Here is a 56,859-nt window from a genome sequence, read left to right on the forward strand (position 1 = left end):
CGATTCCGTCCAAGCTGATTGTCTTATTTCAGTTGGCGGGGGATCAACGACCGGGCTGGGAAAGGCCATATCCTACCGGACAGGATTGCCGCATATCGTTGTTCCCACGACCTATGCGGGCTCGGAAGTTACGCCCATTTTGGGGCAGACCGAGGGTGGTTTGAAAACCACGATCAACGACCCCAAGGTTTTACCGAATGCGGTGATTTACGATCCGGAATTGACCGATTCCTTACCGCTAAAAATGAGTGTTGTCAGCGGGTTGAATGCAATGGCACACGCGGCCGAGGCGTTATACGCCCAAAACCGCAACCCCATTTCAACCGTGCTGGCCACCGAGGGGCTTTCGGCGATGAAAGACGGGCTGGCTCTGATTGCAACCGACCCCAACTCCAAGCCAGGGCGCGACGCCGCGCTTTACGGCGCTTGGCTTTGCGGGACCGTTCTTGGCCAGGTCGGCATGGCTCTACATCACAAGATTTGCCACACGCTGGGCGGCTCTTTCAACATGCCGCACGCCGAAACCCACGCGGTTATGCTGCCACATACAATCGGCTACAATGCGCAAGCCGTGCCGGAATTGTTAAAGCCGATCGCACGGGTGTTTGACGGAGAACCGGGGCCAGCCCTCTTTAACTACGCAAAATCGATCGGGTCCCCTGTCGCGCTCAAAGACTTGGGTTTCAACGAGGCCGACCTTGATCGGGCCGCATCAATCGCCACAAGCAATCCCTACTGGAACCCGCGGCCGTTTGATGAGGCTAGCGTGCGGGAGATGCTTCAGAATGCATTTGACGGCGCAGCTCCACCCCATGCAACCGAATAGTCCGAACTGAGACAACGAGGATCCCGAAATGGATGAACATGAATTTGGATATTTCACCGAAGAAAACTCGGTCGAAGTTGTTACCAACCGTAATAAAACCGCACAGAACCCGCGTCTGAAACAGGTGATGGAGGTCATCACACGAAAGCTGCATGAAGCTGTTAAAGAGATTGAGCCGACGGACGAGGAGTGGATGCATGCGGTCCAGTTCCTGACGAAAACCGGCCAGATCTGCGATGACTACCGTCAGGAGTATATCCTGCTTTCGGACATTCTGGGAGTCTCGATGCTAGTGGATGCAATCCAAAGCCGTCGACCTTCTGGTGCCACGGAAAACACGGTGCTGGGCCCATTCCATGTGGGTGATGTTCCGGAAATGGAGATGGGGTCAAATATCTGTCTTGACCAAAAGGGCGAGCCGATGTTCGTCCACGGCTTTATCCGTGATCTTGACGGCAACCCGTTGTCAGGGGCGCGCATTGATGTGTGGCAGGCCAATGACGAAGGCTTTTATGACGTGCAGCAGCGTGGCGTTCAGCCCGATTTCAACCTGCGCGGAGTGTTCCACACGGGCGAAGATGGACGGTATTGGTTCAAAGCCATCAAGCCGAAATACTACCCCATTCCCGATGATGGGCCGGTCGGTCAGTTGTTGGGACTTCTCGGGCGTCACCCCAATCGCCCTGCACACTTCCACTATCTGATCACGCTTGATGGGTATCAGAAACTGACAACGCACATCTTTGATCCCGATGACAAATACATCCATTCGGATGCGGTGTTCGGCGTCAAGGAGAGCCTGATGGCCGAATTCAAACGCGTCGATGACCCCGCCAAGGTGCAAGAGCATGGCTTTTCAGACGTCTACTATGACGTCGAATACGACTTCGTTCTCGCACCAAAAAAGGACAAGGAAACTGTCGCATGACAAACATACTTTTCATTTATGGCAGCCTTCGCAAACAGTCTTCCTCAAAAGCATTGACCAAAGCTTTGGCGGAACGGCTTGGCGGCCAATGTCACGTCACGATCGCCCAGATCGGCGACTTTCCGCACTTTAATTCGGACGTAAAGCCCAATAGCGCAGTCTCCACCTTTATTGACCAGATCGCGGCGGCCGATGGCGTCGTCATTGTCACGCCTGAATACAATTACAGCGTGCCAGGTCCCTTGAAAAACGCCATCGACTGGGCATCGCGCCCTGCGCTGAACTCGGTTTTCAAAGGCAAGCCGGTGTTCGTAATCTCAGTTTCGGCGGGCGCGTTGGGTGGTGTGCGTGCACAGGCGCATTTAAAATACATCCTTAATGGTATGCTCGCACAGGTTTTTCCCTCCCCCGAAATTGTCGTGGCCCATTCTGTGGCAGCGGTGGAAGACGGGAAATTCACCAACGATGCGACATTGGATTTCGCCTCCGAGAATCTGCGCGGTTTCCTGGACCTGCTTGGGGCAAGTGAAAATGTTCCGGCTTAACCGATCATTTAAGCATCACGACACAGTTGTTCAAACCTCGACGGACCTTTGCATTGCCGGCCCTTACATTGTCAAAACAAGATGGGAGATCTTCTAAATGCATGATGGAAAAACATATATCGTGACTGGTGTTGCTTCCGGCATCGGTGCCGAAACAGCACGCATCCTGAAGGAAAGCGGCGCAACAATTATCGGCGTGGACCGAAACGAGACCAACGCCGTCGATCAGTTCTACAAGGCTGATCTGGGTGATCCGTCTTCTATCGACGCGCTTGTCGAAATGTTGCCATCCGGTGTGGACGGGCTGGCCAATATCGCTGGCCTGCCGCCAACCATGCCCGCCAAAACGGTTCTGAAGGTCAACCTTTACGGGCTGCAACGCCTGACACTTGGCTGTCTACCCAAATTCGCCGATGGCGCTTCGATTGTAAACTTGGCCTCGCTGGCCGGGTTCGGCTGGGCCAACTCGCTTCCTCAAATCAAAGAGACTTTGGATTTGTCCCTGGGCGACAATCTCGACGGTTTTTGTGACGAACAGGGTCTCAGCGCGGATACCAGCGGCAGGTCCTACTTTCTGAGCAAAGAGGCGTTGATCGTCTGGACCATGGCCAATCGTTGGACCTGGCGGGATCGGGGGATCACCATGAATTGCGTCAGTCCGGGGCCAGTTGACACGCCCATCTTGGGGGATTTTCTGAAAACACTCGGCACGCGCGCCGAGGAAGACATGAAAGTCATGGATCGCCCCGGAACGCCGCAGGACGTGGCACCGGTCGTCGCATTTGCCCTGAGCGAACACGCCAAATGGTTCCGTGGCGCAAACCTGACAGCGGATGGCGGGATGTCAAACCACATCCTGTCAAACATTCACAAATTTTAAAGGAGCTTCCAATGGCAAAACTTGGTGAAGACCTCATCGGAACAAGTGGGATTGCTCCCTTTTTTAAAGTCTCGAATGCGGATGAGGTGTCGATCGACGCACCGGAAAACAGGCTGGGCGAGGCGTTGCGCACGTGGGTGCGATCCCTCAGCGGATTCCAGAAAGAGGCGCTGGTGCGCTCTGCAAAGACAGGCGACACATGGCGTCTTGTATCGGATGAGGGGCCGTATCTGAATGGGCATGACGCCGCCCCTTGTCCCTTGGCGTTCCTGTCCAGCGGGATGGTCGCAAGCTACATGAATGAGATCGTCGCGCTTGCCGATATTCAGGGTGTAGAGATCAGGAAGCTGCGTCTCATTCAAAACAACTACTACACGATGAAAGGCTCGATGCCCAAGCGCACGATGGTCGGTGGTGCCGATCCGGTCGAATTGGTCGTAGAGATCGACTGCGACCTTGATGACGGCGCGCTGACGCAATTCCTGATGAATGCGGTTCACGCATCGCCTTTAAACGGGCTGATGCGCGGCAAACTTGAAAGCCTCTTCAAGCTTGGCAAAAATGGCAACTCCCTGCCAACCGCAAAGGTTGAAGAACTGGACGCACCTCTGTTCCCGGATCCTGGCAACCATTTCGCCAAGGCGAAAGAAACGTCAAGCGATCTGACCATGATGGAGCCCATCGGGCTGACGCCGAAAAAGAACGTGTCTGGCGGCACAGCCAGCGCGGCAGGCAGCCTGGCTGCAGAACAGGATCGCCGCCTGAACATCGGCGCGATTGCAGAGTTGCGAGAAGACGGCATCAAAGACATCCAGCAAATGCAATATTCACCCTATGGAACCTCGTTTAGGTTCCTCAGCTCGGAAGATGGCCGTGCGCCGGATGCCAATTCGCTCATCAGTGCCGGAATCGGGTTCTGCTTCATGACGCAATTTGGGCGGTTCGTGTCGATGCTCAAGCTTGATCTACCCGACTATCGGATCGTTCAGGATACGCATTTTGGTCTGGGCGGGGCATCAGGGGGAACTGGCAAAGCTGGCACCGCTGAACCTATTGAAACGCATGTGTATCTGCATACCAGTGAAAGCGATGAAACCGCTCAGGAAATGCTCGATATCTCCGAACAGACCTGCTTTCTGCACGCGTTTTGCCGCACAGATTTGAAGACAAAGCTGAAAATCACGCGGGTCTAGTTGACTGACAGCACGCCGAAATCGTCACCCAAACAAGGAACGAAAATGACAAACCCCTGCATCATCTGCGTCGCCATCACGGGATCGTTGCCGACAAAAGCGGACAATCCAGCTGTGCCCATTTCAATTGCGGAACAAGTGGAAAGCACCCAGGAGGCGTTTGAAGCAGGGGCAACAATTTGCCACGCGCATGTGCGCAATCCCGATCAATCTCCCAGTTCAGATCCCGAGAAGTTCAGCCGACTTAAGGAAGGTTTGGAAAAGCACTGCCCGGGGATGATCATCCAGTTTTCCACCGGCGGGCGTTCGGGCGCGGGTCAAGAGCGTGGCGGAATGCTTGCATTGAAACCAGACATGGCATCCTTGTCTGTCGGATCAACCAATTTCCCGACACGGGTTTATGAAAATCCTCCTGCCCTGGTGGACTGGCTTGCGGGCGAGATGAAAAGCCATGGGATCAAAGCTGAAGTCGAAGCATTTGACCTGAGCCATATTTTTCGCGCAGCCCAGATGCACCGGGAAGGTTTGATTTCGGGGCTTCCTTATGTGCAATTCGTGATGGGGGTTAAAAACGCGATGCCTGCAGATCGCGAGGTTTTTGATTTCTACGTCGCGACCACTAAGCGTCTGTTCGGTGAAAAAACACCGTGGTGTGCGGCGGGTATTGGACCCAACCAGATTACCCTGAATGATTGGGCAATTTCATCTGGTGGGCATGCAAGGACCGGACTAGAAGACAACGTTAGGCTTGATCGGACAACTCTGGCACCATCCAACGCCGCCTTAGTTCAACGCGTCGTGCAACTGTGCGAATCCTACGGACGCTCCGTGGCATCAACCAGCGAAGCGCGCGAGATCCTTGGATTGACCACCCTTTGACAACAAACCCATGGTTCCCAAATAGGCCGGCCTCATCCTTGCCGGTCGTCAATATTCAAGTTGGCCGATCACCTGCGAACCAAAAAATTGGATCAATGGACCCCGCCGGCTCCTATCAGGACCAGAAGCCAATCCGAGCTGTGCGCTCACATGGGGAAGGTAGCATTGCCATGTCATCAAAAAAACAGGGCTTCATGCATATTCCGCGAACTGGCGCTTTGTTCGCATGCTTGATCTTAACCAAACCCAACTTGACCTAGTCTGATGCCACATCTCAAGCGACGACATTTTCCAGACCAGCCTGCAACAACAACTCTTGCACCACCGCATCCACACCATCCCGTATCTTTAGGTTGGTAAACAGAAACGGCCGTCCGCCGCGCATTTTTTCTGCATCGCGCGCCATGACCTCCAGCGACGCCCCGACATAGGGCGCAAGGTCGATCTTGTTGATGATCAGCACATCAGAGCGCGTCAGGGCAGGGCCGCCTTTGCGCGGAATTTCTTCGCCCGCCGCCACATCAATCACATAGACCGTGATGTCGGCCAATTCGGGGCTAAAGGTGGCCGACAGATTGTCGCCACCACTTTCGATTAAGATAATCTCAACCTCTGGATGGCGTTGCTGCATCTCAGCGACAGCCGCCAAGTTGATCGAGGCATCCTCGCGAATGGCCGTATGCGGGCAGCCGCCGGTTTCCACGCCAATGATACGATCACCGGGCAGAATTTGCATGCGTACCAGCGCCTCGGCATCTTCTTGGGTGTAAATGTCGTTGGTGATCACTCCGATCGAGAAGTGATCTTTCAAAGCCTCTGACAGACGTGCGGTCAAGGTGGTTTTACCAGCCCCGACGGGGCCGCCAATGCCAATGCGCAAAGGGCCGTTCATTTTGGTCATGATTGAAAAAGCCTTGGTTCCAGTGTTTCGTGCTGCATTGCGGCAATATCAGACAGAAACGCCGAGCTGCTGATATCGGTTGGGTCGATGTTTGCTGCGATCTGCGCCACCTCGACACAGGCAGGGCCAAGCTGCGCTAGCACTCGCTGTGCCGCGGTCTGTCCCAGGGGCATCAACCGTTGCGCCGCCGCCGTCAGGTTTGACAAGAAAGCCTGCAAATACAGGGTTACCGCCGCCTCGGGGTCAAGTTTTACCAGCTGCGCGGCATGGCCCAGGGCAACGGGGAACACATGGGGCGCAAGCGTCAGGCCCCAAACCTCTGCAGTCACCCGCACAAAGGCCGCGCCTTGGCGCTCGCTTTCGCGCAACCGTTCGCGCGCCGGCGCAAAGGCGCGTGCCATTGCGTCCAAATCTTGCACTGCCGCGGCGTCCGGGGCGCGATAGGCGCACCAAATCCAAGCCGCATCAGATTTGCCGCTGCCATGGCGCAAAATATCGCCCAGCCAGGCCTGCAAACTTGCCGCATCCGACACCCACCCCTTGGCAATCGCGCTTTCCAACCCGTGGGAAAAGGCAAATCCCCCCACGGGATAGGCAGGTGACAACCATTGCGTCAGGGTCAAAAGCCGTGGATCCATTGCAGCACTAGTGGGCATGGGCCGTCGCCACATGTTCGTGACTATGGGTGCGCCCATGGCCATAGGCCCCCCCTTCGGGGGTGAACGGTTCGACAGCCTCGGTTACGGTTGCGCCAAGATGCTCCAACATATGGCGAATAACCCCGTCGCGTTGGATCACCAACCGCGCCGCTTCGATCTGACATGGCGTATGACGGTTGCCAATATGCCAAGCCAACCGGTGCAGGCTGGCCCCGGTGACAATCAAAACATCTTCGGCCGCCGCCCGGATTTCCACCCGGCGCCCATCGGCCAATTCCAGCGTATCACCGTGATTCAGCGATGTGGTTTGTTCCAGATCCACCACAAAAGCCCAGCCGCCGCTGGTCACCAGTCGTTTGCGTCGCAAAAAGCGCCCATCATAATCCAACGTCACAAAAGCCTCGGCGGCCCCATGGCTATGACGATGCAGTTTCTGCGCAAGGGGAAGGTCAGTCATATATTGGCCTCAAAACATAAAGTAACGCTGCGCCATCGGCAGCTCTGTGGCCGGCTGGCAGGTTAACAATTCCCCATCCGCGCGTACCTCATAGGTTTCCGGGTGCACTTCGACCTGCGGCGTCGCACTGTTCAACTTCAGGTCCCGTTTGCCGATATTTCGGGTGTTTTGCACAGCCACGGTTTGCTTGGCCAAGCCCAGCTTGTCGCGCAGCCCGTCCGCCTGCGCCGCACCCGAAACAAAGGTCACCGCTGAATTCTCCACACTGCGCCCAAAGGCCCCAAACATCGGGCGTGAATAGACCGGTTGTGGTGTCGGGATCGACGCATTTGGATCGCCCATCTGCGCCATGGCAATAGTGCCCCCAAGCAAAACCATCTCGGGTTTGACGCCAAAAAACGCCGGATCCCACAAAACCAGATCCGCTCGTTTGCCCTCGGCAATGCTGCCAATTTCGTGGCTTAACCCATGGGCGATTGCCGGATTGATAGTGTATTTCGCAATATAGCGCCGCACCCGGAAATTGTCGTTCTCGCCGACCTCCTCGGCCAAACGCCCGCGCTGTTTCTTCATCTTATCAGCGGTTTGCCAGGTGCGGATCAATACCTCAGCTACGCGCCCCATCGCCTGACTGTCAGAGGCGATAATGCTAAACGCGCCCATATCATGCAGAATATCCTCGGCAGCAATGGTTTCACGCCTGATACGGCTTTCCGCGAATGCCACGTCCTCGGGGATCGATTTGTCCAGATGGTGACAGACCATCAACATATCCAGATGCTCTTCGATGGTGTTCACCGTAAAGGGCCGCGTCGGGTTTGTTGACGATGGCAGAACATGCTCTTCGCCACAGATTTTGATAATGTCAGGCGCATGGCCACCGCCCGCACCCTCGGTGTGAAACGCATGGATAGTCCGACCCTTCATCGCGCCAACCGTATGCTCGACAAAACCTGACTCATTTAACGTGTCGGTGTGGATCATCACCTGCACATCCATGGCGTCCGCCACCGACAGGCAGCAATCAATCGCTGCTGGGGTCGTGCCCCAATCCTCGTGCAGCTTTAACGCGCAAGCCCCGCCCAAAATCTGTTCTTCTAATGCGGCGGGCAAGCTGGCATTGCCCTTGCCCGCAAAGGCCAGGTTCATCGGAAAGGCATCTGCGGCCTGCATCATGCGACCAAGGTGCCAGGCACCGGGGGTACAGGTGGTGGCCAAAGTGCCATGGGCTGGCCCGGTGCCTCCGCCCAGCATGGTTGTTAAACCGCTGTGCAGCGCGTCATCAATCTGTTGCGGGCAAATGAAATGGATATGGCTGTCAAACCCACCAGCGGTCAAAATCCGACCCTCGCCAGCAATCACCTCGGTGCCGGGGCCGACAATGATATCAACGTTTGGCTGGGTATCAGGATTGCCGGCCTTGCCAACCTTATGAATACGCCCATCGCGCAGGCCGACGTCGGCCTTAAAAATCCCCGTATGATCGACGATCAAAGCATTGGTGATCACCGTATCCACGGCCCCCGCCGCACGGGTGACCTGCGATTGCCCCATGCCATCGCGGATCACTTTGCCGCCGCCAAACTTGACCTCTTCGCCATAAGGCCCGGTCAGGTCACGCTCGACCTCGATGATCAGGTCGGTGTCTGCAAGCCGCAGTTTGTCACCCACAGTGGGGCCAAACATCGCCGCATAGTCAGCTCGTTTAATGGTTGCTGGCATTACAACGCCCCCATGACTTTTTGATTAAACCCATAAACGCGACGCGCGCCCGAAATCGGGATCAGCTGCACTTCGCGACGCTGGCCCGGTTCAAAGCGCACCGCCGTGCCTGACGCGATATCCAGCCGCAGGCCATAGGCCGCATCCCGGTCAAATTCCAACGCAGGGTTGGTTTCTGCGAAATGATAATGACTGCCCACTTGCACCGGGCGGTCGCCGGTGTTGGCCACCATCAGCGTGATTGCCTCGGAGCCTTCGTTCAGCACCAAATCGCCCTCGGCGGCAAAGACCTCTCCGGGGATCATTTGCCAGAGGTCCGCAGGGCAACCACCGCCACAACCGCAATAGCAGCCAGACCCAGCATGATATTTTCTGTGCCATGCGGCGCAACATGCGCACCGCTATGAGCCAAGGCAGGCGCGGCAACAATGGAAAGGGGCAGGGCGATCTTTAGGGCGAATTTCATGGATAGGTCTCCTTAGCGAATGGGGTTGTGAACGGTGACAAGTTTGGTGCCATCCGGAAAGGTGGCTTCGACCTGCACGTCGTGGATCATTTCGGCAATGCCGGCCATGCATTGGTCACGGCGCACCACTTCGGCGCCCGCTTCCATCATGTCAGCCACCGATCGGCCGTCGCGCGCGCCTTCGACCACAGCATCGGTGATCAGGGCTATGGCTTCTGGGTGGTTTAACTTCACGCCCCGCGCCAAGCGTTTGCGCGCCACCTCAGCGGCCATCGCCACCAGCAATTTGTCTTTTTCCCTAGGGGTCAGGTTCATCTTTTTAAAGTCTCCACGAGGTTGGAAGGCTGTTATCTGTCAATCGGTTCAACACTGGCACCAGGGTTTGGCGCAGGGCAAAGCTGTCTTGCGCCACCAGGCGCATCACCAGAACATCAGGCTGCAACAGGCTGACACCGCCAGTCTGGGGCATCAGCATTTGTAAGGGTTTCAAATGGGCCTCGGCATTGGGGGCCACATAGATCAGGCTCGCCATGGCACCGCCGCCTTGGGCGGTGGCCAATTTGGCCAGATGCGCCACGCTGTCGCCGGTCAGATCCAGCCCGTCCATATACAGCGGCGTGCCCTCGCGGCGAATTGCGATGCGGTCCTTAAAGGCGATCTGCGTCAGTTGCTCGCCCATGGCCGCGCGGCCAAAGACAATCGGTTCAACGGCCAAGAACTGCGCCTCTGCTTGCAAATCAACGCTTAGGGACCGCGACAGGGCGCTGCCGTCAAACAAGATCATTTCTTGCGGCAACCAATGCAGGCTGGCACCCGCCTCAACAGTAAGCTCTGTGTGCAGCTCTGCTTGTCCACTGTCGGCACGATAGGCGCGTTCAGCTGCCTGCGTGGTGCAGCTAAGGTGGCTGTTTTGTCCGGCAATACAGGTGATATCAATCTTGTCGCCGCCGGTTAAGCCACCGGATGTGTTGATTAAAATGGCCTGCACGTCAGATCCGCGTGCAAACAGTGCCTTCATCGCACCAGAGCTGCGAAACCGGTCTAAACCACTGCCGGCTCCAACCGGTTTGGTCGTCAAGATCAACGCGCCCTTGGTGCGTGGCACCGCTGTGATGTCATCTGACACTTTATGGGGGGGCAGGGCGTTGATGGCAGATCTCCGGTTTTATGTTTCTGCCTCATACTTCATCAGCAAGACCGTGAAGTGATCATGATTCTCCGAATTTTGGGGTGTGATCCCGACAGTTTGCCTGTTTTTAAGGCTAAGCTACCTGCAATCGCGCAATATTTAAGCAACTGCCCAAATGGTTAATGCTGAATTCGCAGGCAAAGTTGATCAGAACGGTCTGCCGCCGTTCAGTATCCCTACCCAGGCGCCGCATGGTGCCAACACTTGGGATGTGGGTGTGTGACGACCATACGATTGGACCTCGAAGCGGCCGCCACACGAATTGCAACAACAGTTGCGAAGCAACAGCTACGATTTTGCGCCGTCTGGTGCAATGTTCGGCTGGCTTCGCGAGGAGCTAAAAATGAACTTCCTTTCTAAGACTCTGACAAGTGCTGCCGCCTTGACCGTTATGGCCGGCACCGCAATGGCCTCTGATTGCACCGTTAAAGTGGGTGTGCTGCACTCTCTGTCCGGTACAATGGCGATTTCTGAAACCACCCTTAAAGACACCATGCTGATGCTGGTCGAACAGCAAAACGCCAAAGGCGGCGTTCTGGGCTGTAACATCGAACCGGTTGTGGTTGACCCGGCCTCTGACTGGCCACTGTTTGCTGAAAAAGCCCGCGAGCTTCTGTCCACACACGAAGTTGACGTGATCTTTGGCAACTGGACATCAGTGTCTCGTAAATCTGTTCTGCCCGTCATCGAAGAATTGAACGGCTTGTTGTTCTACCCTGTTCAATACGAAGGCGAAGAAAGCTCTAAAAACGTCTTCTACACAGGTGCCGCGCCAAACCAACAAGCGATTCCTGCGGTGGATTATTTCCTCGAAGAGCTGGGCGTTGAGAAATTTGCACTGTTGGGCACCGATTATGTCTACCCGCGCACAACCAACAACATCCTGGAACAGTATCTGCAAGACAACGGCATCGCGGCTGAAGATATCTTTGTAAACTACACGCCATTTGGCCACTCTGATTGGGCCACCATCGTTGCAGACGTTGTTGCTCTGGGCGAAGACGGCAAATCTGTTGGCGTGATCTCCACCATCAACGGCGACGCAAACATCGGCTTTTACAAAGAACTGGCCGCGGCTGGCATTTCTGCGGATGATATCCCAGTGGTTGCCTTCTCTGTTGGCGAAGAAGAACTGTCGGGTCTGGACACAGCAAACCTCGAAGGTCACCTGGCCGCTTGGAACTATTTCCAATCCGCAGAATCTGACGCAAACGCAGAATTCATCGATGCATGGAAAGCCTTTGCTGGCGAAGAGCGCGTGACCAACGACCCAATGGAAGCCCATTACATCGGTTTCAACATGTGGGTAAACGCGGTTGAAGCAGCAGGTTCAACGGATGTCGACGCAGTGCGTGACGCAATGTACGGCCAAGAGTTCCCGAACCTCACAGGCGGCACCGCAGTGATGTTGCCAAACCACCACTTGGCAAAACCGGTTCTGATTGGTGAAATCCAAGCGGACGGTCAGTTCGACATCATCTCCAAAACAACCGAAGTACCGGGCGACGCATGGACAGACTTCCTGCCAGCCTCTGCGGTTCTGAAGTCTGATTGGAAAGATTTGGGCTGCGGTATGTACAACACCGAAACCGGTTCCTGCGTACAGATCAAATCCAACTACTAATCGATCCTAACCGAGGTGCCCGGATATTCGGGCATCTCGACCCCTGACTGGCGAAAACACTCCCATGATCCGTTTATTAAGCTTTTTGCTGGCAATGATTTGCCTGCCCGCTGCCCTGCACGCGCAAGACATCCAAAGTCTTTTACAAGACCACCAAAAGGTGGTGATGAAATCCTCGCGCAAAACCGTTGGCCCGGTGCTCGACGCTTTGGTCGCTTCAGGTCAGCCACAGGTCGCGACATTCCTGCAAAACTGGCAAAGTAAAAACGTCTATGCCCGCAAAGACGACGGGCTGTTTTTTTACGGTGAAAAAACCGGGAAAACCCTTTCGCTCTTTGATATTTCCGACCAAAGCACCGTCGCACAAGACGTGGATGCCAAGTCGCTTAAACAAATCAAACCCAACGGCGGCGTGCGCAAAGAAATCGGCAAAGCCTTGGTGGCCTTCCAACTCAGCGATCCGGATATTGCCCGGCGCACCGACGCGCTGAACGCGATCTCTGGTTCGATGAATGCCACGCAATTGGCCCCCTTGCTGGACTCTATTGATGGCGAGACCGATCCAACGCTAAAGCGGCGCAAAGAACGGCTGGCCAATTATCTGACCGCCCGATTTGGCGATACCCCGGCGGCGCGTATTGCCGCAATCGACGCCATGACCCGCGACCTCAGCGTCGATGGCCGCGCCGTGCTTTCTCAGATCCTTGAAACCCGCCTAGAGGTTTCCAAGGTCAAGCCTGTCACCGTAAATCTGGCCCGGCAACTCGAACTTGGCACCGACCTGACCCGCGCCCAAGCCTATGAAACGCTTGTGGAACTGGCGGACCTGCCAGCCCTGATCACAGAAAACGACATCCGTCTGGCGCTTGAAAACAACGTCGTTGGTGGCCGTGTTGGTGGCGCACCCACAGCCACGCTTGGCAGCCTACAAGCGCGGGCTGTTGCCTATGACGCTTTGGCCGCCGCCGGCACAGTGCCCCCAAGGGTCACAGACACCGATATCGACACAGCCCTCGCAACATGGGGCTTTTACCAAGTCTATATAGACGCCGACGCTCAGGTCACAGAGGCCGCGCTGAAAGCACAATCCACCGTGACAACCCGCGTGCAAATCAACCAAGCCGCTGATCTTGGCCTTGATGCCATCTCGCTGGCCTCAATCTACTTCCTTGCCGCTGTTGGTCTGGCCATCACCTTTGGCGTGATGGGGGTGATCAATATGGCCCATGGCGAATTTATCATGATGGGGGCCTACACCGGTTATGTGGTGCAGCAATTCATCACCAATTACACCCTATCGCTGGTGGTGGCTTTGCCGCTGGCCTTTGCGGTGACCTTCGCCGCTGGCGTATTGATGGAGCGCACCGTTATTCGCTGGCTCTACAATCGCCCACTGGAAACCTTGCTGGCCACTTTCGGTATCTCGATTGCCTTGCAACAGCTGGCCAAAAACATCTTTGGCACACAGGCCCGCCCGCTGACCTCTCCGGGGTGGCTGGATGGCGCGTGGGTGATCAATGATGTGGTGCAAATCAGCTTTATCCGCATCGCGATCTTTGTGCTGGCGCTGATGTTCTTGGGCCTCTTGCTGTTCATCCTCAAGAAAACCCGCCTCGGGCTAGAGGTCCGTGCGGTCACTCAAAATCCGCGCATGGCGGCTTCGATGGGCATCAACCCCGATAAGATCAAAATGATGACCTTTGGGTTGGGGTCTGGCATCGCCGGTATCGCGGGCGTCGCTATTGGCCTCTTTGCCAAGGTCACCTCTGAAATGGGTTCTGACTATATCGTGCAAAGCTTTATGACCGTGGTTGTCGGAGGCGTGGGCAACGTCTGGGGCACCTTGGCAGGCGCGGCCATGATTGGCACCTTCCAAAAAGGTGTCGAATGGCTGAACCCATCCAACACTCTGGCGGCCCAGACCTATATGATCCTCTTCATCATCCTCTTCATTCAATTCCGTCCCAAGGGCATTATCGCGCTCAAGGGCCGTGCGGCAGGAGATTGATCCCATGCAGCGTAGCTTTTTCGCAAACAACCCGTCTGTCCTTTGGTTTCTGCTGTGCCTTGGTGCCTTTACTTTGGGCGTGACCGTTCTGGCCGAAGCCACCGGGGCAGGGGTGATCTCAACCTCTTTTGTCAAAACCTTGGGCAAAGTTCTGTGCCTTTGTCTTGTGGCCATCGCCATGGATGTGGTCTGGGGCTATTGCGGCATTCTCAGCCTTGGCCATTTCGCCTTTTTTGGCATCGGTGGCTATGCGGTTGGCATGTGGCTGATGTTTGCCCGCACCGAGGCGATTGTGGTTGAAAACCTCTCTGGCCGTCTGATCCCGGCAACCCCAACCGAAGTCAACGATGCCATCGCCACGCAAATCTTTGGTGTTGTCGGAGCTTCCGAATTCCCTCTGATCTGGGCCTTCTCTCACAGCCTTCTGCTACAACTTCTGCTGGTGGTCCTGGTGCCCGGCTTGCTGGCCCTGGTCTTTGGCTGGCTGGCCTTCCGGTCGCGGGTCACGGGCGTTTACCTATCGATCCTGACCCAAGCCATGACGCTCGCTCTGGCGCTCTACCTCTTTCAAAACGACAGCGGCTTGCGCGGCAACAACGGCCTGTCTGGCCTGCAAAACATTCCCGGTTTCGAAGCTGTGCCCCAGTCGGTCATTTCCATGGCCTTCTTCTGGGCCTCAGCCGTCGCCCTGGGCGCGGGCTATGTGCTGTTTGCCCGCGTGTTGTCGGGCAAAATGGGCAGCGTCATCCGCGCCATTCGCGACGATGAATCCCGCGTGCGCTTCCTTGGCTACCACGTTGAAAGCTATAAGCTATTTGTCTTTACCCTCACCGCAATTGTCGCCGGAATCGCCGGTGCGCTGTATTACCCGCAAGCCGGTATCATCAACCCCGCCGAAGTCGCGCCCATCGCCTCGATCTATCTGGCAGTCTGGGTCGCCATCGGCGGCCGTGGTCGCCTCTATGGCGCGGTCATCGGCACCGCCTTTGTTTCTTTGCTCTCCAGCTGGTTCACCGGCGGCAGCGCCCCCAATATCAACCTTGGGTTCTATACCATCCAGTGGACCGAATGGTGGCTTGTTCTACTCGGGGTCTCTTTCGTTGCTGTCACGCTGTTCTTCCCCGGCGGCATCGGCATGATCTTTGACAAACTCGTAAGGAAACCCCAATGAGCGCGCTTTTAGAACTTTCCGGCGTCTCGGTCTCCTTTGACGGCTTCAAAGCCATCAACAACCTGGCGTTTCAAATCAACGAACCCGAGTTGCGCGCCATCATTGGCCCCAACGGCGCGGGCAAAACCACCTTTATGGATATCGTGACGGGCAAAACCAAACCCGACGAAGGCCGGGTGTTATGGGGTGAAAAATCCATCAACCTGATCGGCAAGTCCGAAAGCCAGATCGCCCGCGAAGGTGTGGGGCGCAAGTTCCAGAAACCCACGGTGTTTGAGGCCCAAACCGTGCGTGAAAACCTCGCAATGGCATTAAAAAACCCCCGCAGCCCGTTTGAGGTTCTGTTTTACCGCAAAACCCAAAACGGCGCGGACCGGATCGAAGCCATTGCTGCCCAGATCAACCTGACAGAACAGCTGACGCGTCAGGCTGGAGAGTTGAGCCACGGCCAGAAACAATGGCTGGAAATTGGTATGCTGCTGGCCCAGGAACCCCGATTATTGCTGGTGGATGAACCCGCCGCTGGCATGACACCGGCAGAACGCGAAAAGACCACGGAAATCTTGGTCGAGGCCGCCAAAACCCGCGCCGTTGTGGTGGTGGAACACGACATGGAGTTTGTGCGGCGCCTGAACTGCAAAGTCACTGTGCTGCACGAAGGATCGGTGCTGGCCGAAGGCAGCCTGGACCATGTCACCCAAAATCCCGAAGTCATTGACGTTTATCTGGGGCGCTAAGAAATGCTGAATGTTGAAAATCTGACCCTGCATTATGGGCACTCACAGATCCTGTTTGATGTGGCCCTGCGCGCCGAATTGGGCGCGGTCACCTGCCTGATGGGCACCAACGGTGTTGGCAAAACCAGCTTGCTCAAGGCCATATCAGGCACGCACTCGCGTTCTGGGGGTGACATAACGATTGACGGAAAGCCTGTGCCCAAATCGGCTGCAGCCCATCATATGGCGCATTTTGGCGTCGGTTATGTGCCGCAGGGCCGCGATGTCTTTCCGCTGATGACCGTGCGCGAAAATCTGGAAACCGGCTATGCCTGTTTGCCCAAAGCAGACCACAATGTGCCCGATGAAATATTCGAGCTGTTCCCGGTACTGCAAGACATGCGCGCCCGCCGTGGCGGCGATCTGTCAGGCGGTCAGCAACAGCAACTGGCCATTGCGCGCGCCCTGATCACCAAACCCAAAGTGCTGCTGCTGGATGAACCCACCGAAGGCATTCAGCCCAATATTATCAAGCATATTGGCGATGTGATTTCCTATCTGCGCGACGAGGGCAATATGGCGATTGTGCTGGTCGAACAGTTCTTTGATTTTGCCTATGGTCTGGGCGATGAATTTGTGACCCTGACCCAGGGCAAAGTCACCTACAGCGCCAACCGCGACACCGTGGACCGCGAGGAATTGCTGCGCAACGTTTCGGTGTAATCGCAGGCCGGGCTTCAGCCCGGCTAACCCTTCGTTAACCATGACTTGCCCATCCTTGGGCATGTCAAATTACACCCGCCCAAAAATCCCCGGCGCGTCAATTTTCTTTACGGTTAATCTGGCTGATCGGTCATCAACCCTGTTGGTTGACCAAATCGACGCCCTGCGGGACGCAGTCCGCACCACCAAATCCGAGCGTCCCTTCCACAGTGACGCATGGGTGGTCCTGCCCAATCACATGCACATGGTTTGGACATTGCCCGCAGGCGACAGTGACTACAGCACGCGTATTGGTGCGATAAAGGCGAGGTTTACCAGAGGTCTGGGTAGGGTGGGGTTCTACCCCACCAATGTACCAAAAAAGGTGGGTTACAAACCCACCCTACAACGTACGGCCAGTAAAATTCGAAAAGGCGATGCAGGCATCTGGCAACGCCGGTTTTGGGAACACCACATCCGCAACGAAACCGAATACCGCGCCTACGTCGATTATTGCCACATCAACCCAGTGAAACACGGACTTGTGGAACGCCCCGAAGAATGGCCATATTCCACGGTGCATGTGCACGGGGTGTAGGGGGGGGCCACCCCACCGTTGCGAGAAGGTTGCAGCCGGGAATGGTGGGCTGGAAACCCACCCAACGACCTATCTGGTTTCATCATCCACGTAGGCCGGGCTGAAGCCCGGCACATACGCAATCACCGCAGGGTGGGGCCTCACGCCACAGCGCAAAAATTACCGCGTAAACTTCTTATGCTTCAAGCGCTTTGGCTCCAGCGCATCGGCCCCCAACCTACGTTTCTTATCTTCTTCGTAGTCTTCAAAGTTCCCCTCAAACCACTCCACATGTGCCTCGCCTTCAAACGCCAGCATGTGTGTGCAAATCCGGTCAAGGAAGAAACGGTCGTGGGAAATAACCACCGCGCAGCCTGCGAAATCCACCAGCGCATCTTCCAGCGCCCGCAGGGTTTCAACGTCCAGATCGTTGGTCGGTTCATCCAGCAGCAACACGTTGCCGCCTTCTTTTAACAAACGCGCCATATGCACGCGGTTGCGTTCCCCACCAGACAACAGGTTCAGTGGCTTTTGCTGATCGCCACCCTTAAAGTTAAACGATGAACAATAGGCGCGCGAATTGACCTGCGCATCGCCCAGTTCGATAATCTCGGCCCCGCCGGAAATCGCTTCCCACACGGTGTCTTTGTCGTTCAGATCATCACGCGACTGATCCACATAGGACAGCTTAACCGTGTCGCCATATTCCACCGTGCCCTCATCAGGCTGTTCCTGCCCGGTCAGCATCTTAAACAGCGTTGATTTACCCGCACCGTTGGGGCCGATCACACCGACAATCCCGCCCGGAGGCAAGGAAAACTCCAGCCCCTCGATCAGCTGCTTGTCGCCGTAATGCTTGCCCAATCCAGCAACCTCGATCACCTTGCTGCCCAAACGCGGACCATTCGGAATAACGATCTGCGCGCGCCCAACCTTTTCACGCTCTGACTGACCGGCCATCTCGTTATAGGCCGCAATCCGCGCTTTTGATTTCGCCTGACGGGCTTTTTGGCCCTGTTGCATCCATTCCAGCTCGCGTTCCAGCGTCTTTTGCTTAGACTTATCTTCGCGCGCTTCCTGCGCCAACCGTTTGGATTTCTGGCTCAGCCAGGCCGAATAATTCCCCTCATATGGGATACCCTTGCCGCGATCCAACTCAAGGATCCAGCTGGTGATATCATCCAGGAAATACCGGTCGTGGGTCACACATAAAATCGTGCCCTTATAGTCGATCAAATGCTGCTGCAGCCAAGCAATCGTTTCCGCATCAAGGTGGTTGGTCGGTTCATCCAGCAACAACATGTCTGGCGCTTCCAGCAGCAACTTGCACAGCGCAACCCGGCGCGCCTCACCCCCGGACAAATCCGCGATCTTGGCATCATCGGGCGGGCAGCGCAGCGCCTCCATCGACACATCCACCTGACTGTCCAGATCCCACAGGTTTTCCGCGTCAATCTGATCCTGCAAGTTGGCCATCTCATCAGCCGTCTCGTCAGAATAGTTCATCGCCAGTTCGTTATAGCGGTCCAAAATCGCTTTTTTGGCGGCCACACCCAGCATCACGTTTTCCCGCACAGACAGGCTGTCGTCCAGCTTGGGTTCCTGTGGCAAATAGCCAACCTTGGCACCTTCGGCTGCCCAGGCCTCGCCAGTAAAGTCCTTGTCCAAACCGGCCATGATCTTCATCAGCGTCGATTTACCGGCGCCGTTCACACCCACCACACCGATTTTCACACCGGGCAAAAAGCTCAGGTGGATATTTTCAAAACACTTCTTACCGCCAGGATAGGTCTTAGAGACCCCCTGCATGTGATAGACGTACTGATAAGCTGCCATTTGGGGCCTCTGAATTTGGGGATTTCAAACTAGAGGCCGTGATAGCGGATGGGGTCGGGGATGGCAATCTGGGGCTGGTCTTTTGTCGCTCTCACTCTATGGAGTTAAGCTTGTCTTGCTTTTCAAAAAAGTCCCATTTTTGATAGAATTCCTCAAGATTGTCGTTGTGCTTTTTGTTGCCAAATAGTTCGTAGTCGTCAAAATGCTTCAATATATCAAACTTATCGACCAATGGAGCCATCTTCGCTGAACCATGTTGGCTGGCGCAATTGAGGCAAAGTAAGCTTAACTCTGCACTGCAAAGTCGGGCTCTGAGAATATTGGTATAAAACTTCTTTTGTTTGACATTTGAGGAATCTACAAATTTCAAAATGGTATATATTTGTCGAAAGTATGGTGCCAAATCATTTCGGTAGTTAAGAAAGTTGTTTTCATATTCCTTGATTGGGTTAATCGAACCTTCTGAGTGGTTTCGCATTTGTCGCGCTGTTCGCGGGCGAACATAATGCTGCAGTTTTTCTAATGCATCTGTGCCGCTATTACCGTCGATTTCAATGTTTTCTAAGAAATTGGAAAACGCAGATAACATCTGAAAAAAACGGTTCTCGAAAATTTGCTGTTCAATGAAATCACTTTGTGCAGATAGCTGGTCTGCTTGGACTTTGATATGTTGTTTCGTTTCTTTTTGTTCACCGACCAAAAGGGAGAGTTCTTGCCGTTGGAATTGCAGCTCTTTCTTCTGAACAAAGAGTGTGTAGATCAAACCAGCAAATGCAAGGCCAGAAAAAAGCGCCGTTATCCCGCCAAACATGTCGCCGGATTGCCCGCGTTTTTCCAAGTCGTCCATTAACAAGCTGACAGCGACGGCGTAAAAACACCATAATAAAAAGACTAAAAACAAAAGGGTTAATAAGCCAATAAAGGACAGATAGAATTTTTCGCGTCTTAAGAACCTGATGAAGAAATTACGATTTGCGATGCTCTTGCAAGCGAATTTATACAGTGTTTTCAATTTATGTACCGTTGTGAAATCGAGTTGTGGAAACTTCAGCAATAAAACACTTGTCAGTTTGTAACTGCAACCCGGCGCCGCCGGGCAGCGCCCGACCCTCCCGCCAAACCGCAGGTATGCCGCAGGCTGTGGCAAGGGCGCTTTTCGGGCTCCGCCCGTTCGCGGCTGAATTTGTCCCCCAGACAAATACCAAGACGCCGCTCGCCCCACCCAGGGTCAGACGCTGCCCTCTGGGAAACCAATGCTCCAACAACCTGTTGTAGGGTGGGGTTCCACCCCACCATCCACCCAGAACCAAAACAAACCCAATGTCGGGCCGAAGCCCGGCCTACACGGGGCGTGTTCCGTTTCATCGCGACGTCGCCACAACGCGATCTTAACCAAACAATGCATTGCCAAAGACGGGCGTAACGCGTTCCAAAAAATCGCAAGAATTTCGCTGCGAAACATTTTGTCCCCAAACACACCTCGAATCGTACGTTTGGGGCCGCGAAACGTACAAATTGTACATATAACCGGAAATTTCTGGCCCGAACGATGGGGTAACACGCCGGTCACAAACGCCTATGTCAGGTGCTTTTCAAAGAACAAATCAGGATATGGGTCGTCGTTAAACCGCGCAATCTCGGACCATCCCAATTTGTGATACAGGGCGGCGGCTTCGGGCAGGGCAGAATTGGTATCCAGCCGCAATGTGGTGATCCCCAGCGCCAATGCCGCCCCGTCACAGGCCGCCATCAAGTCGCGCGCAACGCCCATGCCGCGCGCCTTGGGGGACACCCAAAGTCGTTTGATTTCAGCCACTTCACCGCCCGATCCTTTGACGCCCACGCAGCCCACCGGTGCATCCGCCATCCTGGCCACAAAAAACACGCCGCGCGGGGCAATCATGTCATCGGCCTCTGGGTCATTGCTCAGCGATACGTCAAATCCGCGTTCAAACCGCGCTTCCAGCTCGGCATAATACTGTTGCAGGCAATAAACCGCCTCCGAGTCGGTGGGGTTGCATTCCACAAGCGTGACGTCACTCATCAGATTGTCCTTAGAAAGCCCATAGTTTCAACGCATTAGAGATTCGCATCCCGGTAAAATCCAACATAGGCCCACCGGTGGCGCGGTTGAATGGCATCGGGCGGTTTTATTTTTGGGCCGGCTGATTTTTGCGGCTATCTCTCTGCGATTATTGGAAAAATAAATCCGCAGCACTGGACATTTGCGCGGCAAATCCCTCTATATACTGCCCGTGAGGAAACGCGTGACATATCTGCGCCCCGGCATGACCGTTGGGCTGCTCGGTGGCTCTTTTGACCCCCCGCATTTGGGGCATGTTCACATCACAAAAGAGGCGTTAAAACGCTTTGATCTGGACCATATATTGTGGCTGGTCTCGCCGGGTAACCCGTTGAAATCAAAGGGGCCTGCTGCGATATCCCGCCGTATGAAGGCCGCCCAGGATTTGATGGATCACCCCCGTGTCACCGTCAGTGATTTTGAGGCCCGCGCCGGCACCCGCTATACCGCTGAAACCATCCAGAAGCTGATCCAGGCCTATCCCGGTGTGAACTTTGTCTGGCTGATGGGGGCCGACAATTTGGCCCAGTTCCACAAGTGGAAAGATTGGCGTAAAATCATGGACTTAACCCCGGTCGGCGTACTTGCCAGACCGGGTGATCGCATCGCCGCAAGGGCCGGAAAAGCCGCTGACGTCTATCGCGATTTCCGCATCAAAGGCCGCCACAGTCGCCTGCTCGGCTCCGCCCAAGCCCCCGCCTGGAGTTTCGTGAATGTGCCGATGGTCAACCTAAGCTCTACTCAATTGCGTGAAAATGGGGGCTGGGTTGGCGATTAACCTATTGAAAGAATATGATTATATTTCTGCCAAGATTTTTCGTAAAAACGTCTTGGCGTTGCCAGAATTCAGCGCCAAGATTGGGAAATGATGTCTAAATTTTCACGCCGCTTCTTTTTGTCAGCTGTTGCGAGTGCCGCAGCCAGCACCGCGCTCGCCAATCCCCCAACAACATCCCTACGCCCCCATCCCCGCCCCGCCAAACTTGCAGTTGCATCCGTAGAAAAACTGATCGCAAAAGCCGATCTGAACGGCAAAATTGAGTTTGCGGTCGTTGATATGGAAAGCAGAAAAGTTTTGGAATCACAACGAGTTACGTCTGGATTGCCCCCTGCGAGCGTTTGCAAAGCTGTCACAGCACTTTACGCATTGGATGTGCTGGGTGCGGCGCATCGATTTGTGACCAAAGTATACGCCACGGGTCCAATAGAGCAGGGTGTATTGAAGGGGGATCTGATCTTGTCCGGCGGCGGTGATCCGACGCTGGACACAGACGCTCTAAAAATGCTGGCAAAATCCCTTAAAGAAATTGGCCTCATCCGTATCGAAGGGCGGTTTCTGGTTTATGGAGCGCACCTGCCATTTTCAGAAGCGATTGACAAAAATCAACCTGCGCATGTTGGATATTCCCCTGCAATTTCAGGTATTTGCCTGAACTACAATCGCGTCTATTTTGATTGGAAAAAGGTCGGGCAGGGCTATGATATATCGATGGAAGCCCGAGGTGAAACCGCGCGGCCACCTGTGCGTGTCGCGCGCATGACATTGTCCGATCGCAAGGCCCCAATCTTTGATTATAGCGCCCGTGATGGGCAGGATATTTGGTCGGTTTCTCGGCATGCTCTGAACGAAAAAGGCGGGCGCTGGTTGCCGGTTCGACAGCCCGAGATATATGCCGGTGAAACCCTTGCCTGGCTCGCAAAACAACAAGGTATAACGCTGCCGTTGCCGCAGAAAACCGCAAGCAAGCCAACTGGCGCGGTTCTAGCTCTGCATGAGAGTGCACCGTTATTGTCGATCATCAAAGGGATGTTGAAATATTCGACAAATGTGACCGCCGAGATGGTGGGGCTGGCAGCCACATTAGCCCGCGGTCATTATGTTGCCAGCTTGCGTGCGTCCGGGCGGAAAATGTCGGATTGGGCGGCGCAAAACCTTGGTATGAAAACCGCAAAATTCGTGGATCACTCTGGGCTGGGGGATGCTTCACGGCTGCATGCCGAAGAACTGGCCCAAGCCCTGGCCGCGGCCCAAAGTCAGGCTGCTATTGGCTCAATTCTCAAGACCATTGCCTTAAAGGATGCGCAGGGAAAACCTGACAAGAACAACCCGATCAAGGTTGTTGCGAAGACCGGAACATTGAATTTTGTCAGCGGGTTAGGCGGGTATATTGAGACGGAAAGCGGTCAGATGCTGGCATTTGCGATTTTCGCCGCTGACCAAGAGGCCCGCGCAAAGCTCACGCGAGCGCAGCGGGAACGCCCGCGCGGCGCAAAGAGCTGGAACCGGCGGGCCAAGGGGCTTCAGCAGGCATTTATTGAACGATGGGCACAGCTTAGTTTGGTCAGTTACTAAGCGCGCAGATCCCCTACCGATTTAAGACTTTTCACACAAGAAATGTGGTGCTAAATGCCATCCGTCCAGGATGGTTCTGGATACCGGTCGCAGCCTACCCGGTTCGTTAAAACAAGGACTGAATATGAAAACGCTTGTCGTCTGCTCTGGCGGACTGGATTCCGTGACTTTGGCCTATAAGGTCGCTTCTGAACAGCAATTGATAGGGCTGATTTCTTTTGACTATGGTCAACGTCACAAAAAAGAGTTGAGTTTTGCGGCGCTTGCTGCTCAGCGCCTGAACACACCTTATTATCTGATCGATATGCGCCACATCGGGGCGTTTTTGTCTGGCTCTGCGCTGACTGATGATATTGACGTGCCTGACGGGCATTATGCGCAGGATACGATGAAGTCCACGGTTGTTCCCAACCGAAATGCGATCTTGCTTTCGGTGGCCTTTGGGGTTGCTGCCGCCAAAGGTGCCGAGGCCGTTGCGACGGCGGTGCATGGCGGGGATCACTTCATTTACCCCGATTGTCGCCCAGGCTTTATTGAGGCGTTTCAAACGATGCAGGATGAGGCGCTTGAGGGCTATGCGGACGTCAAACTATACACGCCGTTTGTGCATGTTCCAAAGTCTGAAATTGTTGCCGCCGGTGCAAAAGTTGGCACGCCCTTTGTCGATACTTGGTCGTGTTACAAAGGCGGTGATATACATTGTGGACGCTGCGGAACCTGCGTTGAGCGCCGAGAAGCTTTTGAAAATGCAGGTGTTTATGATCCTACTGGTTATGCGGATCCAGACTTTTGGAAAACAGCGCTGGGGCAAAGTTGATGTTTCGGATCACAAAAGAATTCCATTTTTCGGCTAGTCATCAATTGATTGGTTTGTCGGCAGATCATCCCTGTGCGCGGCTGCATGGGCATAATTATATTGTCGAAGTCGAGCTGTCTTCAACGAAGCTTGATCCCAATGGATTTGTACTTGATTATCGAGAGCTTGCGCCGTTGAAACGCTGGATCGATGACCAATTGGATCATCGTCACCTTAACGAGGTCTTTGACCATGATATGGTGACCTCCGAGTATCTGGCAAAGTTGATTTTTGACTGGGCCAAGCAGCGCTGGCATCAAATTTCGGCTGTGCGCGTGTCTGAGACACCCAAGACCTGGGCGGAATATCGACCATGAGCACGCTGCGAATAGCCGAGATTTTTGGCCCGACCATACAAGGCGAGGGGGCAGTGATTGGGCTGCCAACCATTTTTGTGCGCGCTGGTGGATGTGACTATCGTTGCAGCTGGTGTGACAGCCTGCACGCGGTGGATCAGGATTATCGCGGCACCTGGGCCAAAAGGACAACGCAAGAAGTTTGGAACAAGATTGACACCCTGTCAGGTGGGCAGCCGTTGACCATTTCGTTGTCTGGTGGCAATCCTGCGATCCAGAATTTTGGCCCCCTGATCAAACTGGGGAAATCCAAGGGCTATGAATTTGCACTCGAGACACAGGGCAGCGTTTGCCGAGAGTGGTTTTCAGAGCTTGCCCCGTTGATACTTTCACCCAAGCCGCCGTCTTCAGGCGAAGAGGTGGATTGGCCAAAGTTTGAAGCCTGTGTTGCGGCCGCCAAGACTGCTGAAGTGGTGATGAAGATCGTCGTGTTTGATGCGGTTGACTATGCCTGGGCCAAGGATGTGGCTAAGCGGTTTCCAGCGCTAGCGCTATATTTGCAACCAGGTAATCACACGCCACCGCCGCCCGAGACGGAGGATGCAGTGGTCGACATGGATGGCGTTATGGAACGCTATCAATGGTTGATTGATAGAACTTTGACTGATCAATGGTTTACGCCAAAAATTTTGCCGCAATTGCACGTGCTTTTGTGGGGCAATAAACGCGGCGTTTAGGAGTAGAACATGACCGAACACGATATTTATTCAGGTCTTACCCAATTGGGGACAAAGACAGATCTGCCAAATTCGCCGCAAGATGCGGTTCTTGAAAAAGTACCGAACCCACAAGCAGGGACGGACTACGCCGTGCGTTTTACGGCCCCTGAATTTACGTCACTTTGCCCGCTGACAGGTCAACCAGATTTTGCGCATATTGTGATAGATTATGTGCCCGGTGATTATTTGGTGGAAAGCAAGTCCCTCAAGTTATTTCTGGGTTCGTTTCGCAACCACGGTGCCTTTCATGAAGACTGCACCGTGTCGATCGGCAAGCGTTTACAAGAGCTTTTGAACCCCAAATGGCTGCGGGTTGGGGGCTATTGGTTCCCACGAGGCGGTATTCCCATCGATGTCTTCTATCAAACGGGTGCCGCACTTCCCGGTGTTTTCATACCGGATCAAGGCGTGCCGACCTATCGTGGCCGCGGATAGTTCGGCGCTCTTCACCTTTGTAAAAATACTCTGGGGGGAATGCAGCTTGCTGCAGGGGGGCAAAGCCCCCTTTGCGCCGCATCGCCAAGATCAGATCGTCATATGACGGGCACGGGCTCCCCGCTCGATAGCCGCGGCATGCAGGCGATCGATATTCAGTTCATAACGCATTTCTTCAAGCAACCGTAGCTCGGCATCGGCAATCGCGCCATCCGCAGCTGCCACATCACAGGCGAGCGCGTAGGCGGTTTCAAATAATTCTTCAGGCAGGTTGTCACGTATCAATCCGAAAAGCGCAGCAAGCCCGTCTTCTTGTTCAAAAAGATCAAAGACCGTCTGGCTGACTACGGTAATGCGGTCGATGTCATAGTTGCCAAAAACCGGCAAATTGTTAACCGCAGATTGTATTTTGATCAGCTCTGCCGTGCGGATGTTTTCGTCAGAGGCAGATACAGCCACCATCAAAGCCACAAGGCTGTCCTGAGGTGTCAACGGGTGGGGAATCTCTTGAGTCATTGTGCGGTGCCTTTTCAGAGCGCTTTTACCCAACGATATGGGGCGTAAGCCGTCTGAGCAAGCGCAGATCGCGCCCAATAAGAAATGTGCGGATATCCACTGCGGATGTGCTGTTGTTTTCACAAGCAATGTTGACCATGCTGCATTCGCAAATTAGGTAACGCCGGTTGCTCTTGCATGGTGCAGGGCAGCGGTTTCTTGGAGATATCAATGTCTGACCTGCGCGATGCTGCACTCGTTTCAAAAGCCTGGCCCTTTGAAGAAGCGCGCCGCGTGCTCAAACGGTATCAAAAGCAGCCACCTGAAAAGGGCTATGTCTTGTTTCAGACTGGCTATGGGCCGTCAGGTTTGCCACATATTGGCACTTTCGGGGAAGTTGCCCGGACCACAATGGTGCGTCGCGCATTTGAGTTGATGTCAGATATCCCGACGAAATTGATCTGTTTTTCCGACGATATGGATGGCTTCCGTAAGGTGCCGACCAATGTTCCAATGCAAGAAGAGCTGGCGCAGGATCTGAACCTGCCTTTGACCAAGGTGCGGGATCCCTTTGGAACGCATGCCGGTTTTGCGCAACATAACAACGCCCGTCTGTGTGAATTTCTGGACAGCTTTGGCTTTGAGTATGAATTCGCCAGTTCGACGGAATATTACACCTCTGGCAAATTTGACGAGATGTTGCTGAAAGCCTGCTGGGAATATCAAAAAATCATGGACATTATGTTGCCAACTTTGGGCGCAGAGCGTCGGGCAACGTATTCACCGTTTTTGCCAATTTCGCCAAAAACCGGCCATGTGCTGCAAGTGCCAATGCTGGAAGTGAACGCAGCAAATGGAACTGTTGTCTATCAAGAGCCAGATGGCGAGAAGGTCGAGATCCCTGTCACTGGCGGCAATGTCAAAATGCAGTGGAAGCCTGATTGGGCCATGCGTTGGGCCGCGCTTGACGTGGATTATGAGATGTCGGGCAAGGATTTGATCGATTCAGTCACGCAGGGTGGCAAGATTTGCCGTGCGCTGGGTAAGCGGCCACCTGAAAGCCTGACCTATGAACTGTTCAATGATGAATTGGGGCAGAAGATCTCTAAGTCGAAGGGCAATGGCCTGTCGATGGAAGAGTGGCTGACCTATGCGGCCCCGGAATCGTTGCAGTATTTTATGTACCTCAAGCCGAAGACAGCAAAGCGCCTGTATTTTGATGTTATTCCCAAAGCCGTCGATGAATATCACCAGCAATTACGGGCTTATCCAGGCCAAGATCTAAAGGCGAAACTGAACAATCCCGTTTATCATCTGCATGGCAGCGATATGCCAGCATCTGATATGGTTGTGCCCTTTAGCATGTTGTTGAACCTTGCCAGTGCGTCAAGTGCTGAGGCGAAGGAAACCATGTGGGGCTTCATCAATAAATACGCCCCAGACGCGACCCCTGAAAGCCATCCAAATCTGGACGCGGCAGCCGGGTTTGCCGTGCGGTATTTTAATGATTTTGTAAAGCCAAACAAAGTGTTCCGCGCGCCAACGGACCAAGAGCACGCGGCACTTGCTGATCTTGCGTTGGCATTGTCCTCAGAAGAGGCTGCACTGGCAGCAATTGCAAAGAAGAACGCGGCCATGGGCAACGAAGATGATTTGCCTGTTGCAGACTTTGCGGATGATGACTTTTTGCAGTCGGTTGTTTTTGCAATCGGTAAGAACCACGGTTTCGAGCCGCTGCGGGATTGGTTTAAGGCGATTTACGAAGTGCTGCTTGGCGCAAGTCAGGGGCCAAGATTTGGCGGATTCATTGCCCTGTACGGTGTCAAGGAAACGGTCGCGTTGATTCAGGCCGGGTTGAACAACGAACTTACTAAGTAACGGCACGGTGGCCTTACAGGGCCACCAATTGCTTTTTGGGGTGATCTTGCGTCGTCGTTAGGGCGCGTTTTCACCCAGATAAAGCGTTTTCATTAGTGATTGCTGGCCAATTGGTTCGCCCGCCCTAGATTGTTAGAGGGAGGCGCACACATGCGGTTTATTTTGGTAGTTTCACTTTGGTTCTGGGCGCAGGTGTCTGTTGCCCAAGATGCGGATATCCAGAGCGTGATAACGGCGCAGATTGAGGCCTTTGAACAGGGGGATTTCGAAGCCGCGTTTTCACATGCAAGCCCCAGTATTCAAAACTACTTTGGTGGCGCGGATCGCTTCGAGGCCATGGTGCGCAGCGGCTATGAAATGGTTATCATGCCTCGTGACGTGCGCTTTCTAGAGATGCGTAATTTAGACGGCAAGCTTTGGCAAAAAGTCCTGATCCAAGACTCGGACAATGTTTTCCATTTGCTTGAATACCAAATGATCAGCCACGACGGGCAATGGCGCATCAACGGCGTGCGATTTGTGCAAGCAGGGGCCGCGGCCTAGGCGCAACACCCAGCGCGCGCTGCTCTGACAAGTGATTAAGCTTTGATTGATACTTCCGATCCTTAGTGCGCGAGGTCCTTGGCCTCGACCAAATTCGTGACTTTGGAAAGGGGCTTTCATGAATAAAGCAATTACCGACGGGGTGCAGCTGATGCCGCCAGCGTTTGCAGAGGGGCTGGATGTTTGGTCCAGTGGAGACGGTACACCTGGTTCAGATACATATGATGGGGCGGCAAATGCGGCGTTTGTGCCAGCAGATGCTGATTTCGCGGGTTGTTTAGAGTTGCAAAAAACCGAAGTGACGCAACGCCTGCGCTATATGGGGCAAACCCCCTTGTTGCCCGGATGTTATTTGCGGGTCACAGCGCGGGTCAAAGCCATCAGTGGCAATTTTTCTTCAGTGCGCATTGCGGCTTGGGCAGGTGAGGCGGGGTCGCATGTGTCTGGCTTGGTCGAAGTTGGTCCGTCGGTAAATTTGGACACTTATGGCGAAGTTGTTGAAGTCTCTGCAATCATTGGGTCTGGTGTGCGAGGAGGCGTCGATATGCCTTGGGGTGTGCAACCGACTTATGGTCATGTTGGGCTTGACCTAAGCGGCGCGACCGGCGGGGTTGTTCGCATAGATGATCTGGTGATCGAGGATCTGACCTCTGCCTTTTTGCGCGATATGATGGCGATGGTTGACGTGCGTGATTTCGGTGCTCTTGGGGATGGAATAACAGATGATCTTGCGGCCTTTGAGGCGGCAAATACTGCCGCAAACGGGCGAACAATATTGGTGTCCGCCGGCACCTATTTGTTAAGCGACAGCATGGAATTTACAGAGCGGGTTCGGTTTGAAGGCACGGTTACAATGCCACGCGCAGCGATCTTTTCGCTGACAAAAAACTATGATTTGCCCAGTTACATTGATGCATTTGGCAATGAGCAATTGGCTTTTGAAAAGGCATTTCAATCGCTTTTTAACAGTGCAGGCCATGAATCATTAGACCTTGGCGGGCGACGTATCACCATTGAAACGCCGATGGATATGCAGGCACTTGTTCCTAATCGCACATCTTATTCGCAGCGACGGCATATTGCGAATGGGCAATTTTATGTGACGGGCAGCAGTGCTTGGGAACCTGACGAAGTGACGTCGCAAGCCAGTTACTCTTCAAGTGATGCCCGCACTCTAACCGGGGTGACAAATGTGGCTAACATTCAGGTTGGCTCTTTGGTGGAGGGCAATGGTGTTGGGCGCGAAGTCTATGTGAAGTCCAAAAACGATGCGACGCAAGAGGTGACCCTGAGCGCAGGGTTGTATGATGCTGTTGGCACCCAAACATTTACCTTTACGCGCTTCAAATATTTGTTGGATTTTTCGGGCTTTAGCAAATTGCAGCGGTTCTCGATGTCTGATGTCGAATTGCTATGCAACACTCTGGCAAGCGGGATTTTATTGCCTCCAGCTGGTGTGATTTTTCATTTGCGCGACAGTTGGATTACAAGGCCAAGAGATCGTGGGATCACCAGCCACGGCGAGGGGTGCCAAGGCATGTTAATCGATCGCTGCCAGTTCTTGACCAGCGAGGCGAGCGAGCGGGTGCAAGATCGCACCACAATTGTTTTGAACACCAATGCAAACGATGTGAAGCTTCGCAATAATCGTGCAACTCAGTTTAGGCATTTTGCGGTGTTGGGCGGATCAAACAATATCGTCATGGGCAACCATTTCTTCCAGGGGGATGCAGAGGCGGCGGGCGTGCGCACCGCTGGCATTGTGGTTGCGAGTGCCTATTGTTCGACAACAATAACTGGCAACTACGTTGATAATTGTTCGATCGAATGGACCAATGAATATGAACCGGAACCGGATTTCACATCTGGATTTTCGTTTTCGGCCCTTAGCATTGATGATAATGTATTCTTGTCTGGTAATGTCGCGCCTTGGTTTGCCTATATGGTGATCAAACCCTATGGCACGGGTCAGTTCATTGGCGGCCTAAGTGTGACGGGCAACAAGTTTCGCAGTATTGATGGGGCGATTGATCGTGTTGACAGTGTTGATTCAAGTTTTGCGCCGTTAAATACCGCCAAGGGCAAAAACATTCTGGTTGAAGGCAACACATTCCATCAGGTTGATACGCCAATCTATAATCCGTTGATCGTCAAACATGATCAGAATTCAGCGTCGGCGACTTGGACCGTTGACAGCCAAGGGGGGCTGCCATTTGGCGGGCAGGCACGCACTGTGGAGTCAGTTGTGGCCACCACACGATTGCGCACCAGTGGCAATCAAACGCGCTGGGCCGTGCCCTATGTTGAATTGCAACAGGGCAGCAACGGAGACCAGTTGCGTTTACAATGGGAGGAACCCCTGCACGGAGAGGTGACTATTAGATTGTCGATGAACTAATAGCCTAGCGCCAGAAAGCGAGCCATTCGATTAGCTCGGCGAATTTGCGACCAGCAAGCAAACTTCCGGATCCCTCCAGAAAAATCTGGTCGGCAATCAGCGCGATGGTGATGGCCAGTCCTAAGAATACGGCAATGCGATTGGTCATGGAAAAGCGCCCTCGGGATCAGCCTGTGGCATAAGATATGCCTGACGGATCACGAGGGCGCAACTGACTTTGCGGGCGTGTTGCTTAGATCAATTGACCCATGCGTGCAGCGACATCGGCCATGCGCGCAGAGAAGCCCCATTCGTTGTCATACCAAGCCAAAACGCGCACGGTGCGTCCGCCGATAACCTTTGTCTGGTCTGGGGCAAAAATAGAGCTTTCCGTGGTGTGATTGAAGTCAATCGAGACTTTGGCTTCAGGATCGTAGCCCAAAACGCCCTTCATTTTTGTTGCAGCTGCTTCCCGCACGATCTCGTTCACATCTTGAACCGTTACGTCTTTGGAGGCGACAAATGTAAGGTCAACCGCAGAGACATTTGGGGTTGGAACGCGCATGGATGTGCCGTCCAGTTTGCCTTTGAGTTCCGGAAGCACTTCTCCGAGCGCTTTTGCTGCGCCTGTAGAGGTTGGGATCATCGCCATGGCCGCTGAACGGGCGCGGTAAAGGTCGGCGTGGCGGCGATCAAGCGTTGGCTGGTCTCCGGTATAGCTGTGGATCGTGGTCATGAGACCATTTTCGATCCCGATGCTTTCGTGCAGCACTTTGGCCAGTGGTGCCAAGCAATTTGTAGTGCAAGAGCCGTTGGAAATCATGTTGTCATTGGCTGTCAACAGATTGTCATTTACGCCAAATACAACGGTGCGCTGTACATTTTTGGCCGGTGCCGAAATAAGAACTTTCTTCGCACCACGTTCGCGATGCTTGGCGGCTTTAGTGCCATCGTTGAACTTGCCTGTGCATTCCAGAACCACATCTACGCCCGTCCAATCCAGTTCGTCGGTATCATAAGTGGAATACATCCGCATCGGGCCTTGGCCGACGTCCATTGTGCCGTTTTGCACGATGACGTCATTGGCAAAGCGACCATGGATCGAGTCATAGCGCACGAGGTGAGCGGCGGTTTCAATAGGGCCTGTGGCGTTGATTTTGACCACTTTGACGTCTTCGCGCGCGGCTTCGGCAATGTGCATAAGTGTGCAGCGCCCGATACGGCCAAAACCATTGATGCCTACTGTCACGGTCATTTGAGAAATCCTCTTGCTCAATCGATCTAGATTCAACCGGGGTATAGACTGCAAAGTCGCGAGGAAAAAGAAAAATATGTTTTTCTTCAATACGTTAGCGATAACGGAGCTTTGATTTTCAATGTTTGCGATAACGGTGGCGGAACCGATGGCGTTAACGGAAATTACCAGAGCGGCACAATTTGTATTTTCGGTGTAAACGATTCCCTTTGAGTGGTCTAAAATTTGCAAAAAGGCATGGTAATACTGGGCTATTGTTTGGATGATGTTTGCGTTTCTCCAGATTTCCCCTCTAGAAACCGCTCTAATGCGTGATCAGTGACGTTCCAAATGGAGCGCGTTTGAACGACCCAGTGTTGCCAATCTGGATGTGCAGGCGAAAGTTCTCGGTTTTCGGCCTTGCTTAGCTGGTTGTGAAATTCACATAGACCTAAGATCGCTGAAGCCCCGCACAAAGAATGGATTTGGGGTTGCATATTTGTTGGGGTCGGAGCATCGACTGATTTAGCAGAAAGCAAAGCTGCGACCTGCGCGCGCAGGGAAACGTGATGATGCTTTGTGCTTTCCATTCCGATATTCCGCACGACGTCACTTAAAATATCCAGTCTCAAAGTTTTGGTCGCGTCGTATTTTGGATTCCTTGCGTCTTCTAGCGGACTGTCAGACTGCGCAATTTGGCTTAAAACAGTATTAAGCGCATCGCTAGTGATCGGTTTGGTTAATACCTCATCCATGCCAGCCTTTTTTATGCGGGCAATCTCAGAGGGGAGGGTTTGAGCGGTCAGCGCGATTATTGGGCTGGCTTGCGATGCGCCAGTGCCTGAGCGAATTTCCTGTGCAGCGGCAATGCCATCCATTCCAGGCATTCTGATATCCATCAGTATTAGATCATATTTGGATTGCGCGGCTTTGCTTATTCCGCTGTGTCCAGAAGACGCCAGCGAGACATCATGCCCCTCGTTTTGTAGCATTTCGCCTGTGATAAGGCGGTTGATGTCGTTGTCTTCGACCAGCAAGATAGACAGTGATATTGGCTTTTCTTGGGCCTGTTTTTTGCCTTCGTCAGCCAAATCCGACGCGAGGCAAATTGGTAAAGGTAACCGAAGCCAAAAAAGGCTGCCCTCGTTTTTTATGCTCTCAGCCCCAATTTGCCCCGACATCTTTTCAACCAACCGCCGGGTGATCCCTAGGCCCAAACCTGACCCCTGTTGTTGACTGGCATAAGTGGTGTCGATAACGAAAAAATCGTCAAAAATGTTGTCTAGTTCGCATTCAAGAATGCCAACCCCGCTATCGATGACACGAAATTCGATTAGATCAGCCTGACCAAAATGGTCCACCTCGACAGCGATGGTGCCGTTTGTTGTGAATTTAATTGCGTTGCCAATCAGGTTTAGCATGGCTTGTTGGATCTTATTTGCGTCCCCGATGACGCTGTTTGGCACCGTGTCCGATACTGACAAGTCAATGGTATTACCGGAATTTTCTGCGTTTGCGCGCTGACTATCTACCAGATTTTGCATTAGGGGCCGTAATTCAATTGGCCCTAGCACCAGACTGGTTGCGTTTGCGTCTAGTTTTGAAAGGTCCAGGATGTCGTTGACATGGTGCATCAGCAAATCGCCAGATGTTTGCATGGCGTCCAATAATGCAGCTTGTTTTTGCGTCAGTTCCGTTTTGTGCAGCAATTGTGCGGTTCCGAGAATCCCACTCAGCGGGGTTCTGATCTCATGGCTCATTACCGCCAAAAGGTTTGCTTTGGCTTTTTCACCAGCCTGGGCTTTGTCTCTTGCAAGAAGTAACTCTTTTTCAGCAGCGAGCCTGTCAGAGATGTCTCGGATGTAGGCAACATAGACTTTATCGCGTTCTATAGTTCGGGTGCTTGAAAGGGCAATCTCGATTGGAAACTGGCTTCCGTCAGGGCGCCGGCCAAAGGTTTGGGTTCGGCCTGCTTGTGTCAATCCGGAATTTTCTGGGCGATCAAACGCGCCATCACCTCGGGCCCCCAAGATTAGTGCGCTCATATGAAAGTGGGCTGTGTCAACGTGGTCTAATTGGAAAATTCGCTTGGCGGTTTCATTGAGTTCTACAATATTGCCGGCACCATCGGCGACCACGATACCATCCAACGAAGTTTCCACCATGGATTGGAGCCAAGCGCGCGCACGGCGATTATCGTCGCTTATGGTTTGGCTGCGCTGATAAAGGCGTCGCAGAAAGATAACCAGAGCAATCAACCCCAAAATAAGCAATACCGTCACAAGGGTCAGGCGCAGCAATAAGTTGCGCATGTCAGCGCGTTGCATATCAGAATCCTGAGACGAGGTGCCAAGACCTGTGAGCGCCAGTTGTCGTACATTTGGCTCAATCCGCATTGCTTGGGCAAATATGTCGTCAAGCCCTACGTCTAAAACTTCGTCCGGGGCGTCAATAATCGCGATGGATTGATCGAGAAACTCTAAAATTGGAAAGAGGTTTTGCGTAAATTCCGGTTGTTGTCGATTGGCGGCATAGGAGCTGCTGTCGCGGAGTGTGACAATTCGGCTAAAAAAGATGTCAAAATCCTCGCGAATTTCTTGTGCTGCGCCAGGATTCGATTTTGCGTTGGCCAGCGTGGTGGTAAATCTTCTGAAATCCACCTCCGACTGAGAAAATGTCCATAAAACATTATCAGAGCGCGCGGTGGACAGGTTTTCGATTTGCCGGAAAACCGTGAGGGCCAAAACGGTGATTTGGAACAGTACGATGGCGAGTATTACAACAAAGAAACCGGTTCTAATTCCGCTTCGCGTGTACATCCCTTGACCGATCATTTTGCGTCTGCAAGCTTAGGTTAGTCGACAACTTCTATCCGGTCCAGTTGCCAGATACTACGCGAATAAATGGTTTCTGACTTGTACTCTAGCTTAGAGTCAAAGGGATAGATGATCCAAAGCGGCCCCTTGTCACGCCGCAACATGGGGGCACCGTTGCGTGAAAATGCAATAATCGGGCCACCGGCTATTGCATCACTTAGGGGTATTTCCACGTGGTAGTCATTTATGGCACTCGCTATAACTGAAGAGCCTTTCATGTCCAGTCGATCAACAAACTCGTGCAGCGATACGCCTGAAAAGGTTTGTTTGCCGTCGGTCCAAATCGTCGTTGTTTCTATCTTAGTACGCGGCATGTTTTGCAGCATTTTCATGTCGAAAACCGCGCTATCGACTGTATTTTTGGCAGAAATGTTACCGGAAACTGTGAGTAAGATTTGCCCTGTTGCTCTAGAAAGCATCTCGGCGTTCGCAATAGCCGCAGATAGGAAAAAAATGAGACAAGATAAGACGATGCGGAAATTCATTGTGGATCTTTTCAAATAAGTAGCTGAATTCTTGTGTCACAATAATCAGACAAGAGCACCAGTTCTATTGATCGCAGCCCCATACGAAAGTATAGTGATAGGTGTGGCCAGATTGCTTTGACCTCGTGTTGTACTATGGTGCGACGAGACCGTTTTACCTTGTGTTTTAGATTATTTAGTTTTTGTTTTAACCAGAGTTGACTTAGTAAGTCGCCAAAGAACTGTTGAAGCTTTGATATGCGAATACTGATAGCTGATGATCATGATATGGTGCGAGAAACCCTATCAGCCTATTTGGAAAATGAAGGTGATGCGCAGGTTGAAACCGCGCATTCGTTGGCAAGTGCTTTAGAGCTTGCCAAAAAGTCCGGGCCATTTGATCTGATATTGTTAGATTATGATATGCCGGGCATGTTCGGGCTAGAGGGGCTTAAGCAAGCACTCGAGGCGCAGGTTGCGCGGGGTGTCGCGATCTTGTCGGGCAATGCACCGCACTCGGTAGCGCAAGATGCTATCGACAATGGGGCCATTGGGTTTTTACCTAAAACGATGACCGCCAAAAGCCTTGTGCATGCGGTGCAATTCATGGTCGCCGGTGAAACGTTTTTCCCGGTGTCTCACCTCAGCGATCAAGCAGAAGAAAATCCTTTGGCCAAACAGCTGAGTAAACGCGAATTCGAAGTTCTGAATGGTCTTTGCCGTGGCTTGTCCAATAAAGAAATTGCGCGTGAGTTAGAATTGCAGGAAGTGACCATCAAGTTACACGTGCGTACGCTTTGCCGAAAACTCGAGGCCAAAAATCGCACGCAAGCGGCAATGATCGCCAAAGAAGCCCGACTTTTTTAGACTGGCTTTCGCAGTCCGCATTACCCCGAAAATGACAAGGTTTCGATCAAATTGCGCTTTGATTGTAAGTAGATGTGTGCAGGAACATAAAACCTGAGGTAAAAATGCGCTTTTTAAGATTTCTTGCGGTCGCGGGCCTGGCATTCGCCTTGTTATCGCCCCTCAAGGGTGCCAACGCACAAACGCAAGTTGGATATGGCCGGTTGATCGTAAATGATTTTTTGGGGGATGGGCATGATCGTTGGCGCAGTGGGTCCATTGCCGCTAGCCATATTTTTGGCACGCCTTGGGGCGGTGCATTGCCTACCAGGCCTGGCGAGAACATCGAGTTGCGTATTCTTGGTCAAATCATAGCGCCTGAAAACCTTGTCTCGCCGGGTGTTGGTGATCGACCCTATGTTGGGGCGCTGTCACTGGGTGTTCATACCCATTTCAAACCCAAGATGATTGACTACTCACTTGGGGCCGACGTTGTCATTCTTGGTCCGCAAACCGGTTTGGCAGATCTGCAATCCTGGTTGCATCAGGGATTTGGCCTTGCGGGTCCCTCTGCGAGCGTGCTGGCCAATCAAGTAGGCAATGACGTCAAGCTCGCCGCGGTTGCCGAAGCCGGGCAGGTCTTTAACATTGGGGCAAACAGTCAGATACGACCTTTTGCAGAAGCGCGCTTTGGTCTGGAAACTTTGCTGCGCGTTGGCTTTGACTTGTCGATTGGGGCAAACATGGCGAACGATTTGTGGGTGCGTGACCCCGTCAGTGGTCAACGATATCGTACGATGAGACGCGCCGAAAGTGGCCTGTCTATGCATTCGGCGCAGATGTCGGCTTTGTCGAAAAGAGTGAATTTCTACCTGCCTCATCAGGTGTGACACCAGAGCAGGTTCGCAGTCGCCTGCGGGCAGGCATTCAATGGCAAGGTGCTCAGCATTCGATGTTTTATGGTGTCACTTGGCTTAGCCCAGAGTTTCAAGGCCAATCCAATGGCCAAGTTGTTGGGGCCATTCGCGTTAAGTTTGAGTTTTAAGTCTTAGTATCAAAAAGAGATTCTTTAGGGGCTTCCCACAGCGAATCACTTTTGCTACCCTCGTGATAATAAAAAAACGAGAGGCAGGACACGAGCAATGGGAACGGGCTTTTTGGGCACGTTCGTCATCTCTTGGTCGCAAACAGAAATAGATGGCTTAAAAGCCGCACCAATAAGCGCTGTACAACAAGGCGCGGTGTGGACTTGGAATGGTGAAACCGTTCGCGTTGATGGGCCTACAGATGTGTTGCGACTTGAGCGCGGCGAAGGCGAAACGATGTTGCGGCGCAAAGCGGCGCGCATGGTGCGCAAGCTCGTTGGCGCAGCGATGACGAATGCGACACGGCTAGATGAGGTGGTTGTTGAAGAGGGCAGCCCTGATAGTAGTTTTGTCGTCACAGACGGGCAGAACAGTTATACTGTGACCTTGATCGAGGTGCATGATGGTGCACCGCTTTTGATGTTTGTGGACAGCATTCCTCCCGCACAAACCGACCTATGGGTGGTGCATCATACGCTTGGGGAAAGCCCCCAAGATCCGCTCGATCCAGAAGCTGCACGGGTCATTTGTTTCACCCCTGGCACGTTGATTGAAACTCCAAATGGTGCTTTGCCAATCCAACAGTTGCGCGAAGGTGATCTGGTGCAGACCAAAGACAATGGCGCGCAAGAAATTCAATGGATTGGATCGCGGAAAATGACCGGGGCCCGTTTGTTTGCTTTGCCAAAACTGCGCCCCATTCGTATCAAGCCCGGTGCCTTAGGGGCCAATTGGCCCATGCAAGAATTGATCGTTTCACCGGAACATCGTGTTTTGGTGCGCGGCGAGGTGGCACGCGCATTGTTCAACACACCCGAAGTTCTGGTTTCGGCGCGGCAACTTGAAAACGGCCATAGCATAGGTGTCGATTATAGGCTTCGGGAAGTGACCTATGTGCATTTGCTTTTGCCTAGGCATGAAATTCTTTTTGCCAATGGTATTGAAACAGAGAGCTTTCACCCTGCGAATACAGCTTTGTCCTCGCTTGGCACAGAGGATCGCAGCAGATTGCTTGCTTTGAATCCCGACCTGGCGATACGTCCCTTTAGTTACGGCGACCATGCACGCCGGCAACTGACTTCCTCCGAAGCCGCTATTTTCAAACATGAAGCCGCCTAATCCTCAAAGAAAGACGCTGTGGTTGCGGCCTGTCTAGATAAGTTGGCACGACGACGTGATGTTCTGTTGACACCCGACAGACTCGGCGTATAAGCGCGCATTCATTGGTGTTGGTGGCCCCCGCAAGGGGATTCCTGTCAATTCGGCACAATCCGAATAGAGGACAACGCCCTTCGAAACCTAAACGAAGGAGAACAGTCGTGACTAAACGTACGTCTGCCAAGTATAAAATTGATCGCCGCATGGGCGAAAATATCTGGGGCCGTCCTAAATCCCCAGTTAACCGTCGCGAATATGGCCCCGGCCAGCACGGTCAGCGCCGTAAGGGCAAACTTTCCGATTTCGGTATTCAGTTGCGCGCCAAGCAAAAGCTGAAAGGTTACTACGGTGATCTGACCGAGAAGCAATTCCGCCGCATCTATGGCGAAGCTGAGCGTGTTAAAGGCGATACAGGTGAAAACCTGATCGGCCTGCTGGAACGCCGCTTGGACGCTGTTGTTTATCGCGCAAAATTTGTAGCTACTGTTTTTGCAGCGCGCCAGTTCGTGAACCACGGCCACGTCAAAGTGAACGGCAAAAAGGTAAACATCCCTTCTTACCGTGTTAAAGAAGGCGACGTTATCGAAGTGCGTGACAAGTCCAAGCAATTGGCTGTTCTGCTCGAAGCCGTTGCTTTGCCAGAGCGTGACGTTCCCGACTACATGGACGTAGATCACTCTAAGATGACAGCGACTTTCGTTCGTACGCCTGGTCTGACCGATGTGCCTTACCCGGTCATCATGGAACCAAACTTGGTTGTTGAATTCTACGCGAAGAACTAATCTTCGCCGACATTGTTAAATATGGGCCGTGTCAGGGAACTGACGCGGCCCTTTTTGTTTTGCCGCTTGTGTGGCGCTTAAACTCTACTTTAACAGCCAATTGCCGCTGCAATCCGGCCAAAGGTGTGCCTTGCGCGCATCGGAGAGGGAATTGCGTCGTTCAGAAAAAGTTGTGTTGGCGAATGGTGCTGGTTTTGTGAACAGGGTGCCGATAGAACGGCGTGGCGAAAAGGAGAGCACCAATGAGCCGCATTTCACCGCAACCTGGTATTATGGAGATCGCTTTATACGAAGGCGGTCAATCCACGATCGAGGGGGTTTCGGACTTTGTTAAGCTGTCGTCAAATGAAAACCCATATGGGCCAAGTGACGCTGCAAAAGAAGCGTTTCGCAAACTTGGCATGAATTTGCATCGCTATCCTGGGACTGATCACGCCCAGTTGCGTGGCGCAATCGCGGATATTCACGGGTTGAATGCCGAGCAAATTATCTGTGGTGTCGGGTCTGACGAAGTGCTGCAATTCATCTCTCAGGCCTTTGCGGGTCCTGGTGATGAAGTAATCTATACCGAGCACGGGTTTTCCATGTACCCGATCCTTGCACACGCCTGCGGCGCCACGCCCGTCAAAGTGCCAGAGCGGGAGCGGGTTGTTGATGTTGATGCAGTGTTGAATGCCTGCACTGAACGCACGCGCATCGTGTTTATTGCCAACCCAGCCAACCCGACCAGCACCATGATTGGCTCAAACGAAGTGACGCGATTGGCAGATGGCCTCCCCGAAGGCGCACTGCTTGTGCTTGACGGTGCTTATGCAGAGTACGTCGAAGGTTTTGACGGCGGAGCAGCCATGGTGCAAGCCCGCGACAATGTGATTATGACGCGTACTTTCTCAAAGATTCACGGCCTAGGTGGTTTGCGCATTGGGTGGGGCTATGCGCCCAAGCCGATCATCGAAATCTTGAACCGAATTCGACAGCCTTTCAATCTTTCCGAGGTGCAGCTTGGGGTGGCAGAAGCCGCCATGCGAGACACAGAATTTGTTAAGAAATGTCTTGTGGACAATACGCGTATGCGGGCGTGGCTTGCAAAGGCTCTGGCCGAAATCGGCGTGCCGTCTGACACGTCTTGCACAAATTTCATCTTGGCACGATTTGCTTCGGAAGAGGAAGCGACAGCTTGCGATGCTTATCTTAAAAGCCAGGGTGTTATCGTGCGCAAGGTCGCTGGATATGGACTTCCAAATTGCTTGCGAATTACAGTGGGTGACGAAGCTGGGTGTCGCCGGGTTGCCCACGCAGTGAAGAGTTTCAAGGAAGCCGCCGAATGAGCCAAATCTACGATCGTGTTGCTTTGATTGGTTTGGGTCTTATTGCTTCGTCGATGTATTGGGCATGCAAGCGAGATGGCTTGGTGGGTGAAGTTACGGGCTATGCCAAAAGCACAGAGACGCGTGATACGGCGCGCCGCATCGGGCTTTGTGATCGAGTTTGTGACACCATTGAAGAGGCCGTGAAAGATGCCGATCTGGTTGTCCTTTGTGTGCCTGTTGGCGTTATGGGGGATGTTGCGGCGCAAATTGCGCCGCATTTGAAAGCCGGTGCAACCGTTTCCGATGTTGGCTCTGTGAAGCGCTTTGTAATTGATGTTGTGACGCCCCAATTGCCGGCCGAGGTTCATTTTGTACCTGCGCATCCATTGGCTGGTACGGAACACTCTGGGCCGGAATCTGGTTTTGCAGAACTTTTTGACAATCGTTGGTGTTTGCTGGTCACTGACGATCAAACAGATCGGACCGCAGCCGACACGTTGAAGTCATTTTGGATCGCAATGGGGTCCAACGTTGAAGAAATGGATGCGGACCACCACGATCTTGTTTTGTCCGTCACCTCCCACACACCGCATTTGATTGCCTATACCATGGTTGGCGTCGCAGACGATTTGCGTCGGGTATCCGAAAGCGAAGTTATTAAATATTCTGCGTCAGGCTTTAGGGACTTCACCCGTATTGCTGCAAGCGATCCGACGATGTGGCGCGATGTATTTCTGTCAAACAAGGACGCAACGCTTGAAATTTTGGGCCGCTTTACCGAAGAATTGTTCGCTTTGCAGCGGGCTATTCGCCAGGGCGACGGGGCACATCTGCACGACTATTTTACGCGCACACGCGCGATACGTCGCGGCATTATCGAAGCAGGGCAAGACACGGATGCGCCTGATTTTGGTCGAGGCGCGTCTTAATGTGGTTGCGCGCAGGTGTCATTGTGTTTGCTTTGATCGGAAGCGTTGTGCATGCAAACGCCCCTGCGATTTCCTTGCGACCTGTGGCCCGCATCGACATCTATCCGGTCGCTTTGCCAACATTTGCCCCTGCGGTGTCGCTGCGCCCGGTGATTAGGCCGCGTTCTGTTCACCGGGCAAAACAGCCCAGAATAGATCGGGTTTTTAAATCAAAGGCACAATCGGCCAACAATATTGGACGCATTTGCCGCGACCGCGATTTGCAAGGCGTTGTCGTTGGACGGGTCCCCGCTAAATTGCGCGGATGTGGCATTGATAACGCCGTCAAACTCTTCTCGGTTTCAGGCGTGCGTCTTAGTATGCCTGTTGTTATGGAGTGTGGTACCGCAAAATCATTGAAAACATGGGTCGAGGGTGGTCTTGCCAAAGCGGTGGGCGGAACAGGTGGTGGCGTGTCAAAATTGCAAGTTGCGGCTGGTTATGCCTGCAGGACACGCAACAGCAGGCCGGGGGCCAAAATTTCGGAACACGGCAAAGGCCGGGCGATCGACATTTCGGCAATTTATCTTGAAAACGGTGACCGTATTTCTGTTCTAAACGATTGGGGGCGGGGCAAAAACGGTCGTATGCTTAAGAAAATGCACCAATCCGCCTGTGGCCCATTTGGAACAGTTTTGGGCCCTGAAAGTGATCGTCATCACAAAGATCATTTTCATTTCGACGTCGCGCGGCACAGAAGCGGCCCCTATTGTCGTTAGGTTCAGCGGAGTCTTAGTTTTGGCGCAGTTCCAATTGGCACTGGCCCCAAAAACATCTTTTTATCAGCCAATCTAAGGGGGATGTCGAAAGCCTGCGTATTGTCTGAAAGATGAGACACAAGATTTAGACCTTGCTCCAGCAGATCAAGCGTCAGCTGGTCATGGCGGTTGTTCTTGCGTGCAATCGCAAGCATTTCCATCCAGTTTTGCGCGCGGACCGTCAGGTTTCCTGTTGGATATCCTTGTGCATCGATCTCTAGCTCGCCCGCCAGTTTTATTTCGAATTTTCCCCAATTTGCCATGGCATTTCGGATCGATATTTTGACGGGTTGCGGACGTTGTTGTTCAAGCGCGCGTCTGTCCCATGTTTGGTCGAATTTTATTGATAGCTCTAGCAGAAGCGTATCAATGGTGGGTGCAACTCGCTGAGGATTGTCAGAATACCGGCGCGTAACGCCATCTGCCTGAACCGCCACAACAAGCGTGTCTGGCACGTCGTCAACTTGGCGCACGGCAACGCGCAAATCTGATAGCAAAAGATCCGTTGTGCTTTCAGATGCAATTGTAAGGCCTTTACCCACCAAATTCGCGCGTTTGATTGCGCGTTGCTGCGTTTTATCAAGCACGATGGAAGCGCGCAGATCCTCGGCTGAGATCAGGGATTTTTGATGTGGTGTTTCAACAATCTGCTGGTTTGGCCAAAGAGCAATGACGTGGTTTGGTTGATATACGAGCGTAAATAACTTGAACTTATCCGTTGACCAAAAGAGCCCCGAATTCTGATCGGCCAGCGAAATGCCTTCGAATGTGGTATCCAGCCGATTTGGAAATCCTCGAGTTTTTAGGCTGCCATATTCGGCAAGCCAACCAGAGTTACGGCGATCCTCGAACCACGTTTCATAGGCCGCATTTGTGTTGAAGTGCCCTATGCCCCAGTAAGAGAACCATGCACCTGCACCAAGTAGAATGACAATCAAAAGCCGTTTCACGATAGAGCCCTTTGCAGCTGCCTTGTTTTTGGTGTTTAACCGCGCGAAACAGATTTCTCCAGACATGGTTTAAACAATGGCACTTTGGGTATTTGGATACGGTTCTTTGCTTTGGAACCCTGGTTTTGAAATAGAAGAACAGGCTGTCGCCACATTGCATGGTTGGCATCGCAGTTTCTGTATGTCGTCGATACATCATCGGGGTACGGAACAAGACCCGGGATTGGTCTTGGCATTGGACGCCGCTGAAAACGCCGCGTGCCATGGCTTGGCGCTGCGAGTTAAAGAGGGCACTGAACAATCTGCGATGGTTGAACTTCGCGCCCGCGAATTGGTGTCCTCTGCGTATTTGGAAAGAGAACTGCAAGTGATGTTGGCGGACGGCCGACAGGTGACAGCCGTGACCTATGTGATTGATCGCGACCATAACCAATACTGTAATCATCCTTTGGAAAAACAAGCGACGATCATTTCTCGTGCTGTCGGAGGGCGAGGGCCGAATACAGAATACCTCTATAATACCGCCTCTCATCTGACTGAATTGGGCATTGAGGATCCTGAATTGGATTGGCTGTCAGCGCGCGTGCGCGAATTGATGGTTTAACGTTCCGCAAGTGCATTAAAACCTTGGCACCTGAGTGCCATGGAAGTAGTGTGAGCCCAGAAAATAACAGTGTCAGGAGCTGTCCACATGGACCAGCTAGACCGCGAGGCCGAGCCACATTTCTCGCACCCCGTACGCCAAATCTTGTTTATGTTGGTGGTGCTGGGTTTAACCGGTGCTTTGACCTATGTCGCAGCGCCAGCCGTGATGCCTGTGTTTCAGGCGAACCCCTATTTGAATGGGTTCATTGCGTTTGTCTTTTTGGTTGGTGTTCTTGCCTGTTTTGGGCAAGTTATTTCGCTGATTAGATGTACAAATTGGATCAAGGGGTTTGCAACCCATGCGCCAGGCCACGAGATGGTCAGCCCTCCACAGTTGCTTGTGCCTTTGGCATCGCTGCTGCGCGCGCGCGGTGCGCGCGGTCAAATCAGTGGTTCCTCTTCGCGCTCAATTCTTGATTCAGTCGCGACACGTATTGATGAAGGGCGTGAAATCACCAGATATCTGGTGAACATGCTTATCTTCTTGGGGTTGTTGGGAACATTCTATGGCTTGGCAACAACAGTGCCCGCGGTTGTCGACACAATTCGCAGTCTGGCCCCGTCCGAAGGCGAAGGTGGCGTAGAGGTTTTCAATCGGTTGATGACCGGGCTAGAGGCCCAGCTTGGCGGTATGGGCGTTGCCTTTGCATCGTCCTTATTGGGCCTTGCGGGATCCTTGATTGTTGGACTTTTAGAGTTGTTTGCCAGCCATGGGCAAAACCGATTTTACCGTGAGCTAGAAGAATGGCTGAGTTCCATCACCCGTGTTGGCTTTAGCGCCGGCGAGGGCGACGGCAGTGTTGAGCAAAATGTTCTGGGCGAAGTCCTGGAGCATATGGCAGAACAGATGGACCAGTTGCAAACCATGTTCACCCAATCGGAAGCGGGCCGTGCACAAGTGCAAACCCAGATCGGTGATATGGTGGCTTCGGTGCGCGATTTAACCTTGCAGCTTGGCGCAGAAAGCGGGTCAAGCGCATCCTTGTCGCGCATAGCAGATGGGCAAGAGCGGCTGGTTGACACGTTGCGTTCGCAACATCATAGCGATGGTGTCGACGCAGAAAGCCGCATGCGTTTGCGATCTATTGATGTTCAAATGTTGCGTATCCTCGAAGAGATTTCGGCGGGTCGTCAAGACACTGTGGTTGAATTGCGATCTGATCTCGCGGCTCTGACCAACGCGATTTCGCGTCTTGGTGACTCTCAAACCACCCTGCGACGACGAGACCAAAGCGCATTTAACTCTTCGGAGAACTAAGCATGGCTTTGTCTCGGCGCACAGGTCAAAGATTCCAAGCATCGATTTGGCCGGGCTTTGTTGACGCCATGACCGGTTTGTTGCTGGTTCTTATGTTTGTGCTAACCATTTTTATGGTTGTGCAATTTGTGCTTCGCGAGACAATTACGGGCCAGGAAAGCAAATTAGACGCTTTGTCGTCAGAAGTCGCCGCGCTTGCCCAAGCGCTGGGATTAGAACGTCAAAAAACGTCAGATCTGGAAACACAGGTTGGCGGGTTGCGCGCAACATTGACTTCTGCGCGGGATGAGGCAAATGCGCAAGCGGCGCTTATCTCAGCTTTGACCACAGAGCGGGATTCCACGGCCAGCGCATTGACCGCAGCCCAATCAAGAATAGTCAGTTTCGAAGAGCAAGTTGCAGGGCTTTTGGCGCAACGCGCGGAGGCGCTTGGCTCGATTTCTGATTTAGAGGCAGAGCGTAATACCTTGGTGACGGCGCAAGAGGCATTAAACTTAGCGCTCGCACAGGCACGTGACGAAATAGATCTAAACACCGAAGCTGCCAGATTGGCAGCAGCCCAGCGAGACGCGCTTGATGTTTTGGTTGAAGAACTACGTCAACAGGCACAGCTTGACAGCCAGAGCAATACGGCACTGGCTGCAAAGGTCGCTGAATTAGAATCTGAGCTTTCAAATGAAGAAATCAACCGCCTGGCAGAGGCTGCAGCAGCGGATGCTTTGCGCCAGCGCCTCGAGAATTCCGATGCAGAATTGACGGCGATGACCCTTGCTTTGGAAGAGCAAAGAAAACGCGCGGAAGATACCCTGACGTTGTTGGCCGCCGCTGAGGGCGCACGGGATAATCTAGATATTAAACTGGCAGCTGCCCTGGCTGAAACCGGCGATTTGCAAGGAAAGTTAACTGCCGCGCTGTTGGATTTGCAATTGTCAGATCAAAATACCGAACGCACTGTTGCCGAACTTGCCACGGTTCTTGCGGCATTGGGTACCGCACAATCTGATCGCATTCAAAGAGAAGGGGAACTTGCAAGTCTGCGTTCCCAATTGACGGCCGCGCTGCTGCAAGCGGATCAATCAAATGTGACAATCGCAGATTTGGAAGTGAAATTGGCAGACTCGCAAGCGCGTCTTGAGACAATTCAAACAACTGCAGAAGTGACCAAGTCGGACTTGCAAACCGGACTTGCTACACTGGAAGAGAAACTGCAAGCCTCACTGCAGTCTCAACTTTTGGCGCAAACACAGCTCTCGTCGTCCGAAGAGAAGAACATCGGGTTGCAAGCACAGCTGTCCACGCTTGAAGACCAACTTGCAGCGGCACTATTGGCCAAACAGTCCGCAGAGGACGCCCTGAATGCGATAGACACCGAAACGTTAAACGCCAATCTAGAAGCTGCGCTGGCGGCAAAATTCGCGGCTGAGTCGGATCAAAAACTGGCCTCAGACAACATTGCGCAACTCGAGGCCCAACTTACCGCTGCATTGGCCGAAAGGCTTGCTGCACAGCAACAAAACGCTGAGGTCACAGCCGAACTTGAAGATTTGCAAACTGAATTGGCCATAGCTTTGGCCTCGCGCGTTGCGGCTGAAAATAATATTGACGACACAGAAGCCGTCCAGCGCCAACTTGCAGCGGCACTGGCAGCTAAAGCCAAGGCCGAACTGGATGCTGCCAACCGCCTTAGCGAGGCCGAAGAGCGTGCTCAGTTGTTGGCAGTCGCGAACCAGGCTTTGCAGGACGCCCGATCTGAAGCCTCTCAAGGCGAAAAACAAACTGCGTTGCTCAATCAACAAGTCGCAGCTTTGCGCCAGCAGTTGGGCGAATTGCAAAGCTTGCTAGATGACAGCAAGGCGCGTGACGCCGCAGCGCAGGTGCAATTGCAGTCTTTGGGGTCCGATCTAAATGCTGCCCTCGCCAGAGCAGCGGCAGAAGAGCGAAAGCGGCGTCAACTTGAAGAAGTCGAACGCAAGCGCTTGCAGGCAGAAACAGAAAGACTTGCATTGGAAGCAGCTGCTCTGGCGAGCGAAGCGAAGGATTTAGAGCGGTATCGGTCAGAGTTCTTTGGCCGCATGCGCGAACTGCTAGGCACGCGCGAAGGTGTGCGCGTGGTCGGGGACCGCTTTGTGTTTTCCTCAGAGGTTTTGTTTCCGTCAGGAACGGCCACACTAAGCGAAGCGGGCCGGGAACAAATTGCGGGGATCGCAGATCTATTGTTAGACGTCGCGCAGGATATTCCACCTGAAATCAACTGGGTGCTGCAGGTGGACGGGCACACAGATAACATTCCGATCATCAATGGGGCGCTTTTTTCCGACAACTGGGAACTCAGCCAGGCTCGTGCTCTGTCGGTCGTCCGGTTCATGGCAAATGAACTTGGTTTGCCGCCGCGCCGCCTGTCTGCAAACGGCTTTGGTGAATACCAACCCATTGATCCGGCCGATACCCGTGAAGCGCGGGCAAAGAACCGCAGGATCGAGCTGAAGTTTACAGAAAAATAGTCAGTTTACCTGAAACTCAAACACCTGATAGCCCAATATCTCTGAACCGCGCTGCATGGTTGAGGTCGCAATATAGGGCCCTGCGGACCATCCCCCCGCTGGGCGCCGTTTGCCCCAGGCATAAAAGAACTGCGCGCGATTGCGATCAGCGGTCACAATATCTGTAAATGTTTCTCCGTCGGGATATTGCAGCGAAAACCGAATTTGATCGTTGGGGTTCAACCCAAAGCCAAAAGACCAAACAACAAGCGCGGGACTGTTGGTCGGCCATTCCGTCGACCTGTTCTGATCCGCTTTAAGATCGGCATATGCAGGCACCTTGTCGTCGATCGCGGTCGCAATCAAGCCGCCACCGACATATGCAATCGGATCGGTCCACAGGTCTTGGGATTGCGCACCGCAACTTTGGCTTTCAGTGGGATCAAATGGGTCAACTACATTCCCATCTTTTCGAAGTGACAAATGAAGATGTGGAAAGACAGTATTGCCACTGGCCCCGATTTCACCAAGCTTTTGCCCGGCGTCAACTAGAGCGCCAAGAGAGACGGAAACGCTGTTTTGCTTAAGGTGGCAATATTGCGTTTCCCAACCGTCGCCATGGTCCAACACAACGCCGTTGCCGCATTCCCGCCCGGCAATACCGCTTTGGTCAATGTCAAAAAAATTGTGGTCAGGCATATCATTACGCAGCCCAACAACGACGCCAGGCAAAGCCGCCAAAACATTGACAGCGCGATCGAGGTCCTTGTGGCTAAACAGGGCAAAATCGGTGCCCTTATGCCCATCATAGCTGAGGTTTTTGCACGCAAAATCCGAAATGCCTTGGGTCGGGTCGATATCTACATAGTTCTGGATGTAGCAATCAGAACCAAGAGTGCAATCGACCGGAAAGCCGAGTGAAACGTCGCTCGCAGCCGGAGAGGCTGCGAGCGCAAATACGCTAACGAAAGAGGCGCGCATTTATCAGTCCGCGGTCAACAGTGGTGGCTTGTCGCCGGTTATACGGGGATTATCTGGGCCATTAAATTGGAGTTTAAGCGACCCATCTTTCATGGAAACGATAACAAGTCCGCCCTTGGCGAGTTTGCCAAAAAGCAGTTCCTCGGCCAGCGGCTTTTTGATGTACTCTTGAATGACACGGCCCAATGGTCGCGCGCCCATACGATCATCATATCCTTTGTCTGCAAGCCATGCCGCAGCAGGGCGTGACAATTCGATATGCACATTGCGATCCAAAAGCTGCGCTTCAAGTTGCAGCACAAATTTTTCAACCACTTGCAGGATGACTTCTTTGCCAAGCGGAGCAAACGAAATGACCGCATCCAAACGGTTACGGAATTCGGGCGTAAATGTCCGTTCGATGGCGGCGGTGTCTTCGCCCTCGCGACGATCTCGGCCAAAGCCGATGGCTGATTTGGCCTGTTCCATGGCACCCGCATTGCTGGTCATGATCAATATCACATTGCGGAAATCGACGGTGCGCCCGTTGTGATCTGTCAACGAACCGTGATCCATGACCTGCAGCAGGATATTGTAGACGTCTGGGTGGGCTTTTTCCATTTCGTCCAAGAGCAAGACGCAATGTGGGTGCTGATCCACACCGTCCGTCAATTGGCCACCCTGATCAAAGCCAACATAGCCCGGAGGCGCACCGATCAGGCGAGAGACCGCATGTTTCTCCATGTATTCAGACATATCAAACCGCAGCAATTCGACACCCAAAGTGCTTGCGAGTTGCTTGGCAACTTCGGTTTTTCCGACACCGGTTGGTCCAGCGAACAAATAGTTCCCAATGGGTTTTTCGGGTTCGCGCAGGCCTGCGCGCGCCAGTTTGATGGCGCTTGATAACGCTTCGATGGCCTTGTCTTGCCCAAATACCACGCGCTTGAGTGTTTTTTCCAAGTCTTTGAGAACTTCGGCATCGTTCTTAGAAACATTCTTTGGGGGAATGCGGGCAATCTTGGCCACAACCGCTTCGATTTCTTTTGTGCCAATCGTTTTACGGCGCTTGGATGCCGCCACCAAATGCTGGGCGGCACCGGCTTCGTCGATCACATCAATCGCCTTGTCGGGCAATTTTCGGTCATTGATATAGCGCGCCGAAAGTTCGACGGCTGTTTTGATAGCATCAGCTGTGTATTTAACGCTGTGGTGCTCTTCAAAATATTCCTTCAAACCTTTCAGGATCTTGATGGTATCTGGCACTGATGGCTCGTTCACATCGATTTTTTGAAAGCGTCTTGAAAGCGCGCGGTCTTTTTCAAAATGCTGACGGAACTCTTTATAAGTTGTTGATCCCATGGTCCGCAATTTGCCGCCTTGAAGGGCAGGTTTCAGCAGGTTAGACGCATCCATTGCGCCGCCAGAGGTGGCCCCAGCGCCAATCACGGTGTGAATTTCGTCGATGAACAACACTCCATCCGGGTGGTCTTCAAGCTCTTTCACCACGGCTTTCAGCCGCTCTTCAAAATCGCCGCGATAGCGCGTGCCGGCCAAAAGCGCGCCCATGTCGAGGGAGAAAATGGTTGTTTCAGATAAGACCTCTGGGGTTTCGCCGTTCACGATGCGGTGGGCAAGGCCCTCGGCAATAGCGGTTTTGCCAACCCCAGGATCCCCAACCAAAAGCGGGTTGTTTTTGCGACGACGGCAAAGCACTTGAATACAGCGTTCCACCTCATGATCTCGGCCAATCAGCGGATCAACGTCCCCGGCGCGGGCCTTGGTGTTCAGATCAACGCAATACTTTGAAAGCGCGCTTTCCTTTTTTTCGTCCTGAGGGCCGCTAGTCGCTGCGGCTTCTTCTTCATCATCGCTGCCAGAAACCGGTCGGCTTTCCCCAAAGGCTTCGTCTTTAGCAACGCCATGGGCAATATAGTTCACCGCGTCATACCGGGTCATATCTTGTTCTTGAAGGAAATAGGCGGCATTGCTTTCGCGTTCCGCAAATATCGCCACCAAGACATTGGCCCCAGTTACTTCAGAGCGGCCAGAGGATTGCACGTGAATAGCGGCGCGCTGGATGACCCGTTGAAACGCAGCAGTGGGCACGGCTTCGCTGCCCTCGATGTCTGTGACGAGGTTGGCTAGATCTTCTTCGATAAATTCATTTAGTGTCTGGCGCAGCTCTTCGGTGTCCACGCTGCAGGCTTGCAGAACGCGCAATGCGTCTGGCTCTTCCAGAAGTGACAGAAGAAGATGCTCTAGGGTTGCAAATTCATGACGCCGCGCATTCGCCTGCGCCAACGCCGCGTGGATGGCTTGTTCTAGTGTTGTCGAGAATGAAGGCACTGCTCAAACTCCTTCCGTCTGCGGTAACTTTGGGAACGTCCCGCACTCACCTTGGCCTGATAGTATTAAAGTTTGGTCGATCTGCCGCCAGCTTCAAGGCTTTTCTTGTATTTTTCGCTCACATTTATCGTCAAACATGTGACTTTTGCTTCAAAAGGCGTGATGACCCGTCGGATTTGAGCATATTTTAAGCAAGCGTCGGCTCGAGAGCAGAGACACCAAATAGTCTGTAATCAAACCTGCCAGAAGGAGAGACGAAAGGCAATAAGCTCTGTTTATCATTGGGAAATTAGAAATTGTCCTTACGTTTTCGAACCTCCGTAAACACGTCAGGGGCAGGGGCGTTTGCAAGTCCAACTGCGTTGCGTACACCGGCGGTGTCACACCGCAAGAACGGGTTTGTTGCCAATTCCAACGATAATTCAGAAGGAACTGTTGGTTTGTTTTGCGCTCGGGCCTGTTCGATCCACGAAATACGCGCTTTGAGAGCAGCGTTGTCTGGATCAACTGTTATCGCAAATCGGGCATTGGATTCTGTGTATTCGTGCCCAGAGTAAACGATTGTTGTTTCTGGTAGCTGCGCTAATTTGCTTAAACTGCTGAACATTTGTTCCGGCGAGCCTTCAAAAAGCCGACCACATCCTAAGGCCATCAAGCTATCGGCTGTAAAAATGGCGTTCAGGCTGGGAGCGAAAAAGGCGACATGGCCGATTGTATGCCCTGAAACATCAATCGTCTGGAATTCATGCCCGGCGAATGAAAAGAGCTGCCCATCAGAAAGCGCAAGGTCAAGTGGCGGCAGGCGATGCGCATCTGCTTTGGCCCCAAATACTTGGGGCTTATACTTTTGTCTCAGCGCTTCGGTGCCATCGACGTGGTCCCAATGGTGATGGGTCAAAAGAATATGGGTTAATGTCCAGCCGCGTGTATCCAATTCAGATATGATGGCCTCCGCGTCTGGTGCGTCGACCAGTGCGGTTTGTTGCGTATCAGGGTCGTGAAGCAAAAACGCGTAGTTGTCAGAAAGGCAAGGCACGGTGACAATTTCGATGGGCATCGCAAATCCTTTTTTCATAGCTTTGGTCTTCCGAGGTTCAATCTTGATCAAAACACATTATGTTGGTCGAAGAATTGCCGATTTCTTGGGCGGGCTCAATGCATCTTGATGTTAAAGATCTGAGGAACTTTTATTATCGCAGCGCGCTGGGGCGAGCGGCGCAAAAAGCTGTGCGCGACGAGACCTTGCAGCTATGGCCTGATGCAACGGGGCAAACTATGGTTGGATTTGGGTTTTCCGTACCTTTGCTGCGCCCCTATCTGCCAACGGCACGCAAGGTTGTGGGCCTCATGCCAGCACCGCAAGGCGTGATGCCGTGGCCAGCGGGCATGCCAAACGTCTCGGTGTTGTGCGAAGAGACGCTTTGGCCACTAGAGACGGGTCGCGTAGATCGCTTGATCATGATGCATGGTTTGGAAAACAGTGAGCGCCCTACAGATTTGCTAGATGAAGCCTTTCGGGTTTTGGGGCCAGGTGGGCGGGCTTTGTTTATTGTGCCACATCGTGCAGGTCTTTGGTCACGTTCTGATGCAACGCCCTTTGGCTACGGTCGACCTTATTCGACAGGCCAACTTGAAGCACAATTGCGGCGCCATGGCTTTATGCCCGAACGTCATCGAACAACATTGTTTCAGCCACCAAGCCACAAAAGGTTCTGGCGCAAGACCGGGCAATTTTGGGAAAGCACTGGCCGCGCGATGTCGCCGGTCGTTTCCGGAGGTGTGTTGATGGTTGAAGCGAGCAAACGGGTTTATGCGCCAAACCGTGGGTTACGCCAGACAGTGCGAAAGCCATTGGAAATCTTGGCACCAAAACCGGAAGTCGCCCCGATTTAGGCGCATCCGCTGAATTGTTAGCGCTGCACAGCTCGAAACTTGAGAATCGGAAGGCATTTTGCATCCGCAGGTTCCGCAGCCCCAGGTGTGCAAAACGCGGTTTGTTCCGAAGTGCGAAACAAAAAAGCCGCGGGAATCGGGTAAATTTTCGATTTTTCTTGTTAATTTTTTGTCACAGGACGTGGGCAATCTGCCGCATGCACCGCAACGCCTTAAAAACATGGTGTTTTTGCGGTTTACGCTTTGTGACAAACAATGTTGCTAGCTTAACAACGCTCTGCTACACCCCGGCTGGATTTTGCCGTTTTGATTTGCGTCAAAACTAGAAACGTCCTCGGAAGTCGAATTGTCGGCGAACCGGGGCCAAAATTTCGGAAGGGTGGACGTGTCCGAACCAGCTTCGATTTCGCAAGGCATTGCTGCACGCTATGCCACCGCGGTCTTCGAGATCGCGAAAGAGTCCAAGGCTATCTCTGATCTAGAGAAGGGCCTTGACGACCTTAGCACCGCATTGGCTGAAAGCGCCGATTTGCAGAACTTGATTCATTCGCCAATTGTGACGCGCGACGAACAAGGGAAAGCGATTGCCGCTATTTCTGCCAAAATGGGTTTGACAACTGTGCTGAACAGCACACTGAGCCTGATGTCTCAGAACCGTCGCCTGTTTGTGCTGCCGCAGCTTCTAGAAAGCTTGCGCGCTTTAATCGCAGAAGACAAAGGTGAAGTGACAGCAGAGGTGACCTCTGCCAAAGCGCTAACCAAAACACAAAGCGAAAAACTTGCCAAAACGCTGAAGGCGCGTGTGGGTAAGGATGTTAAAATCAATGCGACCGTTGATGAAACTCTCATCGGCGGTCTTGTTGTTAAAGTGGGCTCGAAAATGATTGATACGTCGATTCTTTCCAAGCTCAACGCACTCCAGAATGCAATGAAAGAGGTCGGATAATGGGTATCCAAGCAGCCGAAATCTCGGCGATCCTGAAAGACCAGATCAAGAATTTTGGTCAGGAAGCCGAAGTGGCCGAAGTTGGTCGTGTTCTCTCTGTAGGTGACGGTATCGCCCGCGTCTACGGGTTGGACAACGTTCAAGCCGGTGAAATGGTCGAATTCCCTGGTGGCATCATGGGCATGGCGCTGAACCTTGAGAGCGACAACGTTGGTGTTGTTATCTTTGGTTCTGACCGTGACATCAAAGAAGGTGACACAGTTAAGCGTACCAAGTCGATCGTTGACGTTCCAGTTGGCCCAGAGCTGCTGGGTCGCGTTGTTGACGGCTTGGGTAACCCGCTGGACGGCAAAGGCCCGATCAAAGCTGCACAGCGCAGCGTTGCGGACGTAAAAGCGCCAGGCATCATTCCACGTAAATCGGTTCACGAGCCAATGGCGACTGGTCTGAAATCTGTTGATGCGATGATCCCAATTGGCCGTGGCCAGCGTGAGCTGATCATTGGTGACCGTCAGACAGGTAAAACAGCCATCGCGCTGGACACCATTCTGAACCAAAAATCTTACAACGAAGCCGCGGGCGACGACGACAGCAAGAAATTGTTCTGCGTTTATGTTGCGGTCGGTCAAAAGCGTTCCACAGTTGCTCAGCTTGTTAAAAAGCTCGAAGAAACTGGCGCGATTGAATACTCCATCGTTGTTGCTGCGACAGCGTCTGATCCTGCACCTATGCAGTTCCTGGCACCATATGCGGCGACATCCATGGCCGAGTACTTCCGCGACAGCGGCAAGCACGCGCTGATCATCTATGATGATTTGTCCAAGCAAGCGGTTTCTTATCGTCAGATGTCTTTGCTTCTTCGTCGCCCACCGGGCCGTGAAGCTTATCCCGGTGACGTTTTCTATCTCCACTCTCGTTTGCTGGAACGCTCTTCCAAGTTGAACGAAGACAACGGTTCTGGTTCTTTGACTGCTTTGCCAGTGATTGAAACTCAGGGTGGTGACGTTTCTGCGTTTATTCCAACCAACGTGATTTCCATCACCGACGGTCAGATCTTCTTGGAAACTGAATTGTTCTATCAAGGTATCCGCCCAGCGGTGAACACCGGTCTGTCCGTTTCTCGTGTTGGTTCTTCTGCACAAACCAAAGCGATGTCTTCGGTTGCTGGCCCAGTTAAACTGTCTTTGGCTCAGTATCGTGAGATGGCTGCGTTTGCTCAGTTTGGTTCCGATCTCGACGCCGCAACTCAGCAGCTTCTGGCGCGTGGTGCACGTTTGACAGAGCTGATGAAACAGCCTCAGTATTCGCCTCTGACCAACTCTGAAATCGTCTGCCTTATCTTCGCAGGCACCAACGGTTACCTCGACAAAGTCGACGTAAAAGATGTTGGTCGCTACGAAGCAGCCCTTCTGGCGCACCTGCGTGGTAAAAACGCAGACCTGCTTCAGTGGATCACGGATGAAGATCCAAAGATCAAAGGCGATGCAGCAGACAAAGTGAAAGCAGCGCTCGACGAATTCGCAGCTGACTTCGCATAAGGGGTTCGGACAATGCCTAGTCTGAAGGACCTCAAAAACCGGATCCAGAGTGTTAAAAACACTCGGAAGATCACAAAGGCCATGCAGATGGTTGCCGCGGCGAAACTTCGCCGCGCGCAGGATGCTGCCGAGTCTTCGCGTCCCTACACAGAGCGCTTTAACGCTGTTCTGGGTGGGCTCGCGGCAGGCGCCGGTGGCTCTGACTCTGGGCCGAAGCTTTTGTCTGGCACTGGTAGCGATCAAACCCATCTTTTGGTGGTGATGACAGCTGAACGTGGCTTGTGCGGCGGCTTCAACTCTAACATCGCCAAATTGGCGCGTGCGAAAGCAGCAGAGCTTAAGGCGGCGGGCAAAACTGTTAAGGTTTTGACTGTTGGCAAAAAAGGCCGTGATGCAATCAAACGCGACCTCGGAGATGCGTTTATCGGCCACGTCGATCTGACGGAAATCAAACGTGTGGGCTATGACAATGCGCAAGATATTGCGCGTGATATCCTAGCACGCTTTGATGGAAGCGAATTTGACGTTGCTACGATCTTCTTTGCGAAGTTCGTAAACGTTGTCACACAGATCCCGACGGCACAGCAAATCATCCCAGCAACTTTCGAAGCTGTGGAAGAGGGCGCTGCGGCCACTCTGTATGACTATGAGCCAAGTGAAGACGCCATTCTGGCCGACTTGCTGCCGCGCGGTGTCGCGACACAGATCTTTGCAGCTCTGCTTGAAAATGGTGCGTCCGAACAAGGTGCGCGTATGTCTGCTATGGACAACGCAACCCGGAATGCGGGCGAAATGATCGACAAACTGACCATCGAATACAACCGTTCGCGTCAGGCTGTGATTACAAGCGAGCTTATTGAAATTATCTCGGGCGCTGAGGCGCTCTAAGACCGGAGACGAAACATGGCAAACGCAAAAGGCAAAGTCACACAGGTGATTGGCGCCGTTGTGGACGTGCAGTTCGAAGATTCCCTACCGGAAATTC

The 56,859-nt window shown here is 53.1% G+C and carries 56 protein-coding genes (2 of these 56 only partly in view); 36 read left to right on the top strand and 20 right to left on the bottom strand.

The features are described from left to right. The 6 genes from ABXG94_RS00535 to ABXG94_RS00560 form a co-directional block, all read left to right on the top strand. On the top strand, positions 1–826 hold the 3' portion of the coding sequence (locus ABXG94_RS00535; RefSeq protein WP_353531695.1) for a maleylacetate reductase. 242 nt of this gene lie to the left of the window's left edge; the window shows 826 of its 1,068 coding nt (coding positions 243–1,068); its start codon lies beyond the left edge, outside the window; its stop codon occupies positions 824–826. 28 nt (positions 827–854) lie between these two features. After that, entirely contained in the window at positions 855–1,754 is a 900-nt protein-coding gene (locus ABXG94_RS00540; protein ID WP_353531696.1) for an intradiol ring-cleavage dioxygenase, read from the top strand. Beyond that, positions 1,751–2,299 (top strand): NADPH-dependent FMN reductase, encoded by a 549-nt coding sequence (locus tag ABXG94_RS00545; protein WP_353531697.1) that lies wholly within the window; start codon positions 1,751–1,753, stop codon positions 2,297–2,299. Before ABXG94_RS00540 ends, ABXG94_RS00545 begins: the two co-directional genes overlap by 4 nt. Before the next feature lie 97 nt (positions 2,300–2,396). After that, positions 2,397–3,179 carry a coniferyl-alcohol dehydrogenase gene (locus tag ABXG94_RS00550; RefSeq protein WP_353531698.1) on the top strand — a complete coding sequence of 261 codons (783 nt, stop codon included), beginning with the start codon at positions 2,397–2,399 and terminating at the stop codon, positions 3,177–3,179. An 11-nt stretch (positions 3,180–3,190) separates the two neighbouring features. Beyond that, positions 3,191–4,372 carry an OsmC family protein gene (locus ABXG94_RS00555; protein WP_353531699.1) on the top strand — a complete coding sequence of 394 codons (1,182 nt, stop codon included), beginning with the start codon at positions 3,191–3,193 and terminating at the stop codon, positions 4,370–4,372. A gap of 45 nt (positions 4,373–4,417) precedes the next feature. Further along, positions 4,418–5,251: a 3-oxoadipate:acetyl-CoA acetyltransferase gene (locus ABXG94_RS00560; protein WP_353531700.1), complete on the top strand. Its 834-nt coding sequence runs from the start codon at positions 4,418–4,420 to the stop codon at positions 5,249–5,251. 274 nt (positions 5,252–5,525) lie between these two features. On the opposite strand, the gene ureG is transcribed toward ABXG94_RS00560, so the two are convergent. From ureG to ABXG94_RS00600, 8 genes are read right to left on the bottom strand one after another with little or no spacing between them, the layout of a single operon-like run. Then, positions 5,526–6,152, bottom strand: coding sequence for an urease accessory protein UreG (gene ureG, locus ABXG94_RS00565; protein WP_353531701.1), 627 nt, complete (start codon positions 6,150–6,152; stop codon positions 5,526–5,528). After that, positions 6,149–6,808: an urease accessory protein UreF gene (locus tag ABXG94_RS00570; protein ID WP_353531702.1), complete on the bottom strand. Its 660-nt coding sequence runs from the start codon at positions 6,806–6,808 to the stop codon at positions 6,149–6,151. Before ABXG94_RS00570 ends, ureG begins: the two co-directional genes overlap by 4 nt. Beyond that, a complete protein-coding gene (locus ABXG94_RS00575; protein ID WP_353531703.1) occupies positions 6,798–7,268 on the bottom strand; it encodes an urease accessory protein UreE in 471 nt (156 codons plus the stop codon). Before ABXG94_RS00575 ends, ABXG94_RS00570 begins: the two co-directional genes overlap by 11 nt. Positions 7,269–7,277: 9 nt before the next feature. Then, the gene (gene ureC, locus ABXG94_RS00580; protein ID WP_353531704.1) at positions 7,278–8,990 is read right to left on the bottom strand and encodes an urease subunit alpha; all 1,713 of its coding nucleotides are present in this window, start codon (positions 8,988–8,990) and stop codon (positions 7,278–7,280) included. Beyond that, complete coding sequence (locus ABXG94_RS00585; protein ID WP_353531705.1) at positions 8,990–9,295, bottom strand: urease subunit beta; 306 nt, start codon at positions 9,293–9,295, stop codon at positions 8,990–8,992. The genes ureC and ABXG94_RS00585 overlap by 1 nt, the downstream gene beginning before the upstream one ends. Then, positions 9,292–9,456, bottom strand: coding sequence for a hypothetical protein (locus ABXG94_RS00590; protein WP_353531706.1), 165 nt, complete (start codon positions 9,454–9,456; stop codon positions 9,292–9,294). The genes ABXG94_RS00585 and ABXG94_RS00590 overlap by 4 nt, the downstream gene beginning before the upstream one ends. 12 nt (positions 9,457–9,468) lie before the next feature. Further along, entirely contained in the window at positions 9,469–9,771 is a 303-nt protein-coding gene (locus ABXG94_RS00595) for an urease subunit gamma (RefSeq protein ID WP_353531707.1), read from the bottom strand. A gap of 4 nt (positions 9,772–9,775) precedes the next feature. Further along, on the bottom strand, positions 9,776–10,561 hold the full coding sequence (locus ABXG94_RS00600; protein ID WP_353531708.1) for an urease accessory protein UreD: 786 nt from the start codon (positions 10,559–10,561) through the stop codon (positions 9,776–9,778). Positions 10,562–10,988: 427 nt separating this feature from the next. Between ABXG94_RS00600 and urtA the strand changes: the two genes are divergently transcribed. From urtA to ABXG94_RS00630, 6 genes are all read left to right on the top strand, one after another. Continuing rightward, positions 10,989–12,269 carry an urea ABC transporter substrate-binding protein gene (urtA, locus tag ABXG94_RS00605; RefSeq protein ID WP_353531709.1) on the top strand — a complete coding sequence of 427 codons (1,281 nt, stop codon included), beginning with the start codon at positions 10,989–10,991 and terminating at the stop codon, positions 12,267–12,269. A 64-nt stretch (positions 12,270–12,333) separates the two neighbouring features. Then, positions 12,334–14,277: an urea ABC transporter permease subunit UrtB gene (gene urtB / locus ABXG94_RS00610; RefSeq protein ID WP_353531710.1), complete on the top strand. Its 1,944-nt coding sequence runs from the start codon at positions 12,334–12,336 to the stop codon at positions 14,275–14,277. A 4-nt stretch (positions 14,278–14,281) separates the two neighbouring features. Continuing rightward, a complete protein-coding gene (urtC, locus tag ABXG94_RS00615) occupies positions 14,282–15,448 on the top strand; it encodes an urea ABC transporter permease subunit UrtC (RefSeq protein WP_353531711.1) in 1,167 nt (388 codons plus the stop codon). After that, positions 15,445–16,185 (top strand): urea ABC transporter ATP-binding protein UrtD, encoded by a 741-nt coding sequence (urtD, locus tag ABXG94_RS00620; RefSeq protein ID WP_353531712.1) that lies wholly within the window; start codon positions 15,445–15,447, stop codon positions 16,183–16,185. Before urtC ends, urtD begins: the two co-directional genes overlap by 4 nt. Before the next feature lie 3 nt (positions 16,186–16,188). Beyond that, the gene (gene urtE, locus ABXG94_RS00625) at positions 16,189–16,887 is read left to right on the top strand and encodes an urea ABC transporter ATP-binding subunit UrtE (RefSeq protein ID WP_353531713.1); all 699 of its coding nucleotides are present in this window, start codon (positions 16,189–16,191) and stop codon (positions 16,885–16,887) included. A 61-nt stretch (positions 16,888–16,948) separates the two neighbouring features. Then, positions 16,949–17,464, top strand: coding sequence for an REP-associated tyrosine transposase (locus ABXG94_RS00630; RefSeq protein WP_502901691.1), 516 nt, complete (start codon positions 16,949–16,951; stop codon positions 17,462–17,464). A 159-nt stretch (positions 17,465–17,623) separates the two neighbouring features. On the opposite strand, the gene ettA is transcribed toward ABXG94_RS00630, so the two are convergent. From ettA to ABXG94_RS00645, 3 genes are all read right to left on the bottom strand, one after another. Then, positions 17,624–19,279 (bottom strand): energy-dependent translational throttle protein EttA, encoded by a 1,656-nt coding sequence (ettA, locus tag ABXG94_RS00635; protein ID WP_353531715.1) that lies wholly within the window; start codon positions 19,277–19,279, stop codon positions 17,624–17,626. 91 nt (positions 19,280–19,370) lie between these two features. Then, the gene (locus tag ABXG94_RS00640) at positions 19,371–20,477 is read right to left on the bottom strand and encodes a putative phage abortive infection protein (protein ID WP_353531716.1); all 1,107 of its coding nucleotides are present in this window, start codon (positions 20,475–20,477) and stop codon (positions 19,371–19,373) included. Positions 20,478–20,855: 378 nt separating this feature from the next. Further along, entirely contained in the window at positions 20,856–21,323 is a 468-nt protein-coding gene (locus ABXG94_RS00645) for a GNAT family N-acetyltransferase (protein ID WP_353531717.1), read from the bottom strand. 223 nt (positions 21,324–21,546) lie between these two features. On the opposite strand from ABXG94_RS00645, the gene ABXG94_RS00650 reads away from it, so the two are divergent. From ABXG94_RS00650 to queF, 6 genes are all read left to right on the top strand, one after another. Beyond that, entirely contained in the window at positions 21,547–22,140 is a 594-nt protein-coding gene (locus ABXG94_RS00650) for a nicotinate-nucleotide adenylyltransferase (RefSeq protein WP_353531718.1), read from the top strand. An 87-nt stretch (positions 22,141–22,227) separates the two neighbouring features. Next, positions 22,228–23,715, top strand: a complete 1,488-nt coding sequence (gene dacB, locus ABXG94_RS00655; RefSeq protein WP_353531719.1) for a D-alanyl-D-alanine carboxypeptidase/D-alanyl-D-alanine endopeptidase — start codon at positions 22,228–22,230, stop codon at positions 23,713–23,715. 124 nt (positions 23,716–23,839) lie between these two features. Beyond that, on the top strand, positions 23,840–24,532 hold the full coding sequence (gene queC / locus ABXG94_RS00660) for a 7-cyano-7-deazaguanine synthase QueC (protein WP_353531720.1): 693 nt from the start codon (positions 23,840–23,842) through the stop codon (positions 24,530–24,532). Beyond that, entirely contained in the window at positions 24,532–24,888 is a 357-nt protein-coding gene (queD, locus tag ABXG94_RS00665) for a 6-carboxytetrahydropterin synthase QueD (RefSeq protein WP_353531721.1), read from the top strand. The genes queC and queD overlap by 1 nt, the downstream gene beginning before the upstream one ends. Next, positions 24,885–25,604: a 7-carboxy-7-deazaguanine synthase QueE gene (gene queE, locus ABXG94_RS00670; RefSeq protein WP_353531722.1), complete on the top strand. Its 720-nt coding sequence runs from the start codon at positions 24,885–24,887 to the stop codon at positions 25,602–25,604. Before queD ends, queE begins: the two co-directional genes overlap by 4 nt. A 9-nt stretch (positions 25,605–25,613) precedes the next feature. Continuing rightward, positions 25,614–26,081, top strand: coding sequence for a preQ(1) synthase (queF, locus tag ABXG94_RS00675; RefSeq protein ID WP_353531723.1), 468 nt, complete (start codon positions 25,614–25,616; stop codon positions 26,079–26,081). A 90-nt stretch (positions 26,082–26,171) separates the two neighbouring features. On the opposite strand, the gene ABXG94_RS00680 is transcribed toward queF, so the two are convergent. Beyond that, the gene (locus tag ABXG94_RS00680; RefSeq protein ID WP_353531724.1) at positions 26,172–26,597 is read right to left on the bottom strand and encodes a tellurite resistance TerB family protein; all 426 of its coding nucleotides are present in this window, start codon (positions 26,595–26,597) and stop codon (positions 26,172–26,174) included. A gap of 210 nt (positions 26,598–26,807) precedes the next feature. On the opposite strand from ABXG94_RS00680, the gene ABXG94_RS00685 reads away from it, so the two are divergent. From ABXG94_RS00685 to ABXG94_RS00695, 3 genes are all read left to right on the top strand, one after another. Then, entirely contained in the window at positions 26,808–28,454 is a 1,647-nt protein-coding gene (locus ABXG94_RS00685) for a lysine--tRNA ligase (RefSeq protein ID WP_353531725.1), read from the top strand. 150 nt (positions 28,455–28,604) lie between these two features. After that, on the top strand, positions 28,605–28,997 hold the full coding sequence (locus tag ABXG94_RS00690; RefSeq protein WP_353531726.1) for a DUF4864 domain-containing protein: 393 nt from the start codon (positions 28,605–28,607) through the stop codon (positions 28,995–28,997). A 118-nt stretch (positions 28,998–29,115) separates the two neighbouring features. Next, entirely contained in the window at positions 29,116–31,395 is a 2,280-nt protein-coding gene (locus ABXG94_RS00695) for a glycosyl hydrolase family 28-related protein (RefSeq protein WP_353531727.1), read from the top strand. Positions 31,396–31,399: 4 nt separating this feature from the next. On the opposite strand, the gene ABXG94_RS00700 is transcribed toward ABXG94_RS00695, so the two are convergent. The 4 genes from ABXG94_RS00700 to ABXG94_RS00715 all read right to left on the bottom strand — a co-directional run bounded on the left by ABXG94_RS00700 (position 31,400) and on the right by ABXG94_RS00715 (position 35,969). Further along, the gene (locus tag ABXG94_RS00700) at positions 31,400–31,543 is read right to left on the bottom strand and encodes a glyceraldehyde-3-phosphate dehydrogenase (RefSeq protein WP_353531728.1); all 144 of its coding nucleotides are present in this window, start codon (positions 31,541–31,543) and stop codon (positions 31,400–31,402) included. 84 nt (positions 31,544–31,627) lie between these two features. Next, complete coding sequence (gene gap / locus ABXG94_RS00705; protein ID WP_353531729.1) at positions 31,628–32,629, bottom strand: type I glyceraldehyde-3-phosphate dehydrogenase; 1,002 nt, start codon at positions 32,627–32,629, stop codon at positions 31,628–31,630. Between the two features lie 251 nt (positions 32,630–32,880). Then, positions 32,881–35,427, bottom strand: a complete 2,547-nt coding sequence (locus ABXG94_RS00710; RefSeq protein ID WP_353531730.1) for a response regulator — start codon at positions 35,425–35,427, stop codon at positions 32,881–32,883. A gap of 35 nt (positions 35,428–35,462) precedes the next feature. Continuing rightward, on the bottom strand, positions 35,463–35,969 hold the full coding sequence (locus ABXG94_RS00715) for a putative pterin-binding protein (protein WP_353531731.1): 507 nt from the start codon (positions 35,967–35,969) through the stop codon (positions 35,463–35,465). Positions 35,970–36,206: 237 nt separating this feature from the next. On the opposite strand from ABXG94_RS00715, the gene ABXG94_RS00720 reads away from it, so the two are divergent. The 7 genes from ABXG94_RS00720 (at position 36,207) to ABXG94_RS00750 (ending at position 42,816) form a co-directional block, all read left to right on the top strand. After that, entirely contained in the window at positions 36,207–36,815 is a 609-nt protein-coding gene (locus ABXG94_RS00720) for a response regulator (protein WP_353531732.1), read from the top strand. 104 nt (positions 36,816–36,919) lie between these two features. Then, complete coding sequence (locus ABXG94_RS00725; protein ID WP_353531733.1) at positions 36,920–37,684, top strand: lipid A-modifier LpxR family protein; 765 nt, start codon at positions 36,920–36,922, stop codon at positions 37,682–37,684. Between the two features lie 252 nt (positions 37,685–37,936). Continuing rightward, positions 37,937–38,998, top strand: a complete 1,062-nt coding sequence (locus ABXG94_RS00730) for a Hint domain-containing protein (RefSeq protein WP_353531734.1) — start codon at positions 37,937–37,939, stop codon at positions 38,996–38,998. A 200-nt stretch (positions 38,999–39,198) separates the two neighbouring features. Continuing rightward, on the top strand, positions 39,199–39,819 hold the full coding sequence (gene rpsD, locus ABXG94_RS00735) for a 30S ribosomal protein S4 (protein WP_353531735.1): 621 nt from the start codon (positions 39,199–39,201) through the stop codon (positions 39,817–39,819). A 242-nt stretch (positions 39,820–40,061) separates the two neighbouring features. After that, the gene (gene hisC / locus ABXG94_RS00740) at positions 40,062–41,147 is read left to right on the top strand and encodes a histidinol-phosphate transaminase (RefSeq protein ID WP_353531736.1); all 1,086 of its coding nucleotides are present in this window, start codon (positions 40,062–40,064) and stop codon (positions 41,145–41,147) included. After that, complete coding sequence (locus ABXG94_RS00745) at positions 41,144–42,058, top strand: prephenate/arogenate dehydrogenase family protein (RefSeq protein ID WP_353531737.1); 915 nt, start codon at positions 41,144–41,146, stop codon at positions 42,056–42,058. Before hisC ends, ABXG94_RS00745 begins: the two co-directional genes overlap by 4 nt. Continuing rightward, entirely contained in the window at positions 42,058–42,816 is a 759-nt protein-coding gene (locus ABXG94_RS00750) for an extensin-like domain-containing protein (RefSeq protein ID WP_353531738.1), read from the top strand. The genes ABXG94_RS00745 and ABXG94_RS00750 overlap by 1 nt, the downstream gene beginning before the upstream one ends. Positions 42,817–42,818: 2 nt before the next feature. On the opposite strand, the gene ABXG94_RS00755 is transcribed toward ABXG94_RS00750, so the two are convergent. Then, entirely contained in the window at positions 42,819–43,871 is a 1,053-nt protein-coding gene (locus tag ABXG94_RS00755; RefSeq protein WP_353531739.1) for a DUF2125 domain-containing protein, read from the bottom strand. A 10-nt stretch (positions 43,872–43,881) separates the two neighbouring features. Here ABXG94_RS00755 and ABXG94_RS00760 point away from each other — a divergent pair, with 10 nt between their 5' ends. The 3 genes from ABXG94_RS00760 (at position 43,882) to ABXG94_RS00770 (ending at position 48,209) form a co-directional block, all read left to right on the top strand. Then, the gene (locus tag ABXG94_RS00760) at positions 43,882–44,409 is read left to right on the top strand and encodes a gamma-glutamylcyclotransferase (protein ID WP_353531740.1); all 528 of its coding nucleotides are present in this window, start codon (positions 43,882–43,884) and stop codon (positions 44,407–44,409) included. 87 nt (positions 44,410–44,496) lie between these two features. Further along, a complete protein-coding gene (locus tag ABXG94_RS00765) occupies positions 44,497–45,708 on the top strand; it encodes a biopolymer transporter ExbB (protein WP_353531741.1) in 1,212 nt (403 codons plus the stop codon). 2 nt (positions 45,709–45,710) lie between these two features. Continuing rightward, positions 45,711–48,209 carry a peptidoglycan -binding protein gene (locus ABXG94_RS00770; RefSeq protein WP_353531742.1) on the top strand — a complete coding sequence of 833 codons (2,499 nt, stop codon included), beginning with the start codon at positions 45,711–45,713 and terminating at the stop codon, positions 48,207–48,209. Here ABXG94_RS00770 and ABXG94_RS00775 read toward each other — a convergent pair whose 3' ends face one another. The 3 genes from ABXG94_RS00775 to gloB all read right to left on the bottom strand — a co-directional run bounded on the left by ABXG94_RS00775 (position 48,210) and on the right by gloB (position 52,554). Beyond that, a complete protein-coding gene (locus tag ABXG94_RS00775) occupies positions 48,210–49,169 on the bottom strand; it encodes a M23 family metallopeptidase (protein WP_353531743.1) in 960 nt (319 codons plus the stop codon). It abuts the gene before it with no gap. Positions 49,170–49,172: 3 nt separating this feature from the next. Then, positions 49,173–51,497 carry an ATP-dependent Clp protease ATP-binding subunit ClpA gene (clpA, locus tag ABXG94_RS00780; protein WP_353531744.1) on the bottom strand — a complete coding sequence of 775 codons (2,325 nt, stop codon included), beginning with the start codon at positions 51,495–51,497 and terminating at the stop codon, positions 49,173–49,175. 289 nt (positions 51,498–51,786) lie between these two features. Then, on the bottom strand, positions 51,787–52,554 hold the full coding sequence (gloB, locus tag ABXG94_RS00785) for a hydroxyacylglutathione hydrolase (RefSeq protein ID WP_353533975.1): 768 nt from the start codon (positions 52,552–52,554) through the stop codon (positions 51,787–51,789). A 98-nt stretch (positions 52,555–52,652) separates the two neighbouring features. Here gloB and ABXG94_RS00790 point away from each other — a divergent pair, with 98 nt between their 5' ends. The 5 genes from ABXG94_RS00790 to atpD form a co-directional block, all read left to right on the top strand. Continuing rightward, the gene (locus ABXG94_RS00790) at positions 52,653–53,390 is read left to right on the top strand and encodes a class I SAM-dependent methyltransferase (RefSeq protein ID WP_353531745.1); all 738 of its coding nucleotides are present in this window, start codon (positions 52,653–52,655) and stop codon (positions 53,388–53,390) included. A gap of 385 nt (positions 53,391–53,775) precedes the next feature. Next, positions 53,776–54,336, top strand: a complete 561-nt coding sequence (locus tag ABXG94_RS00795) for a F0F1 ATP synthase subunit delta (protein ID WP_353531746.1) — start codon at positions 53,776–53,778, stop codon at positions 54,334–54,336. Next, the gene (gene atpA / locus ABXG94_RS00800; RefSeq protein ID WP_353531747.1) at positions 54,336–55,874 is read left to right on the top strand and encodes a F0F1 ATP synthase subunit alpha; all 1,539 of its coding nucleotides are present in this window, start codon (positions 54,336–54,338) and stop codon (positions 55,872–55,874) included. The genes ABXG94_RS00795 and atpA overlap by 1 nt, the downstream gene beginning before the upstream one ends. Positions 55,875–55,886: 12 nt before the next feature. Then, a complete protein-coding gene (locus ABXG94_RS00805) occupies positions 55,887–56,762 on the top strand; it encodes a F0F1 ATP synthase subunit gamma (RefSeq protein ID WP_353531748.1) in 876 nt (291 codons plus the stop codon). Positions 56,763–56,777: 15 nt separating this feature from the next. Beyond that, on the top strand, positions 56,778–56,859 hold the beginning of the coding sequence (gene atpD / locus ABXG94_RS00810) for a F0F1 ATP synthase subunit beta (protein WP_353531749.1). It continues 1,343 nt past the right edge of the window; the window shows 82 of its 1,425 coding nt (coding positions 1–82); it begins with the start codon at positions 56,778–56,780; its stop codon lies off the right edge, out of view.

The organism is Cognatishimia sp. WU-CL00825, assembly GCF_040364665.1.
In the GTDB taxonomy this organism is placed as follows: domain Bacteria; phylum Pseudomonadota; class Alphaproteobacteria; order Rhodobacterales; family Rhodobacteraceae; genus Cognatishimia.

Bases quoted from the DNA above. Each gene is read 5' to 3' on its own strand.
- ABXG94_RS00695 (WP_353531727.1), top strand. From the start codon at position 29,116: ATGAATAAAGCAATTACCGACGGGGTGCAGCTGATGCCGCCAGCGTTT.
- ABXG94_RS00770 (WP_353531742.1), top strand. From the start codon at position 45,711: ATGGCTTTGTCTCGGCGCACAGGTCAAAGATTCCAAGCATCGATTTGG.
- ABXG94_RS00755 (WP_353531739.1), bottom strand. From the start codon at position 43,871: ATGTCTGGAGAAATCTGTTTCGCGCGGTTAAACACCAAAAACAAGGCA.
- ABXG94_RS00760 (WP_353531740.1), top strand. From the start codon at position 43,882: ATGGCACTTTGGGTATTTGGATACGGTTCTTTGCTTTGGAACCCTGGT.
- urtC (WP_353531711.1), top strand. From the start codon at position 14,282: ATGCAGCGTAGCTTTTTCGCAAACAACCCGTCTGTCCTTTGGTTTCTG.
- queC (WP_353531720.1), top strand. From the start codon at position 23,840: ATGAAAACGCTTGTCGTCTGCTCTGGCGGACTGGATTCCGTGACTTTG.
- urtA (WP_353531709.1), top strand. From the start codon at position 10,989: ATGAACTTCCTTTCTAAGACTCTGACAAGTGCTGCCGCCTTGACCGTT.
- ABXG94_RS00680 (WP_353531724.1), bottom strand. From the start codon at position 26,597: ATGACTCAAGAGATTCCCCACCCGTTGACACCTCAGGACAGCCTTGTG.
- ABXG94_RS00560 (WP_353531700.1), top strand. From the start codon at position 4,418: ATGACAAACCCCTGCATCATCTGCGTCGCCATCACGGGATCGTTGCCG.
- ABXG94_RS00790 (WP_353531745.1), top strand. From the start codon at position 52,653: ATGCATCTTGATGTTAAAGATCTGAGGAACTTTTATTATCGCAGCGCG.
- ABXG94_RS00575 (WP_353531703.1), bottom strand. From the start codon at position 7,268: ATGACTGACCTTCCCCTTGCGCAGAAACTGCATCGTCATAGCCATGGG.
- urtE (WP_353531713.1), top strand. From the start codon at position 16,189: ATGCTGAATGTTGAAAATCTGACCCTGCATTATGGGCACTCACAGATC.
- ABXG94_RS00710 (WP_353531730.1), bottom strand. From the start codon at position 35,427: ATGTACACGCGAAGCGGAATTAGAACCGGTTTCTTTGTTGTAATACTC.
- queD (WP_353531721.1), top strand. From the start codon at position 24,532: ATGTTTCGGATCACAAAAGAATTCCATTTTTCGGCTAGTCATCAATTG.
- ABXG94_RS00570 (WP_353531702.1), bottom strand. From the start codon at position 6,808: ATGCCCACTAGTGCTGCAATGGATCCACGGCTTTTGACCCTGACGCAA.
- ABXG94_RS00700 (WP_353531728.1), bottom strand. From the start codon at position 31,543: ATGACCAATCGCATTGCCGTATTCTTAGGACTGGCCATCACCATCGCG.
- ABXG94_RS00750 (WP_353531738.1), top strand. From the start codon at position 42,058: ATGTGGTTGCGCGCAGGTGTCATTGTGTTTGCTTTGATCGGAAGCGTT.
- ureC (WP_353531704.1), bottom strand. From the start codon at position 8,990: ATGCCAGCAACCATTAAACGAGCTGACTATGCGGCGATGTTTGGCCCC.
- ABXG94_RS00685 (WP_353531725.1), top strand. From the start codon at position 26,808: ATGTCTGACCTGCGCGATGCTGCACTCGTTTCAAAAGCCTGGCCCTTT.
- ABXG94_RS00585 (WP_353531705.1), bottom strand. From the start codon at position 9,295: ATGATCCCCGGAGAGGTCTTTGCCGCCGAGGGCGATTTGGTGCTGAAC.
- ABXG94_RS00590 (WP_353531706.1), bottom strand. From the start codon at position 9,456: ATGAAATTCGCCCTAAAGATCGCCCTGCCCCTTTCCATTGTTGCCGCG.
- urtB (WP_353531710.1), top strand. From the start codon at position 12,334: ATGATCCGTTTATTAAGCTTTTTGCTGGCAATGATTTGCCTGCCCGCT.
- ureG (WP_353531701.1), bottom strand. From the start codon at position 6,152: ATGACCAAAATGAACGGCCCTTTGCGCATTGGCATTGGCGGCCCCGTC.
- ABXG94_RS00540 (WP_353531696.1), top strand. From the start codon at position 855: ATGGATGAACATGAATTTGGATATTTCACCGAAGAAAACTCGGTCGAA.
- ABXG94_RS00720 (WP_353531732.1), top strand. From the start codon at position 36,207: ATGCGAATACTGATAGCTGATGATCATGATATGGTGCGAGAAACCCTA.
- ABXG94_RS00545 (WP_353531697.1), top strand. From the start codon at position 1,751: ATGACAAACATACTTTTCATTTATGGCAGCCTTCGCAAACAGTCTTCC.
- ABXG94_RS00595 (WP_353531707.1), bottom strand. From the start codon at position 9,771: ATGAACCTGACCCCTAGGGAAAAAGACAAATTGCTGGTGGCGATGGCC.
- ABXG94_RS00690 (WP_353531726.1), top strand. From the start codon at position 28,605: ATGCGGTTTATTTTGGTAGTTTCACTTTGGTTCTGGGCGCAGGTGTCT.
- ABXG94_RS00725 (WP_353531733.1), top strand. From the start codon at position 36,920: ATGCGCTTTTTAAGATTTCTTGCGGTCGCGGGCCTGGCATTCGCCTTG.
- ABXG94_RS00730 (WP_353531734.1), top strand. From the start codon at position 37,937: ATGGGAACGGGCTTTTTGGGCACGTTCGTCATCTCTTGGTCGCAAACA.
- urtD (WP_353531712.1), top strand. From the start codon at position 15,445: ATGAGCGCGCTTTTAGAACTTTCCGGCGTCTCGGTCTCCTTTGACGGC.
- ettA (WP_353531715.1), bottom strand. From the start codon at position 19,279: ATGGCAGCTTATCAGTACGTCTATCACATGCAGGGGGTCTCTAAGACC.
- ABXG94_RS00555 (WP_353531699.1), top strand. From the start codon at position 3,191: ATGGCAAAACTTGGTGAAGACCTCATCGGAACAAGTGGGATTGCTCCC.
- ABXG94_RS00745 (WP_353531737.1), top strand. From the start codon at position 41,144: ATGAGCCAAATCTACGATCGTGTTGCTTTGATTGGTTTGGGTCTTATT.
- gloB (WP_353533975.1), bottom strand. From the start codon at position 52,554: ATGCCCATCGAAATTGTCACCGTGCCTTGCCTTTCTGACAACTACGCG.
- ABXG94_RS00775 (WP_353531743.1), bottom strand. From the start codon at position 49,169: ATGCGCGCCTCTTTCGTTAGCGTATTTGCGCTCGCAGCCTCTCCGGCT.
- queE (WP_353531722.1), top strand. From the start codon at position 24,885: ATGAGCACGCTGCGAATAGCCGAGATTTTTGGCCCGACCATACAAGGC.
- ABXG94_RS00630 (WP_502901691.1), top strand. From the start codon at position 16,949: ATGTCAAATTACACCCGCCCAAAAATCCCCGGCGCGTCAATTTTCTTT.
- dacB (WP_353531719.1), top strand. From the start codon at position 22,228: ATGATGTCTAAATTTTCACGCCGCTTCTTTTTGTCAGCTGTTGCGAGT.
- hisC (WP_353531736.1), top strand. From the start codon at position 40,062: ATGAGCCGCATTTCACCGCAACCTGGTATTATGGAGATCGCTTTATAC.
- ABXG94_RS00550 (WP_353531698.1), top strand. From the start codon at position 2,397: ATGCATGATGGAAAAACATATATCGTGACTGGTGTTGCTTCCGGCATC.
- queF (WP_353531723.1), top strand. From the start codon at position 25,614: ATGACCGAACACGATATTTATTCAGGTCTTACCCAATTGGGGACAAAG.
- ABXG94_RS00805 (WP_353531748.1), top strand. From the start codon at position 55,887: ATGCCTAGTCTGAAGGACCTCAAAAACCGGATCCAGAGTGTTAAAAAC.
- atpA (WP_353531747.1), top strand. From the start codon at position 54,336: ATGGGTATCCAAGCAGCCGAAATCTCGGCGATCCTGAAAGACCAGATC.
- ABXG94_RS00765 (WP_353531741.1), top strand. From the start codon at position 44,497: ATGGACCAGCTAGACCGCGAGGCCGAGCCACATTTCTCGCACCCCGTA.
- ABXG94_RS00715 (WP_353531731.1), bottom strand. From the start codon at position 35,969: ATGAATTTCCGCATCGTCTTATCTTGTCTCATTTTTTTCCTATCTGCG.
- ABXG94_RS00645 (WP_353531717.1), bottom strand. From the start codon at position 21,323: ATGAGTGACGTCACGCTTGTGGAATGCAACCCCACCGACTCGGAGGCG.
- gap (WP_353531729.1), bottom strand. From the start codon at position 32,629: ATGACCGTGACAGTAGGCATCAATGGTTTTGGCCGTATCGGGCGCTGC.